49 protein-coding genes (1 of these 49 only partly in view) are annotated in these 57,073 nt (G+C 72.5%); 21 read left to right on the top strand and 28 right to left on the bottom strand.

Annotated elements, in window-relative coordinates; translation table 11 throughout:
• From pulA to AB0K67_RS05655, 3 genes are all read left to right on the top strand, one after another.
• Positions 1-2,479, top strand: partial view of a pullulanase-type alpha-1,6-glucosidase gene (gene pulA / locus AB0K67_RS05645; RefSeq protein WP_364053398.1) — the 3' portion only. The gene continues 392 nt to the left of window position 1, outside the view; the window shows 2,479 of its 2,871 coding nt (coding positions 393-2,871); its start codon lies off the left edge, out of view; the stop codon is at positions 2,477-2,479.
• A gap of 128 nt (positions 2,480-2,607) precedes the next feature.
• Positions 2,608-3,288: a hypothetical protein gene (locus AB0K67_RS05650; RefSeq protein ID WP_364053401.1), complete on the top strand. Its 681-nt coding sequence runs from the start codon at positions 2,608-2,610 to the stop codon at positions 3,286-3,288.
• A gap of 516 nt (positions 3,289-3,804) precedes the next feature.
• Positions 3,805-4,527 carry a VIT1/CCC1 transporter family protein gene (locus tag AB0K67_RS05655; RefSeq protein ID WP_364053404.1) on the top strand — a complete coding sequence of 241 codons (723 nt, stop codon included), beginning with the start codon at positions 3,805-3,807 and terminating at the stop codon, positions 4,525-4,527.
• A gap of 171 nt (positions 4,528-4,698) precedes the next feature.
• Here AB0K67_RS05655 and AB0K67_RS05660 read toward each other — a convergent pair whose 3' ends face one another.
• Positions 4,699-5,325 carry a LysE family transporter gene (locus AB0K67_RS05660; protein WP_364053407.1) on the bottom strand — a complete coding sequence of 209 codons (627 nt, stop codon included), beginning with the start codon at positions 5,323-5,325 and terminating at the stop codon, positions 4,699-4,701.
• A 483-nt stretch (positions 5,326-5,808) separates the two neighbouring features.
• On the opposite strand from AB0K67_RS05660, the gene AB0K67_RS05665 reads away from it, so the two are divergent.
• Together AB0K67_RS05665 and AB0K67_RS05670 are read left to right on the top strand one after the other, a co-directional pair.
• Positions 5,809-5,931 (top strand): hypothetical protein, encoded by a 123-nt coding sequence (locus AB0K67_RS05665; protein WP_364053410.1) that lies wholly within the window; start codon positions 5,809-5,811, stop codon positions 5,929-5,931.
• Positions 5,932-6,127: 196 nt separating this feature from the next.
• Positions 6,128-6,472 (top strand): spore germination protein GerW family protein, encoded by a 345-nt coding sequence (locus tag AB0K67_RS05670; RefSeq protein ID WP_364053413.1) that lies wholly within the window; start codon positions 6,128-6,130, stop codon positions 6,470-6,472.
• Positions 6,473-6,860: 388 nt separating this feature from the next.
• On the opposite strand, the gene zwf is transcribed toward AB0K67_RS05670, so the two are convergent.
• Both zwf and pgi read right to left on the bottom strand, forming a co-directional pair.
• The gene (zwf, locus tag AB0K67_RS05675; RefSeq protein WP_364053416.1) at positions 6,861-8,324 is read right to left on the bottom strand and encodes a glucose-6-phosphate dehydrogenase; all 1,464 of its coding nucleotides are present in this window, start codon (positions 8,322-8,324) and stop codon (positions 6,861-6,863) included.
• A gap of 1 nt (position 8,325) precedes the next feature.
• Positions 8,326-9,957: a glucose-6-phosphate isomerase gene (gene pgi, locus AB0K67_RS05680; protein ID WP_364053419.1), complete on the bottom strand. Its 1,632-nt coding sequence runs from the start codon at positions 9,955-9,957 to the stop codon at positions 8,326-8,328.
• 209 nt (positions 9,958-10,166) lie between these two features.
• Between pgi and AB0K67_RS05685 the strand changes: the two genes are divergently transcribed.
• The 6 genes from AB0K67_RS05685 (at position 10,167) to AB0K67_RS05710 (ending at position 17,935) form a co-directional block, all read left to right on the top strand.
• Complete coding sequence (locus AB0K67_RS05685) at positions 10,167-12,470, top strand: phosphoketolase family protein (protein WP_364053422.1); 2,304 nt, start codon at positions 10,167-10,169, stop codon at positions 12,468-12,470.
• The gene (locus AB0K67_RS05690; protein ID WP_364053425.1) at positions 12,446-13,642 is read left to right on the top strand and encodes an acetate kinase; all 1,197 of its coding nucleotides are present in this window, start codon (positions 12,446-12,448) and stop codon (positions 13,640-13,642) included. Before AB0K67_RS05685 ends, AB0K67_RS05690 begins: the two co-directional genes overlap by 25 nt.
• Before the next feature lie 119 nt (positions 13,643-13,761).
• The gene (locus tag AB0K67_RS05695) at positions 13,762-14,244 is read left to right on the top strand and encodes a cation:proton antiporter regulatory subunit (RefSeq protein WP_364057446.1); all 483 of its coding nucleotides are present in this window, start codon (positions 13,762-13,764) and stop codon (positions 14,242-14,244) included.
• An 8-nt stretch (positions 14,245-14,252) separates the two neighbouring features.
• A complete protein-coding gene (locus tag AB0K67_RS05700; protein ID WP_364053428.1) occupies positions 14,253-15,416 on the top strand; it encodes a cation:proton antiporter in 1,164 nt (387 codons plus the stop codon).
• A 28-nt stretch (positions 15,417-15,444) separates the two neighbouring features.
• Complete coding sequence (locus AB0K67_RS05705) at positions 15,445-16,062, top strand: pentapeptide repeat-containing protein (protein WP_364053431.1); 618 nt, start codon at positions 15,445-15,447, stop codon at positions 16,060-16,062.
• Between the two features lie 16 nt (positions 16,063-16,078).
• Complete coding sequence (locus AB0K67_RS05710; protein ID WP_364053434.1) at positions 16,079-17,935, top strand: hypothetical protein; 1,857 nt, start codon at positions 16,079-16,081, stop codon at positions 17,933-17,935.
• A gap of 7 nt (positions 17,936-17,942) precedes the next feature.
• On the opposite strand, the gene AB0K67_RS05715 is transcribed toward AB0K67_RS05710, so the two are convergent.
• The 9 genes from AB0K67_RS05715 to AB0K67_RS05755 all read right to left on the bottom strand — a co-directional run bounded on the left by AB0K67_RS05715 (position 17,943) and on the right by AB0K67_RS05755 (position 27,400).
• On the bottom strand, positions 17,943-18,947 hold the full coding sequence (locus AB0K67_RS05715) for a hypothetical protein (RefSeq protein WP_364053437.1): 1,005 nt from the start codon (positions 18,945-18,947) through the stop codon (positions 17,943-17,945).
• Complete coding sequence (locus AB0K67_RS05720) at positions 18,937-19,632, bottom strand: copper resistance protein CopC (RefSeq protein ID WP_364053440.1); 696 nt, start codon at positions 19,630-19,632, stop codon at positions 18,937-18,939. Before AB0K67_RS05720 ends, AB0K67_RS05715 begins: the two co-directional genes overlap by 11 nt.
• A 92-nt stretch (positions 19,633-19,724) precedes the next feature.
• Positions 19,725-20,237, bottom strand: coding sequence for a hypothetical protein (locus AB0K67_RS05725; RefSeq protein WP_364053443.1), 513 nt, complete (start codon positions 20,235-20,237; stop codon positions 19,725-19,727).
• Positions 20,238-20,524: 287 nt separating this feature from the next.
• On the bottom strand, positions 20,525-21,562 hold the full coding sequence (locus AB0K67_RS05730) for an acyl-CoA desaturase (protein ID WP_364053446.1): 1,038 nt from the start codon (positions 21,560-21,562) through the stop codon (positions 20,525-20,527).
• 223 nt (positions 21,563-21,785) lie between these two features.
• Positions 21,786-22,919 (bottom strand): FAD-dependent monooxygenase, encoded by a 1,134-nt coding sequence (locus AB0K67_RS05735; protein ID WP_364053449.1) that lies wholly within the window; start codon positions 22,917-22,919, stop codon positions 21,786-21,788.
• A gap of 26 nt (positions 22,920-22,945) precedes the next feature.
• Positions 22,946-24,565, bottom strand: a complete 1,620-nt coding sequence (locus AB0K67_RS05740) for an MFS transporter (RefSeq protein ID WP_364053452.1) — start codon at positions 24,563-24,565, stop codon at positions 22,946-22,948.
• A 95-nt stretch (positions 24,566-24,660) separates the two neighbouring features.
• Positions 24,661-26,061, bottom strand: a complete 1,401-nt coding sequence (locus AB0K67_RS05745; protein WP_364053455.1) for an FAD-binding oxidoreductase — start codon at positions 26,059-26,061, stop codon at positions 24,661-24,663.
• A gap of 68 nt (positions 26,062-26,129) precedes the next feature.
• A complete protein-coding gene (locus AB0K67_RS05750) occupies positions 26,130-26,435 on the bottom strand; it encodes a hypothetical protein (protein WP_364053458.1) in 306 nt (101 codons plus the stop codon).
• 68 nt (positions 26,436-26,503) lie between these two features.
• On the bottom strand, positions 26,504-27,400 hold the full coding sequence (locus AB0K67_RS05755; RefSeq protein WP_364053461.1) for a hypothetical protein: 897 nt from the start codon (positions 27,398-27,400) through the stop codon (positions 26,504-26,506).
• 243 nt (positions 27,401-27,643) lie between these two features.
• Between AB0K67_RS05755 and AB0K67_RS05760 the strand changes: the two genes are divergently transcribed.
• Positions 27,644-29,356 carry an exo-alpha-sialidase gene (locus AB0K67_RS05760; protein WP_364053464.1) on the top strand — a complete coding sequence of 571 codons (1,713 nt, stop codon included), beginning with the start codon at positions 27,644-27,646 and terminating at the stop codon, positions 29,354-29,356.
• A 327-nt stretch (positions 29,357-29,683) separates the two neighbouring features.
• On the opposite strand, the gene AB0K67_RS05765 is transcribed toward AB0K67_RS05760, so the two are convergent.
• From AB0K67_RS05765 to AB0K67_RS05775, 3 genes are all read right to left on the bottom strand, one after another.
• The gene (locus AB0K67_RS05765; protein ID WP_364053467.1) at positions 29,684-30,718 is read right to left on the bottom strand and encodes a PRC and DUF2382 domain-containing protein; all 1,035 of its coding nucleotides are present in this window, start codon (positions 30,716-30,718) and stop codon (positions 29,684-29,686) included.
• Between the two features lie 96 nt (positions 30,719-30,814).
• On the bottom strand, positions 30,815-31,633 hold the full coding sequence (locus AB0K67_RS05770; RefSeq protein WP_364053470.1) for a hypothetical protein: 819 nt from the start codon (positions 31,631-31,633) through the stop codon (positions 30,815-30,817).
• A gap of 36 nt (positions 31,634-31,669) precedes the next feature.
• On the bottom strand, positions 31,670-32,224 hold the full coding sequence (locus AB0K67_RS05775) for a DUF4142 domain-containing protein (RefSeq protein ID WP_364053473.1): 555 nt from the start codon (positions 32,222-32,224) through the stop codon (positions 31,670-31,672).
• Positions 32,225-32,715: 491 nt separating this feature from the next.
• On the opposite strand from AB0K67_RS05775, the gene AB0K67_RS05780 reads away from it, so the two are divergent.
• Positions 32,716-34,302: an alpha/beta fold hydrolase gene (locus AB0K67_RS05780; RefSeq protein WP_364053476.1), complete on the top strand. Its 1,587-nt coding sequence runs from the start codon at positions 32,716-32,718 to the stop codon at positions 34,300-34,302.
• A gap of 125 nt (positions 34,303-34,427) precedes the next feature.
• Here the strand turns inward: AB0K67_RS05780 and AB0K67_RS05785 are convergent, their stop codons facing one another.
• Entirely contained in the window at positions 34,428-34,700 is a 273-nt protein-coding gene (locus tag AB0K67_RS05785) for a hypothetical protein (protein ID WP_364053479.1), read from the bottom strand.
• A gap of 115 nt (positions 34,701-34,815) precedes the next feature.
• Here AB0K67_RS05785 and AB0K67_RS05790 point away from each other — a divergent pair, with 115 nt between their 5' ends.
• Positions 34,816-35,796 (top strand): acetylxylan esterase, encoded by a 981-nt coding sequence (locus tag AB0K67_RS05790; protein WP_364053482.1) that lies wholly within the window; start codon positions 34,816-34,818, stop codon positions 35,794-35,796.
• A 52-nt stretch (positions 35,797-35,848) separates the two neighbouring features.
• Here the strand turns inward: AB0K67_RS05790 and AB0K67_RS05795 are convergent, their stop codons facing one another.
• Positions 35,849-36,136 carry an iron-sulfur cluster biosynthesis family protein gene (locus tag AB0K67_RS05795; RefSeq protein WP_364053485.1) on the bottom strand — a complete coding sequence of 96 codons (288 nt, stop codon included), beginning with the start codon at positions 36,134-36,136 and terminating at the stop codon, positions 35,849-35,851.
• A gap of 119 nt (positions 36,137-36,255) precedes the next feature.
• Here AB0K67_RS05795 and AB0K67_RS05800 point away from each other — a divergent pair, with 119 nt between their 5' ends.
• Entirely contained in the window at positions 36,256-37,416 is a 1,161-nt protein-coding gene (locus AB0K67_RS05800) for a methyltransferase domain-containing protein (protein WP_364053488.1), read from the top strand.
• A gap of 22 nt (positions 37,417-37,438) precedes the next feature.
• On the opposite strand, the gene AB0K67_RS05805 is transcribed toward AB0K67_RS05800, so the two are convergent.
• The 3 genes from AB0K67_RS05805 to AB0K67_RS05815 form a co-directional block, all read right to left on the bottom strand.
• Positions 37,439-37,897: a pyridoxamine 5'-phosphate oxidase family protein gene (locus tag AB0K67_RS05805; RefSeq protein WP_364053491.1), complete on the bottom strand. Its 459-nt coding sequence runs from the start codon at positions 37,895-37,897 to the stop codon at positions 37,439-37,441.
• A 76-nt stretch (positions 37,898-37,973) separates the two neighbouring features.
• Positions 37,974-42,191, bottom strand: coding sequence for a hypothetical protein (locus tag AB0K67_RS05810; protein WP_364053494.1), 4,218 nt, complete (start codon positions 42,189-42,191; stop codon positions 37,974-37,976).
• 157 nt (positions 42,192-42,348) lie between these two features.
• Positions 42,349-43,302: an NAD(P)-dependent alcohol dehydrogenase gene (locus AB0K67_RS05815; RefSeq protein ID WP_364053497.1), complete on the bottom strand. Its 954-nt coding sequence runs from the start codon at positions 43,300-43,302 to the stop codon at positions 42,349-42,351.
• Between the two features lie 87 nt (positions 43,303-43,389).
• Between AB0K67_RS05815 and AB0K67_RS05820 the strand changes: the two genes are divergently transcribed.
• The 4 genes from AB0K67_RS05820 (at position 43,390) to AB0K67_RS05835 (ending at position 46,278) form a co-directional block, all read left to right on the top strand.
• Positions 43,390-44,040, top strand: coding sequence for a helix-turn-helix domain-containing protein (locus AB0K67_RS05820; protein ID WP_364053500.1), 651 nt, complete (start codon positions 43,390-43,392; stop codon positions 44,038-44,040).
• A gap of 114 nt (positions 44,041-44,154) precedes the next feature.
• Positions 44,155-44,349 (top strand): DUF1918 domain-containing protein, encoded by a 195-nt coding sequence (locus AB0K67_RS05825; protein WP_364053503.1) that lies wholly within the window; start codon positions 44,155-44,157, stop codon positions 44,347-44,349.
• A 262-nt stretch (positions 44,350-44,611) separates the two neighbouring features.
• Complete coding sequence (locus AB0K67_RS05830) at positions 44,612-45,430, top strand: SDR family NAD(P)-dependent oxidoreductase (RefSeq protein WP_364053506.1); 819 nt, start codon at positions 44,612-44,614, stop codon at positions 45,428-45,430.
• An 86-nt stretch (positions 45,431-45,516) separates the two neighbouring features.
• A complete protein-coding gene (locus tag AB0K67_RS05835; RefSeq protein WP_364053508.1) occupies positions 45,517-46,278 on the top strand; it encodes an SDR family NAD(P)-dependent oxidoreductase in 762 nt (253 codons plus the stop codon).
• Between the two features lie 53 nt (positions 46,279-46,331).
• Here the strand turns inward: AB0K67_RS05835 and AB0K67_RS05840 are convergent, their stop codons facing one another.
• From AB0K67_RS05840 to AB0K67_RS05875, 8 genes are all read right to left on the bottom strand, one after another.
• On the bottom strand, positions 46,332-47,750 hold the full coding sequence (locus tag AB0K67_RS05840; RefSeq protein WP_364053510.1) for an aldehyde dehydrogenase family protein: 1,419 nt from the start codon (positions 47,748-47,750) through the stop codon (positions 46,332-46,334).
• Between the two features lie 178 nt (positions 47,751-47,928).
• A complete protein-coding gene (locus AB0K67_RS05845) occupies positions 47,929-48,933 on the bottom strand; it encodes a P1 family peptidase (protein WP_364053512.1) in 1,005 nt (334 codons plus the stop codon).
• Entirely contained in the window at positions 48,933-50,117 is a 1,185-nt protein-coding gene (locus AB0K67_RS05850) for a M20 family metallopeptidase (RefSeq protein WP_364053514.1), read from the bottom strand. The genes AB0K67_RS05845 and AB0K67_RS05850 overlap by 1 nt, the downstream gene beginning before the upstream one ends.
• Positions 50,108-50,899 (bottom strand): ATP-binding cassette domain-containing protein, encoded by a 792-nt coding sequence (locus AB0K67_RS05855; RefSeq protein ID WP_364053517.1) that lies wholly within the window; start codon positions 50,897-50,899, stop codon positions 50,108-50,110. Before AB0K67_RS05855 ends, AB0K67_RS05850 begins: the two co-directional genes overlap by 10 nt.
• Before the next feature lie 12 nt (positions 50,900-50,911).
• On the bottom strand, positions 50,912-51,877 hold the full coding sequence (locus AB0K67_RS05860; protein ID WP_364053520.1) for an ABC transporter ATP-binding protein: 966 nt from the start codon (positions 51,875-51,877) through the stop codon (positions 50,912-50,914).
• Entirely contained in the window at positions 51,864-52,697 is an 834-nt protein-coding gene (locus AB0K67_RS05865) for an ABC transporter permease (protein ID WP_364053523.1), read from the bottom strand. The genes AB0K67_RS05860 and AB0K67_RS05865 overlap by 14 nt, the downstream gene beginning before the upstream one ends.
• A complete protein-coding gene (locus tag AB0K67_RS05870; protein ID WP_364053526.1) occupies positions 52,694-53,632 on the bottom strand; it encodes an ABC transporter permease in 939 nt (312 codons plus the stop codon). Before AB0K67_RS05870 ends, AB0K67_RS05865 begins: the two co-directional genes overlap by 4 nt.
• Positions 53,629-55,125, bottom strand: a complete 1,497-nt coding sequence (locus AB0K67_RS05875; RefSeq protein ID WP_364053529.1) for an ABC transporter substrate-binding protein — start codon at positions 55,123-55,125, stop codon at positions 53,629-53,631. Before AB0K67_RS05875 ends, AB0K67_RS05870 begins: the two co-directional genes overlap by 4 nt.
• Positions 55,126-55,214: 89 nt before the next feature.
• Between AB0K67_RS05875 and AB0K67_RS05880 the strand changes: the two genes are divergently transcribed.
• Positions 55,215-55,982: a FadR/GntR family transcriptional regulator gene (locus AB0K67_RS05880; protein ID WP_364053532.1), complete on the top strand. Its 768-nt coding sequence runs from the start codon at positions 55,215-55,217 to the stop codon at positions 55,980-55,982.
• A 30-nt stretch (positions 55,983-56,012) separates the two neighbouring features.
• Entirely contained in the window at positions 56,013-56,978 is a 966-nt protein-coding gene (locus tag AB0K67_RS05885; RefSeq protein WP_364053535.1) for an adenylate/guanylate cyclase domain-containing protein, read from the top strand.
• Positions 56,979-57,073 lie beyond the last annotated feature (95 nt).

Genomic DNA, 57,073 nt, shown 5'->3' on the forward strand with positions numbered 1-57,073 from the left:
CCCCGGCGACGTGCCGCTGCGGCACGGCGAGCAGGAATGCGGGTCCGGCCTGATCCGGCTGCTGCCCTGCAGGCTCACCGCGCAGCAGCGCGTACGGTGGCCGCACCTGGCCGGCCATCCCGCGTTCCAGGTGGACCCCGCGGACATCGACCTCGTCCACGAGGCGCTGCGCGGCCAGGTCGTGGCCGTGCGGCGGGACGCCGAGGGCGGGGTCGCGGCCGTGACCGGGGTGCAGATCGCGGGCGTGCTCGACGACCTGTACGCGGGCGCCGCCGACGCCGTGCTCGGCCCGTCGGGGCGGATGTTCCCGAAGCTCTCGGTGTGGGCGCCCACCGCGCGGAAGGTCGAGCTGGCCCTGTACGGCCCGGGCGGGCGCCGGGTGCACCGCATGAAGCGCGACGACGAGACCGGCGTGTGGTCGGTGCACGGGCCGCCCGCGTGGTGGGGGCTGGAGTACACGTACCTGGTGACCGTCTACTCGCCCGAGGCCGGGGCGGTGGTCACGAACGAGGTCACCGACCCCTACAGCGTGGACGTCACCGCCGACGGCCGCCGCAGCAGGCTCGTCCACCTGTCCAGGGCGGCGCTCAAGCCGCCCGGCTGGGACCGGCACGCCGCGCCGCCGCCCGTGCCGCAGCACCAGGCCGTGGTCTACGAGCTGCACGTCCGCGACTTCTCCGCCTCCGACCCGACCGTGCCGGAGGAGCTGCGCGGCACGTACGCGGCCTTCACCCTCGACTCGGCCGGGATGCGCGAGCTGCGCAGGCTGGCCGCCGACGGGGTCACGCACGTGCACCTGCTGCCCGTGTTCGACTTCGCCACCGTCCCCGAGCGCCGCGCCGACCGCACCGAGCCGCCCGCGGGCGAGCTGGCCGCGCTGCCGCCCGACTCCGAGCGGCAGCAGGAGATCATCGCCCGCACCGCCGCCGTCGACTCCTACAACTGGGGGTACGACCCGCTGCACTACACGGCGCCGGAGGGCTCGTACGCGACCGATCCGGACAACCGCGTACGGGAGTTCCGCGCGATGGTGGCCGCGCTGCACAAGGCGGGGCTGCGCGTCGTCATGGACGTCGTCTACAACCACACCTACTCGACCGCCGTGCTCGACCCCGTGGTGCCCGGCTACTACCACCGGCGCCTCGACGACGGCTCGCTCGCCACCTCCACCTGCTGCGCCAACACCGCACCCGAGCACATGATGATGGGCAAGCTCATCGTCGACTCGGTGGTCACCTGGGCCAGGCAGTACCGCGTCGACGGCTTCCGCTTCGACCTCATGGGCCACCACCCGCTGTCCAACATGCTCGCCGTACGCCGCGCCCTCGACGCGCTCACGCCCGAGACCGACGGGGTGGACGGCCGGTCGATCATCCTGTACGGCGAGGGCTGGAGCTTCGGCGAGGTGGCCGGCGACGCCCGTTTCCTGCAGGCCAGCCAGGCCCACATGGCGGGCACCGGCATCGCGACGTTCAACGACCGGCTGCGGGACGCGGTGCGCGGCGGCGCGCCCTTCGACGCCGACCCGCGCGTGCAGGGCTACGGCTCCGGCCTGGCCGGCGCGCCCAACGGCGCCCCCGTCAACGGCGGCCCCGAGCAGCAGCGGGAGCGGCTGGCCGCCTACGCCGACCTCATCAGGATCGGGCTCACCGGCGGCCTGGCCGACTACGTGCTGCCGTCCGGCCGGGCGGCCCGCGACATCTGGTACAACGGCATGCCCGCCGGGTACGCCGCCGAGCCGGGCGAGGCGGTCGCGTACGTGGACGCGCACGACAACGAGACGCTCTACGACGCGCTTGCGTACAAGCTGCCGCAGCAGACGCCGATGGCCGACCGGGTGCGCATGCAGGTGCTGGCGCTGGCCATGGCGGTGCTGGCGCAGGGCATGGTGTTCGTGCACGCGGGCAGCGAGCGGCTGCGCTCGAAGTCGCTCGACCGCAACTCCTACGACTCCGGCGACTGGTTCAACCGGCTGCTGTGGGACTGCGCGCAGGGCAACAACTTCGGCGTGGGCCTGCCTCCCCGGCGCGACAACGAGGCCCGCTGGCCGTACGCGCGGCCGCTGCTCGCCGATCCGGCGCTGCGGCCCGGCTGCGCGGAGATCCGCGCGGCCCGCGCCGGGTTCGGCGAGCTGCTGCGCATCCGGTGGTCGACGCCGGCCTTCTCGCTCGGGTCGGCGGAGGAGGTGCGGCGGCGGCTCACGTTCCCCGCCTCAGCCGACGGGGTGATCGCCATGCACGTGGACACCTCGGGCCTGGACGAGCGGTGGCGGTCGGTCACGGTGGTGTTCAACGCCACGCCGTGGACGCAGACCCAGGCCATGCCGCCGTCCGCGGGGCAGGCGAGGCCTGGTGTGCGGCTCCACCCGGTGCAGGCGAACTCGGCCGATCCCGTCGTGCGGCAGTCCTCGTACGACCCGGCCACCGGCACGCTGACGGTCCCGGCCCGCACGGTCGCCGTTTTCGTCGAGCCGGCATGAAATGCCGGTCAGTGCGGGTTGGAGTGTGACCTCACGGGGTAGAGGGAACGTTCATCGCATCACTGGCAATGAGCCGCACGACGGCGCAGACTGGATAGACGGCGATCGCGTGGAGCAGTGGAGCACCCGTGAACAATCACTTTGATCACCTCCCGGTCCTTTCCCGTGGCAGGCATCGCAACCCCAAGCGCGGCGCCTGCTTCATGGAACTCGCCTCCTACCTGGCCGGCGAGCGCTGGAGCGACCACCCGGCCTGCACGCACCCGCTGCTGGCCGCGCTCGCCCGGCTCGTCAACGACAACACCGACGACGAGAACCGCGCCAAGCTCGTCCCGCTCGTGCCGTCCATCATCGGCCTGGTCAGCGACGACCTGCGCGTGGACGCCCACATCGCGCTGCGCTGCGCCACTACTGCGCTGCCCGTGGCCGCCGCCGAACGCCAGCTCGCGCTGGCCGTGTCGGTGCTCGCGGCCGAGGAGATGCTGGCCAGGCTCGACGGCGCGCCGTCCGGGCGCATGAGCGAGCGCAGCCGGCAGGCCATGGCGGAGGTCCCGCACGCCGCCCAGCAGGCCCGCCGCTTCAGCCGCGCCGCCCGCATCACCGAGAAGGGCTTCCGCCGGTACGCCGCCCCGAACGCCGTACAGCTGGCCGTGGTCGGCATCGTGCAGGCGTGCATCCCCGACCCCGACGGGCTGCTGCGGAAGCTGCTGGAGGAGACGATCGAGGAGTGCACCGCCCTCATCCGTCCCTCCCGGCCCCAGCCCACCACCCTGATCGACCTCCCGGCCCGAACCCCGGCCCACGCCTGACCTTTCCGGGGTCGCCCGGGGCCCGGGGTCCATGCCCGCCGCCGTCATGCTCGCTGCCATGAGCCGGCCCGCAAGCACCGCAAGCCGGCCCCGGACCACGGCCGACCATTCAGCCGCAGCCTGGCCACCCCCGTCCGCACCGCGCCACTCCCGGGCTGAACCCGCGCGCTCAGCCGCCCCAGGGCGCGGCCGGCGGGGTGACATTGGTCGCACCCGCCACTTCACCCGGCCAGGCGCACCGCCTGGGAGCGCCTGCTTCTCTCCACCCCCGTCCGGCCAGGCGCGCCATGCCCGCGTGCGCAAAACCGCCGTTCAGCGGCCCCTAGGCCCCCGCTCGCCGCTGCCCGCTCACGTTCAGCCGCGCACTCCGACCCCGATCACCTTGAGAGACTTTGCGAGCGCGTAGAGCGACAATCAGCCCTAATGCCGCAGGTCAGGCAAGCCTCTCCTTCGTTGCGGATCTTGCGCCGCCTATGTCACATTCAAGGCGAGAGATCCAAAAGGGGAGGAAAAGGTATGACCATCGAGCTCGCTCGTCCCCACTCCCCCGAGGCGCACCACAGCCACCGGGACGTGACCGGTGGGTGGCTGCGGCCGGCGGTGTTCGGGGCGATGGATGGGCTCGTGTCCAACTTCGCGCTGATCGCCGGAGTGGTCGGCGCGGCGGGGGCCGGGCAGGGGGCGGTGCTCGCCGGTTTCGCGGGGCTGATCGCCGGGGCGTGCTCCATGGCGGCGGGCGAGTACACGTCCGTGAAGTCCCAGACCGAGCTGATGCGGGCGGAGATCGCGGTCGAGCGCCGCGAGCTGGCCCGCAACCCGGACGGAGAGCGGGCCGAGCTGGCGGCGCTGTACCGGTCGCGCGGGCTCGACGCCGAGCTGGCCGAACGGGTGGCCGACGGGCTGTCCGCGGACCCCGAGCAGGCGCTGCGGGTGCACGTCCGGGAAGAGCTCGGGGTGGACGTCGACGACCTGCCGTCCCCGTACGTGGCCGCCGGATCGTCGTTCTGCGCCTTCGCCACCGGAGCGCTCGTGCCGCTGGTGCCGTTCCTGTTCGGGGCGTCCGGGCTGATGGTGGCGCTGGTGGTGAGCGTGCTGGCGCTGTTCGGGTTCGGGGCCGTCGTGGCGGTGATGACGGCACGTCCGTGGTGGCTGGGCGGCCTGCGGCAGCTCGCCCTGGGCGTCGGCGCCGCCTCCGTGACCTTCGGCCTGGGCCACCTCCTAGGCGTCACCATCGCCTGACCCCGCTCTACATCAGCCGAGCCTCCTCTAGGGCAAGCGCCGGAAGGCGGCGCGGAGACGGCGGGGCAGAGATGGAGGGGCGGCGCCATAGCGGCTCAAGAGGCGAGGCGTCACGCCCGGTACAGAGGGTGAGGCGTCACTGCGGTTCAGGGGGCGAGGCGTTAGGGCGGTTCAGGGGCGAGTGGTGGTGGCCAGCTTGAGCCCCAGGGCGACGAGCGCGATGCCGGTCAACCCGTCGATCGCGCGCCGCACGTTCGGCCGGGCGAACAACTTGCGCAGCGCTCCCACGACGTTCGCCACCACCAGGAACCACGCCACGGTCCCCACCAGCGCCACCGCCGAGAGCGCCGCCACCGGCACCCCGGCCCCGAGGAACTGCGGCACCAGCGCCACGAAGAACAGCGCGGCCTTCGGGTTGAGCACGTTCGTGAGAAAACCTTCCATGAACGCGGCCCCCGGCCCTCGCCCGCCCGCGTCCGCCACGTCCAGCTGAAGGGTGCCGCCACCGCGCCAGGCCGCGCGCAGCGACCGGATGCCGAGGTAGAGCAGGTAGGCAGCGCCGACCACCTTGACAACGGTGAACGCGGCTGCGGACGCCGCGAGCAGCGCGGCGACACCCGTGGCGGCGGCGACCACCCAGGCGAAGACGCCCAGGGCGATCCCGGCAGCGGCCGCCATGCCGTGCACGCGCCCCGAGACGGCCGAACGCCGCACGACCACGGCAAAGTCAGGGCCGGGCGACATCGCCCCGAGCATCACCACGCCGCCAAACGCCACAATCTCCGCTACCGCCGACATACCACTCACCCTACGACCCTCGCCCCGGCACCGCCCCTCGTCTCCGCACCGACTCTCGTCTCCGCACCGGCTCTCGTCTCTGCACCAGCTCTCGTCTCTGCACCGGCCCTTATCTCCGCGCCGAACCCCGCAACACCCGCCGCCGGGAAGCATCGACATCCCCTCTGCGCCCCTCAGCGTGCTCGTGGCATGGTGACGACCGCCCAAGCACCCGCCCTGGGGCTCAGGTGAAGAAGGAGCAGACGCCCCACTGCCCCACTGCATCCGACTCCGCCCCAGACGAGGGCGGAACGAGGGAGGGGAGGAAACAGCGCCTATCGCGTCGAAGCCGCCATCGAGCAGGGCGATAGGGATTGAAGTCGTGGCCAACCGCCCCGAAGGCGCGTGGGGTGGCGGACGTTGAGGCCCTGACCGCCGTAATCGTGCGCGCTTTGGCCGTGGGCGCCGTGGCCCTGACCGCCTTGGCCGCAGGCGCCGCGACCCATGCGCGCCGCGACCGTGGGCGCCACGAGCGTGGGCAGCGTGACCGTGGGCGCCACGAGCGTGGGCGGCGTGACCGTGCGCGCCGCCGCCGTGGGCGGAATCGCCGTGGCCCAGGCGGCGTGACCGCAGGCGGCGTGACCGCAGGCGGCTGCGCGTTCGCACGCCGCCGGCGCGGGGTGGGCGGCGGCGAAGTAGGCGTCTGCCACCACTTCGGCGACGGCGCCCGATGGCTCGATCCGCCTGGCATGCGGTGTTCGACGCGCGGCGTCCCAGGTTCGACGGGGTGGCGTCCTGGGGAGACGATGGAGGGATGGACATCATGGAACTGGTCGAGAAGTCGAAAGACACCGCGACGGTGAGCCGGGTCTTCGGCGAACCGGTCCGGCACGGCGACATCGTCGTCATCCCGGTCGCCAGGGTCGCTCAGGGCGGCGGCGGGGGCCAGGGCGCAGGCAAGGGCGAGAAGGGCGAGGTCGGCGGTGGTGGCGGCGGGGGCTTCGGCTTCGGCGCCAGTCCTGCAGGCGTCTTCGTCCTGAAGGACGGTGAGGTCTCCTGGCGCCCTGCGGTCGACGTCAACCGCATCGTCATCGGCGGCCAGTTCGTCGCGGTCGTTCTGCTGCTGACCCTGCGCTCGATCCTGAAGAGGCGCCGCCGCAAGCACTGACACCCTGGCGCGTTGGCAGGGCGGCGTCTCTTCGGGCGCCGTGCTCCACTCTGGGCGCCGCGCTCCACTCCGGGCGCCGCGCTCCACTCCGGGCGCCGTGCTCTGAACGACTCCGCCGGCGCACGCACCGCCCCGCCGATGGCGCTCTACCGACGCTGTCGGCGGGCTCGGCGGCCGCCCACCGATCATGCCATGTCGACGATTCCGCACCCCGTTGCGCGACCGACCGCCAGCCCTCATGCACGGCACATCAGGGAGGGGCCCATGCACGACGGACCAGTCGGCGGCCCATCCGCGACGCGTGCGGTAGATCCTCGCCCAGCGGTTCGATCAGCCCGCGCACCGGACCCGGCGGCCCCGTGCCCGGTGCGGGGCGGGTGATCGGTCGTCAGTCGAAGCTGTTGGAGATTTCGTGCCAGCCGCCCGGGGCGATCTTCGCGGCGGCGGCCGGGCCCCAGGTGCCCGGTTCGTACGGCAGCGGCGGCTCCGTCATGTCGAGGACCGGCGCGACGATCCGCCACGCCTCCTCCACCAGGTCGAATCTGAGGAACCTGCGCGGATCGCCGCTCACCGCGTCGGCGAGGATGCGTTCGTAGGCGGCGTCCATCGGCCCGAACTCCTTGGTGAAGTCGACACTGACCGGGACCGGCCGGGTGCGCTGCTTGCCTGGCTCCTTGGCCAGCAGGTCGAAGGTCACCCCGGCGTCGGGTTGCAGCCGGAACCGGATGAGGTTGGGGCTGGCGGGCGCATGGGCGTCGTCGAACATGGTGACCGGCGGCCGGCGCAGCTCGGCGACGACCTCCAGGTCGGTCATGGGCATGGCCTTGCCGGAGCGGATGCACCAGGGCACGCCGGCCCAGCGCCAGTTGTCGATGTAGGCGCGCAGGGCGACGAAGGTCTCGGTGGTGGAGCCGGGCCGCACGCCCTCGGTGCCGAGGTAGCCGGTGTACTGGCCGCGTACGACGTCGGCCGGGTCGATGGTCTTGACCGCCCGCAGCACCCGCCACTTCTCGTCGAGCGTGGCCCGGGCGTCGGTGGACGGCGGCGGGTCCATGGCGAGCAGGGCGAGCAGCTGCAGCAGGTGGTTCTGCACGACGTCGCGTACGGTGCCGTTGGCGTCGTAGAAGGCCCCTCGGTCGCGTACGTCGAAGTCCTCGGCCATGGTGATCTGCACGCTGCGGATGTACGAGCGGTTCCAGATGGGCTCGAGCAGCATGTTGGCGAACCTGAAGACCATGAGGTCTTCGACCGGCTCCTTGCCGAGGAAGTGGTCGACCCGGCGCAGGTGGTCTTCGTCGAAGTGCCTGAGCAGCTGGTCGTTGAGCTCGCGCGCCGACTGGAGGTCGTGGCCGAACGGCTTCTCCACGACCAGCCGGGCGTCGCGGTTGAGCCCCACCCCGGCCAGCCCCTCGGCGACGGGGGCGAACAGGGCGGGCGGCACGGCGAGGTAGTGGACGAGGAAGCCCATGCCCGCCACCTCGTCGCGCAGCCGCGTGAAGGTGGCGGGGTCGCCGTAGTCGCCGGCGACGAGCCGCAGGTTGCCGGCCAGCCGGTCGAACGCCGCGTCGCGCACCCCGCCGCATGTCTCGCGGGCGCGCTCGCGCAGCCCGTCGAGGTCGAGGTCGGTCTTGGCGACGCCGACGATCGGCAGGTCGAGCCGACCGGCGGCGGTCAGCCGGTAGAGGGCCGGCAGCAGCATCTTGTGCGCGAGGTCGCCGGTGATGCCGAACAGCACCAGCGCCCCCGCACGACCAGATCCGGCCGAGGTCACCCGCGCCTGCCCGGCCTCCCCCGAGGCCGGGCCCGCCTGGCCGGTCGCCCCCGAGCCGGGGGCCGCCTGACCGGTTCCCATGTCAGACGCGCCTTCCGCGCAGCGCCCGGTAGCGGCGGATGAGCTGCTCGGTGGAGGTGTCGGGGAAGGAGGTGGGCGGCTCGTCGGAGACCAGCGCGGGCGCCAGGTCGAGCGCCATCTTCTTGCCCAGCTCGACGCCCCACTGGTCGAAGGAGTCGATGCCCCAGATGGTGCCCTCGACGAACACGATGTGCTCGTAGAGCGCGACGAGCTGGCCCAGCGTGGACGGGGTGAGCTTGGGCGCGAGGATCGTGGAGGTGGGCCGGTTACCCGGCATCACCTTGTGGGGCACGATCTCGGGCGCGGTGCCCTCGGCGGCGATCTCCTCGGCGGTCTTGCCGAACGCCAGGGCGGAGGTCTGGGCCAGCAGATTGGCGGTGAGCTGGTCGTGCATGCCCTCGCGGTCCTCATAGGGCTCGGCGAAGCCGATGAAGTCGGCGGGCACGAGCCGGGTGCCCTGGTGGAGGAGCTGGTAGAAGGCGTGCTGGCCGTTGGTGCCCGGCTCGCCCCAGAAGATCTCGCCGGTGGTGGCGGTGACGGGGGTGCCGTCGGCGCGTACGGACTTGCCGTTGGACTCCATCGTGAGCTGCTGCAGGTAGGCCGGGAAGCGGTGGAGCCGCTGGCTGTAGGGCAGCACGGCGCGGGTCTCGGCGCCGAAGAAGTCGGTGTACCAGATGCCGAGCAGGCCCATCAGCACCGGCATGTTCTCCTTGAACGGCGCGGTGCGGAAGTGCTCGTCGATGGTGTGGAAGCCGTCGAGCATCTCGCGGAAGCGCTCGGGGCCGATGGCGATCATCAGGGACAGGCCGATGGCGCCGTCGTAGGAGTAGCGGCCGCCCACCCAGTCCCAGAAGCCGAACATGTTGGCGGTGTCGATGCCGAACTCCTGCACCTTGGCGGCGTTGGTGGAGACGGCGACGAAGTGCTTGGCGACGGCGTCCTCGCCGAGCGCGTCGACCAGCCAGCGGCGCGCGACCCTGGCGTTGGTGAGGGTCTCGAGCGTGGTGAAGGTCTTGGAGCTGACCACGAAGAGCGTGGTGGCCGGGTCGAGGCCGGCGAGGTTGCCGGTGATGTCGGCGGGGTCGATGTTGGAGACGAACCTGGCGGTGATGCCGGCGTCGGCGTAGTCGCGCAGCGCCTCGTACGCCATCGCGGGGCCGAGGTCGGAGCCGCCGATGCCGATGTTGACGACGGTCTCGATGGGCTTGCCCGTGGCGCCCTTCCACTCCTTCGACCTGACCCGGTTCGCGAAGTCGCTCATCTTGTCGAGCACGGCGTGCACGTCGGCCACGACGTCCTGCCCGTCGACGACCAGCTCGGCGGTGCGCGGCAGGCGCAGCGCGACGTGGAGGACCGCGCGGTCCTCGCTGACGTTGATGTGGTCGCCGCGGAACATGGCGTCGATGCGCTCGCGCAACCCGGCACGCTCGGCCAGCGCCACCAGCAGGTCGATGGTCTCCTGCGTGGCACGGTGCTTGGCGTAGTCGAGATAGAGGTCGCCGGCGGCCACCGTCATCCGCCCGGCCCGGCCCGGGTCGTCCGCGAACAGCTCGCGCAGGTGCTTGCCCGCAAGCTCTTCGTGGTGCTTGCCCAGTGCCGCCCACTCCTGGCTCTGGGTGATGTCGCCGTTCACAATGCCTCCTCATGTCGCCAAAAGACGTGGCGCCAAGCCGATCTTGCCTGGTCCCATCGTCCCGTAACCGTGTACCCCGCGCGGTTGATTCCGCGCATGGCGGAGCGGAGTCTTTAGGCGCTCAGTGAAAGGTCCGTGAAATTCGCGTGCCGGGCGGCATATCGGGCCGTGGGGGGATTGCACCCCTTCTGTGGAGGAAGCAGCAGGGGATGGAGCACATAGACGCGTACTGGCGGGCGGCCAACTACCTGTCCGTCGGGCAGATCTACCTGCTGGACAATCCGCTGCTCACCGAGCCGCTGCGGCCCGAGCACATCAAGCCGCGGCTGCTCGGCCACTGGGGGACGACGCCCGGCCTGAACTTCTGCTTCGCCCACCTCAACCGGGTGATCCGCGAGCGGGACCAGGACATGATCTACATCGCGGGACCCGGCCACGGCGGTCCCGCCGCGGTGGCGCACGCGTGGCTGGAGGGCACGTACTCCGAGCGCTATCCGGACGTGTCGCAGGACGCGGCGGGCATGCGCCGGCTGTTCCGGCAGTTCTCCTTCCCCGGCGGCGTGCCGAGCCACGTCGCGCCTGAGACGCCCGGTTCGATCCACGAGGGCGGTGAGCTGGGGTACGCGCTGGCGCACGCGTACGGCGCCGCCTTCGACAACCCCGATCTGGTGGTGGCCTGCGTCATCGGCGACGGCGAGGCCGAGACGGGCCCGCTGGCCGCGAGCTGGCACTCCGACAAGTTCCTGGACCGCCGCCGTGACGGGACGGTACTGCCCATCCTGCACCTGAACGGCTACAAGATCGCCAACCCCACGGTCCTGGCCCGGATCCCGATCGGCGACCTGGTCAAGCTGATGGAGGGGTACGGCTACCGCCCCCATCTGGTGGGCCCCGACCACGAGGAGATGGCGGGCACGCTGGACACCGCGTTCGACGAGCTGGCCGCGTACAAGGCGGGCGACGCCGACCGGCTGCCGATGATCATCCTGCGTACGCCGAAGGGCTGGACGGGGCCGCGGGAGGTGGACGGCCTGCCGGTGGAGGGCACGTGGCGCGCGCACCAGGTGCCGCTGGCCAAGGTACGCGAGAACGCCACGCATCTGGCCCTGCTGGAGGAGTGGATGCGGTCGTACCGGCCGGAGGAGCTGTTCGGCCCGGACGGGCGGCCGGTCGAGGCGATCCTGGAGACGGTGCCGCGCGGCGAGCGCAGGATGAGCGCCAACCCGCACACCAACGGCGGTGAACTGCTCGAGCCGCTGCGGCTGCCGGACTTCCGGCGGCTCGCGGTGGAGGTCAAGTCGCCGGCCACGCAGATGAGCGAGCCGACGCGGGTGCTCGGCGGGCTGCTGCGCGACGTGATCGCCGCGAACCCGCGCACGTTCCGGCTGATGGGGCCGGACGAGACGGCCTCGAACCGGCTGTCGTCGGTGTTCGAGGTGACCGACCGGGCGTGGAACGCCGAGACGCTGCCCACGGACGAGAACCTCGCCCCCGGCGGCCGGGTCATGGAGGTGCTGAGCGAGCACCTGTGCCAGGGCTGGCTGGAGGGCTACCTGCTGACCGGCAGGCACGGGCTGTTCAACTGCTATGAGGCGTTCATCCACATCGTGGACGCCATGTTCAACCAGCACGCCAAGTGGCTGGAGTCGTCGCAGAAGATCCCGTGGCGGCGGCCGGTGGCGTCGCTGACGTACCTGCTGTCGTCGCACGTGTGGCGGCAGGACCACAACGGCTTCAGCCACCAGGACCCGGGCTTCCTCGACGTGGTGGTGAACAAGAAGGCGTCGGTGGTGCGGGTCTATCTGCCGCCGGACGCCAACACGCTGCTGTCGGTGACCGACCACTGCCTGCGCTCGCGCGACTACGTCAACGTGATCGTGGCGGGCAAGCAGCCGGTGCTGGACCTGTTCACGATGGACGAGGCCATCGCGCACAACACGCGCGGCCTCGGCATCCTGCCGTGGGCCTCCAGCGACGAGGGCGGCGAGCCGGACGTCGTGCTGGCCTGCGCGGGCGACGTGCCGACGCTGGAGACGCTGGCCGCCACCGCGCTGCTGCGCGAGCACCTGCCGGAGCTGAAGGTGCGCGTCGTCAACGTGGTCGATCTGATGCGGCTGCAGCCGGAGTCGGAGCATCCGCACGGCATGCCGGACGCCGCGTTCGACACGCTGTTCACCGTGGACCGGCCGGTGATCTTCAACTTCCACGGCTACCCGTCGCTGATCCACCAGCTCACCTACCGCCGCCACGGGCACGACAACATCCACGTGCGCGGCTACAAGGAGGAGGGCACGACGACGACGCCGTTCGACATGTGCATGCTCAACGACATCGACCGTTTCCACCTCGTCATGGACGTGATCGACCGGGTGCCCGGCCTCGGCAGCAGGGCGGCGCACCTGCGGCAGCGGATGAGCGACGAGCGGCTGCGGGCCAGGGCGTACACGCGCGAGCACGGCGAGGATCCGCCGGACATCAGGTCGTGGACATGGCCGGACACATCCTCGTCCTGAACACCGGCTCGTCGTCCATCAAGTACGAGCTGGTGGACGTGGCCGGCCGGGACCGCCCGGCCAGGGGCCTGGTGGAGCGCATCGGCGAGGAGCGCGGGCGGCTCGTCCACCATCACGGCGACGCTCCCCCGTACGTGGCGGAGCGGCCCTTTCCCGATCACGGGGAGGGGCTGGCGGCGATGCTGGCGGCCTTCGCCGAGGCAGGGCCCGCGCTGGATCCGGTCGCGGTCGCTCACCGGGTGGTGCACGGCGGTGCCAGGTTCGGCCGGGCGGTGCTGGTGGACGATGGGGTGATCGCGGCGATCGAGGAGCTGGCCCCGCTCGCGCCGCTGCACAATCCGATCAATCTCGCCGGGATCAGGGTGGCGCGGGCGGCGTTCCCTTCGGTGCCGCAGGTGGCGGTGTTCGACACGGCGTTCCAGCTGTCGCTGCCGCCGGAGGCGTACACGTACGCGGTGCCGCGCGACTGGAGGGAGCGGCTCGGCGTGCGGCGGTTCGGTTTTCACGGGACGTCGTGCGCGTACGTCTCCCGCCGCGCCGCCGCCCTCCTGGGCCGCGACCTGGCCGAGCTGAACCTGATCGTGCTCCACCTCGGCAACGGCGCGAGCGCCACCGCCATCGCAGGCGGCCGCAGCATCGACACCTCCATGGGCCTCACCCCGCTGGAGGGCCTGGTCATGGGAACCCGATCAGGCGACGTGGATCCCGCGCTGCCCGGCTATCTGGCCAGAGTGGACGGGCTGGACGCCGAGAGCGCGGAGGACGCGCTGGGCCACGCGGGCGGCCTGCTCGCCCTGGCGGGGTCAGGCGACATGCGTGAGGTCCGCGCCCGCGCTGCGAACGGCGACGAGGACGCCCGCCTCGCCCTGGCCGTCTACACCCGCCGCATCCGCAAATACGTCGGCGCCTATTACGCACTCCTCGGCCGCCTCGACGCGATCATCTTCACCGGCGGTGTCGGCGAGAACGACCCCCAAACCCGCACAGAGGCATTGAACAATCTCGGCCGCCTCGGCATCACTCTCGACCCCGCCCGCAACGACGCGGCCTCACAGGACGAACGCGCCGTCTCACCCGACGGATCCGAGGTCGCCGTCCTCGTCATCCCCACCGACGAGGAATGGGAGATCGCCCGCCAGGCCCACGCCCTCATCAACGGCGAGCAGCCGTAATCCAAGCCCACTTCACGCACAGGCCCTTCCGGTCAAGCGCATCTCAACCCATGGGCAACGCAGAGTCACACCATTGGTAGGGTTATCCAGAAATGCGCGGATCTATACGGGTGGGACAGGTGGAGGTAGAACAAACAGCACTGCCGGGCATCGGACTGCGGCACGATTTCACCACTCGCAAGGGACAGCGGGTCGGTGTCGTGTCTCATCGCACCGGCCGCCGGGATCTCGTCATCTACGACGCCAACGACCCCGACGCCGTCTGCCACACGGTGAAGCTGAATGACGAAGAGGCCGACGCTCTGGCCGAGCTCCTCGGCGCGCCTCGCATCGTGCAGCGGCTCAACCAGCTGCACCAGCAGGTCGAGGGTCTGGTGAGCGTGCAGCTGCCCATCCCGGCCGGTTCCCCTTACGCGGGCCGTCCGATGGGGGACGCTCGCGTGCGCACCCGTACCAGCGCGTCCATCGTCGCGGTCGTCCGGAGCGGACAGGTGTTCGCCAGCCCCGGGCCCGACTTCGTCTTCGCCGTGGGTGACGTCGTGGTGGTCGTGGGCAGCGAGGACAGCACGTCCGAAGTCGCCGGCATTCTGGTGAACGGGTAGGGCTGCGGGTGCACGAAACCGCGGTCATCTTCCTGGAGTTCGGCGCCGTCCTTCTCGGCTTGGGGATCCTCGGCGCGCTCGCACTGCGCGGCGGCATTTCTCCCATCCCTCTGTATCTGATCGCCGGTCTGGCGTTCGGTACCGGCGGGGTGCTGCCGCTCGCCACGAGCCAGTCGTTCATCTCCACCGGTGCCGAAATCGGCGTGGTCCTGCTGCTCCTCACGCTCGGTCTCGAATACAACGCGGACGAGCTGGTCACCAGCATGACCAGCAACTTCCGCGCGGGCCTGGTCGACCTGGTGCTCAACGCGGCCCCGGGCGCCATCATCGCCCTGCTGCTCGGCTGGGGCCCGGTCGCGGCCGTCGCCATGGCGGGCGTCACGTACGCCACCTCCTCGGGCATCACCGCCAAGGTGCTGTCCGACCTGGGGTGGATCGGTAACCGCGAGACGCCCACGGTGCTGTCGCTGCTGGTCTTCGAAGACCTGACGATGGCGATCTACCTGCCGGTCCTCACGACCATGCTGGCCGGGCTGAGCCTGCTCAAGGGGGCGATCTCGGTCGGCATCGCGCTGCTCACCGTGAGCGTCGTCCTCGTCGTGGCGCTGAAGTTCGGGCGCTACATCGAGGCGTTCGTGCGCAGCCCCAACAACGAGGTGATGCTGCTCAAGGTCGTCGGCCTGGCGGTGCTGGTGGCCGGTCTCGCCCAGAATCTTCAGGTGTCGGCCGCGGTCGGCGCGTTCCTGGTCGGCATCGCGCTGTCCGGGCAGCTCGCCGAGGACGCGCACGCGCTGCTCGCGCCGTTGCGCGACCTGTTCGCGGCGGTGTTCTTCGTCTTCTTCGGTTTCCAGACCGACCCGTCGAAGATCCTGCCGGTGGCCGGTCTCGCGGCGCTGCTCGCCCTGGTCAGCATGATCACCAAGCTGCTGACCGGTATGTACGCGGCCAGGCGGGCGGGCATCGCCAAGGCCGGCCAGGCACGTGCCGGTATCGCGCTCATCCCGCGCGGTGAGTTCAACATCGTCATCGCCGGTCTGGCGGTCGGCGCGGGCGTGCACCCCGACCTGGGCGCCCTGGCCGCCGCGTACGTGCTCATCCTGGCGGCGTTCGGCCCGCTGGCGGCCAAGCTGGTCCAGCCGCTGATCACCGCCATCACCGAACGCACCGCCTGACACCGGCCGCATCCGATACCGTGTTCGGATGACGGAAGGACCAGGCAGAGCGTCCGCGGGCGCCATGGAGCGTACGGTCATGTCCGCCGACTGGAACGGCCGGGAGATCTCCGGCGAGCACCATCACCGGGTGCTGTTCCAGGAGGTGGACATGACCGAGCTGACCGACCACGGCTCGGTGTTCGAGGAGTGCAGGTTCGAGGGCGTGCGCTTCAACGTCTCGGCGCACGAGGACGCGAGCTTCGCCGGCTGCGTCTTCTCGCACTGCTCGTTCTTCGACGCCACGTTCACCGGCTGCAAGCTGACCGGCGCCACGTTCGTCAACTGCACGTTCGGGCTGCTCAAGGCGACGGGCGGCGACTGGTCCTACACCTCGCTGGCCCGCGCCGACCTGCGCGGCAGCACCTTCCACGGCGTGCGCATGCGCGAGGCCGACCTGTCAGGGGCCCGGCTGGAGAAGTCGGCCCTGCGCTCGTGCGACCTGTCGGGCGCGCTGCTGCGCGAGGCCGACCTCACCAAGTGCGACCTGCGCGGCAGCGATCTCGGCACCCTCCACCCGGCCGAGGTCACGCTGAAGGACACGCGTATCGACCCGGCCCAGGCGGTGGCGGTGGCCGCCGCTCTGGGTTTCGACGTACGCAAATGAACGCCAGGATGTCCTCGTGCGCGACAAGGAGCTGACCCCCGCCGAGCAGGCCATCGCCGAGGCCATCCCGCACGGCACGAAAGTGGACGCCGGCCCGCTCGGGCGGGTGCGCGCCGGCGTGCTGACCGAGCTGCTGCTCGCCGACCGCACCGAGCCGGGGGCGAAACCGGCGCTGCGGGTGACGGGGGCCCGCATCGAGGGGCGGCTGCACCTGGCGTTCGCGGAGCTCGACCTGCCGATCCTGCTGCACGACTGCGTCTTCGACGAGGTCCCCGACATCTACCAGGCCCGCACCAGGTTCCTCAGCCTGGCCGGCTCCAAGCTGCCCGGCCTGATCGCCTCCAACGCCCAGGTCGAAGGCAACATGCGGCTCAACGACTGCCACGTCACCGGCGAGCTGCGCATGCACGGCGCGAGGATCAACGGCACGCTCACGCTCAGCGGCGCCCGGCTCGAACACCCCGGCGGTGCCGCGTTCAACGCCGAGCACCTCGACGTCGGCGCCAGCCTGCGCGCCCAGGACGGCTTCACCTGCGACGGTGAGATCGTGCTGACCGCCGCCAGGGTCGGCGCGGCGGTGAACTTCGACGGCGCCCGGTTACGCGCGCCGGGCGGGCTGGCCTTCGGCGGCTCCAACCTCGACGTCCAGGTGGGGCTGTTCGCCCGGAACATGGAGGTCGATGGCGAGGTCAGCCTGCGCTCCGCGCGCGTCGGCGGCCCGCTCACGCTGCGCGGTTCCCGGCTGCGCAACCCCGGCGGGCTCGCCGTGCACGGCGGCGGGCTCAACGCCGAGGGCGGCCTGTTCCTGTCGCACGCCCAGACCGAGGGCACGGTGTGGCTGAAGTCCGCCGCCGTCGGCCGCACGCTCAGCCTCGACGGCGCGCGCCTGGCCGATCCGGGCGGGCTCGCGCTGGCCGGCGACGGCCTGTCCGTGAACGGCTCGCTGGCGGCCCGGCATGGCCTGGTCGCGGAGGGCGAGATCAGCCTGCTCGACGCCTCCGTCAGCGGCCCCGCGCACTTCGACGGGGCGCGGCTGGTCAATCCCGGCGGCGCGGCGCTGTCGGCCAACGGCATCACCGTCGGCAAGGTGCTCAACCTGTGTTACGGCTTCTCCGCCGAGGGCCGCATACGCCTGACGAACGCGCAGATCGGCAGCCGCCTGTGCCTCGACGACGCCGTGCTGTCCGCGCCCGGCGACGTGGCGCTCAAGTGCTGGCGGCTGGAGACGCGCGAGCTGGCCATGCGCACCGCCGAGCCGATCCGCGGCCGGGTGGAGCTGGGCCACCCCCGCATCGGCGTCCTGCGCGACGACCCCGCGGTCTGGCCCGGCGAGCTGCGCATGGACGGCGCGTCGTACGAGGTGCTCGAACCCATGCTGCCGGCCGCCGAGCGCATCGCCTGGCTGCGCCGCGACCCCGACGGCTACCGGCCCAACGCCTACGAGCAGCTCGCCGCGATGTACCGGCGGCTGGGCGGCGACGCCGACGCCCGCGCGACCATGCTGGCCGGGCAGCAGCATCGCCGCACCACGCTCCCCTGGTACGCGCGCGCCTGGGGCCACCTCCAGGACGTCACCGTCGGTTACGGCTTCCGCCCGCTGCGCGCGGCGGCCTGGCTGCTCGCGCTGCTCGCCGTCGGCACGGTGGTGTTCGGGCTGAACCGGCCGCCGCCGCTCAAGCGCGGCGAGTCGCCCGAGTTCAACCCGCTGGTGTACACGCTGGACCTGCTGCTGCCGATCATCGACTTCGGTCAGGAGAAGGCGTTCAACCCGGCGGGCGGGGCGCAGTGGCTGGCGTACGGGCTGATCGCCGCCGGGTGGGTGCTGGCGACGACGATCGCGACCGGTCTCACCCGCACGCTGCGCAGAGCCTGACCCCGGCTCAGGGCGGCATGAGCGCGGTGGCGGTGTGCCACAGCTCCGGCAACGCGGCCAGCACCCGGTCGGCGCGCCTGCGGCGGTCGGCGCGCGTGGCCGCGCCCAGGTCGGCGAGCAGCTCGCGGAAGCCGTCCTCGTAGCCCCGCTCCCCCGCCATCGCCCGCTTGTCCAGGCAGCGCGCGTACGTCGCCACCAGCCAGAACACCGCCTCCCTGTGCCGGCCCGAGTCGATCAGCTCGCGGGTGCCGTCGATGGCGGACGGGCGGGCGGCGGGGCTGATGTCGGTGTCGAACCGGTAGCCGGGCACCCGCAGCGGGGCGGTGGCGTCGAACACCTTCTCCAGCACCGCCAGGTGCCCCTCGACCTGGGCGCGGCCGAGGTGGGCGCAGCCGAGCAGGTCGAGCAGGCTCTCGTGCTGGTCGAGCCGCCCGTGCTCGCCGAGCAGGTCGCGGACGGCGGCGTAGCGGCGTCGTACGGTCGGGTTGCGCAGCCCGGCCACCAGCAGCACATGGGTGGTCACGCCGGTGCCGAACAACCACGAGGTGACCTGGGCGGGCAGCGGCGCGGACTCGTCGATGCCGTTGAGCCAGGCCCGCACCCGGTCCATGGCGGCCGTGCAGCGGGCCAGCACCCAGGGGCGTTCCGCGAAGTCGCGGGCCACCCCGCGCTGGATCTCGGCCAGCCGCCCCGTGGGGTCGGCCAGCAGCCCCGGGAGGTGGAGGCTGCCGGCCAGGTGGTAGTCGCTGAGCACGTCGTGGACGGAGCGGGGCGCCGCCATGGTGGAGACCTCGAGCAGCACCCCCTCGTAACGGAACTTGCCGAGGTGCCCGGCGCCGGCCTCGGGGTCGGCGACGACCATGACGTCCACGTCGGAGTGCGGGGCCAGCTCGTCGTCCGGCTCGGCCCACAGGACCGACCCGGTCAGGAACGCCCCGCCGAACCCCGGCAGCCCCGTCCCCTCGTCGAGGACCCACTGCCGGGCGATCTCCCGTGCCCGCTCAATCCGCATCCACTTCCTCCGGTTTGGGCGCCTCCTCCGGTGCGCGGCGCGCGGTCCGCAGCCAGACGAGCACGCCGAGCACGACCAGCACCGCGAACACGATCCAGATCCAGGCGGGGACGCCGGTCTGCGCCGCGGACTCGGCGGCGGCGTCGCCCTGCCGCCCGGCCGGGGCGGCGGTGGACGGCGCCGCGGCCGCCTCACCGGTGGCCGGCGGCGACGCGGGGGCGTCCGACGGCGATCCCTTCACGCTGAAGGGGATCTCGCCCTCGATGGGGTGCCCGTCGGAGGAGACGACGCGCCAGGCGATCGTGTACGAGCCGGGCGCGAGCGGCTGCGTCACCCCCGCGGTGACGACCGGCCCGTTCAGCTCGGGCTCGCCCAGCGGGAGCTGCTCGCCGCCCGCGTCGTGCAGCACCACGAACGGGAACTTGACGCTCGCGGTGAACTCCAGCTCGATCTCGTCGAGCGCGGCGACCTCGGCGTCCTTGGCGGGCGAGCTGCGCTTGAGCGAGTCGTGCGCGAGCGCGGGCGAGGCGGTGAAGGCCAGCACGAGGCAGGCGCTCAACAGCGCGGCGAGCACGGCGGCGACCGCGCGGAGCCGCGCGACAGGCGCGGGGGTGCCTCCGGCGGTGGGCGCCGGGGCGGCCGTGCGGGTGGTCGCTCGGTGGATGTGGCGTGGCGGGAATGCCATGATGGGTCTCCAGAATGATCTTCCGGACGACCGCGCCCGTGGCGCCGGACGTCCGGACACAGGCCAGGGGTGAAGAGGAACCGTGGCGGGCGTCAGTGACGCCGGAGCACGGGCGGCCCTCGCCTGCTGATCGCGCGGGAGATGAGGCGGCCCCTGCGCGGGGCGGCCTCGGGGGTGGCCGGTCGCCAAGCGGGCGTCCAGGGCTCTGCCACGGCCGGTGCGGTGACGAGCAGCCTGGTGGCCGGGAGCGGGATGCCGTACAGGCGGATGATCAGCCACAGCGCGCGCTCGCCGCGGTGCAGCCACCACGCGGTCAGCGCCGCGACCGTCAGGTGGACCAGCATCATGCCCGTGGCCGCGTGGCCGTGGACGTGGCCGGTCAGCTCGCCGGGTGCGAGCCGTTCGAAGATCTGGTGGAGCAGCGTCTGGGTGCCGGCGGTGGCCGCGAGCACGGCGCCGAGCCCGCGCTCCCGCCCGTCGGCGAGGTACGCCATCGCGAGCGTCGCCAGCACCGCGGCCAGGTAGACCGGGAGCGGCACCGGGCCTCCCCCGGCCAGCACGTGCCCGCCCGCCGACACCGCGCCGCAGACCGTGGCGAACACCACGGCCCGCGCCAGCCGCAGAACTGCGGCGGCCGAGGGCGCGCCAGCCGCCCGCGCAGCGGCGGGCGCGCAGGGCAGTGGGGCCGGGGATGTCGCGGAGGACACAACCGCCATCCTTCCACACGCCACCCGCGCCCCCGGGATCCGTGACGCGCGCGTCGGATGACGGCACCCCGGCCATCAGGTCCGCGTCGGGGCGGCGGCACCCGGTCATCAAGAGCCCGGCCATCAAGAGCCCGGCCATCAAGAGCCCGGCCATCAGGAGCCCGGCCGTCGAGGGGACGCGGTCGTCACGCCCTGGCCGCGCGCAGCGGGCGGCCGACGTCGTGGAGGTGGCGCAGCGCCTGCCCCCACGACTCCAGCAGCCCGCATTCGACGTAGTCGATGCCGAGCGAGGCGCAGTAGTCGCGCACGATGGGCCGCGCCTTGTGCAGGTTCGCGGTGGGCATGCTGGGGAACAGGTGGTGCTCGATCTGGTAGTTCAGGCCGCCGAGCGCGATGGTGACCAGGTGCCCGCCGCGCACGTTGCGCGAGGTCAGCACCTGCCTGCGGAGGAAGTCCAGCTCGTCCTCCGCGGTGAGCACCGGCATGCCCTTGTGGTTGGGCGCGAAGGTGCAGCCGAGGTAGATGCCGTAGCAGGCCTGGTGCACGGCGAGGAAGAGCAGCGCCTTGGGCAGCGGCAGCACCAGGAGCAGCGCCCCCAGGTACGCCAGCGTGTGCCCGCCGAGCAGCGCTCCTTCGAGCCCCCGGTTCTTGAGCGTGGGCCTGCGCAGCGCGCGGAAGCTCGACACCTTGAGGTTGACGCCTTCGAGGGTGAGCAGCGGGAAGAACAGCCACGCCTGGTAACGCCCGATGAAGCGGGGCAGCCCCCGGCTGGCCTCGGCCTGCCGCCGCGACCACACCAGGATGTCGGGGCTGACATCGGGGTCGTGGTCCTCGTGGTTGGGGTTGGCGTGGTGGCGGGTGTGCTTGTCCATCCACCAGCCGTAGCTGAGCCCGACGGCGAGGTTGCCGACGAGCAGCCCGGCGATCCTGCTGGTGCGCCGGGAGCGGGAGATCTGTCCGTGCGCCAGGTCGTGGGCGAGCAGCGTGACCTGACCGAAGGCCACCGCGAGCAGCACGGCGACGGGGATCTGCCACCACGAGTCCCCGACCGCGGCGAACAGCGCCCACGTGCCGGCGAACAGGGCGGCGACCAGTCCGATCCTGACCGCGTAGTAGCCGGGCCGCCGGTCGAGCAGCCCCGCCTGGGCGATGAGCCGCGACAATCTCGCGTAGTCGCTTCCCCGCCGCCCCGAGGGGGCGCGGGAGGTCTCCGTCACAGTCACATGCGTCTCCGGATGCCGAGGGGATTGTGTGATCGCTCCTCAGCATCGCGGCGCGAGGGGTGCCGGCGGACCCCCGCTGCCACCCGATTCGGGGGTAGGGCCAGCACTACCCGTGATCGCCCGCCGGAGCGCCCCCGCCGCCTGGGTATCGGGCTGCCACCGCACTCAGCGCGGCACTGAACGACCTCACCAGGTGGGGAACGGCGGGCGGCGGGGGCGCGGCTCAGACGAGTTGCGGCACATTCGGCACGGCACCCGCCTCACCGAAGATGTGCAGGTCCGGGCGGAAGGCCGCGAGGTAGGCCTCCCGGTCGGGGAAGGTCGTGGCCAGCGCGTCGCCGTAGTCGATGAGCTGGCGGTGGGCGTGCCTGCGCGGCTCGTAGCGGGCGTACAGCAGCCGGTCGAGCTCCTCGGGGTCGCCGCCGGCGGCGCAGATGACGTCGGCGAGGATCTCGGCGTCGCGGACCGTGTAGCTCATGCCCATGCCGGTCATCGGGTGGCAGGCGAACGCGGCCGAGCCGAGCAGCGCGGCGTTGCCCCGGTGGTAGGACTCGACCCGCAGCGACGACACCTTGATGCGCTGCCAGGTCGCCGCCTGCAGGTGGTTGAAGGCGTCGGAGCTGTCGGTGACGAACTTCTTCAGCTCGTCGAGCAGCGACGGGATGCCGTCCTCGAAGATCTCCTGGTCGTCCTCCGGCGGCAGGCCGACGAACACGCGGGCCTCGTCCCTGCCGACCGGGTAGAGGTAGGTGAACCAGCCCTCGGAGGAGAAGTACAGCCGGTTGAGCTGGGCGACGCTGGCGCTGAGCGGCACGGTCGCCACCCGCATGATCAGCCGCTCGTACGGCGATACGCGCTGCTCGATCCCGAGCGAGCGCCGGACGACGGACTTGGTGCCGTCGGCGCCGATGACGACGCCGGCTCGTAGGGTGCGCCCGTCCTTGAGCGTCAGCTCGGCGGGGCGGCCATCGCCGAGGTCGAGGTCGCCGATGCCGGCGTCGAACCAGAACTCGACGCCCGCCATCGTGCACGAGGTGTAGATGAGCTCGACCAGCTCGCGGTACGGGCGGATCAGGAAGCCGCCTTCGGGGAAGCGGATCTCCTGGATGGGGTCGCCATCGTGGTAGTAGCGGATGGTGTCGCGCCGCAGGCCCTGGCGGCCGACGAGGTCCGCCAGCCCGTGCCTGGCCAGCACGCGCAGCCCCGGGGGCTTGAGGAAGTCGGCGCCCGCGCTCGGGACCGATGGTCCCTGCTCGATGACGGCGACGCGCTGCCCGCGGCGGCCCAGCAGCAAGGCCAGGAAGCAGCCGCCGAGCCCGGCGCCGACGATCGCTACGTCGCACGATGTGGTAGCCATGACGAGAGCCCTTCTGAATGGTTGATCTAGTTCGTGTGCCCGCGGGTCCCGGCGAGCGGCCCCGGCTCGGCCGTACGCGGCCGCGGGACCCGGTCGTTGTGCGGGTCGGTGTGCGGGCCGGTGTGCGGGGCGGTGTGCGGATCTGCGGAGGGAGCGCGGGTCTCGACCGGCAGCAGCGCGTCGGCCTCGGCCGCCACGGTGGCGAGGGTCATGCGCAGTTCGAGCAGCATCCGGCGGGGCACCTTGATCATTACGTCACCCGGGTCCGGCCTGAGCCGGGTGATCTTGGTGAGTGCCAGCGCGCCGATCAGCACCGAGATGGCCACGCACATGGCGAGCGCGCCGGCCAGGCCCGCGAAGGGGCCGGTCATGAACGGGTGGTCGATCACGACCGACACGACGGCGACGCCGACCGCTCCGCCGACCATGCGGGCCATGGTGGCCGCGCCGACGGCGGAGGCGTACTGGTGGGGGCGGGCGGCCAGGGTGGTGGCGACGGAGGTGCCGGGCGCGAGCGCGCCGACGCCCATGCCGACCACGACGCTGGCGATCAGTCCCCAGATGGTGGGTCCTGCCTGCGTCAGCACGATCACGCAGGCGCCGCCGCACAGCAGCGAGCCGGCGTAGATGAGCCCGTACGCACCGACCCGCTTGACCAGCTTCCCGGCCAGGAAGCTCGTCACGACGACGGCCACCGAGGTCGGGGTGAGCCACATGGCCACCTCCAGCATCGGGTAGCCGAGGTGCAGCAGGTAGAGGGGCTGCACGGTGAGCAGCCCGTACGACAGCGCGCCGAATCCCCAGGTGGCCAGCCAGCCCCAGACGAACTTGGGCCGCCGCCACAGGGCCAGGTCGATGGCGGGCAGGTGGTGGTGCCGCGCCTGGGCGAGCGCGCCGCCGATCAGCGCCAGGGCGGCCAGCCCCAGCCACAGCACGTCCGTCCCCCACTCCATGGCCTTGGAGATGGCGAGCACGATCACCGCGATGCCGGCGGCCAGCAGCCACGCGCCGAGGACGTCCGGCACGCCCTTGGCGTTGCCGCGCTTGCCCGAGGGCACTCCGAGGCAGGCGATCAGCAGGAGCACGCCGATCACCACGTTGGGGACGAACAGCGCCCGCCAGCCGATGGCCGCGGCGAGCCAGCCGCCGCCGGCCTGCATGAGCAGGCAGCCGAGCCCGGAGGCGGAGCTCCACAGCGCGATCGCGCCGCGCCGCTGCGACTCGGGCAGCTCGCCGAGCAGCAGCCCGAGGCTGGCCGGGATCATCGCCGCGGCACCCGCGCCCTGGACGGCCCGTGCGGCCAGCACGGCGGACCAGGACTCCACGGTGACGGTGGCGATGCCGCCCAGCACGAACACCACGAGCCCGACCGCGAGCACCCGCCGCCGGCCGAACAGGTCGGCCCAGCGGCCCGCGGTGGCCAGCAGCGCGGCGATCGGGATGAACGCCGCGCTGGTCAGCCAGACCAGGTCACCGAGCGGCATGCCGGCGCCGGCGGGCGTGTACTTGAGCACTCCCACCGCCAGAGTGGTGGCCGTGGTGTCGGCCATCACCGCCAACATGACGCCCGCGCCGACCAGGCGCAGCATCACGCCGTGACGCCTGCTGGTCGTGGTGGGCCTGACGGCCGCTGGTGACGAACGCACGTGGATCCTCCTTGGGATGCGTCGAGCCGTTCTCCCCGCCCCGGGCGCTCCGGCCGCGCGCCGGGGCGGCGCGTTGTCTGTGTCTGGCTCCTGGGTCAGGCGCCGTACCGGCCGGGCGAGAGCAGGCCGTCCGGGTCGAGCGCCGTCTTGAGGCGGTGCAGCATGCCGAGGCCGGCGGTGCTGGTCTCGGACCAGACGTCGGCGGCGGCGTGGTCGATGTCGGAGCGGTAGATGGCGCAGCCGTTGGCGCGCAGCACGCAGTTGCCGTCGTTGCGGAGCTGGTGCGCCCGGTGCGCCGCGCCGGGGGCGCCGCGGTCGAAGAAGATCTGCATGACGCCGTTGGCCCGGTGCGGGCTGACCATGTTCCACTCGATCATCATCGCGGTGCTGTGCGCGTCCACCGCGGCCTGCAGACCGGCCACGATGTGCTCGGTCTTGCGGGCCTGCTGCGGCATGAGCGGAAGCAGCGCGAGGAAGCCCATCGGGCCGTCGTCGATCTGGTCGCAGGAGGTCACGTTCAGCGCGTGGTGCACGCCGAGGCAGGTGGGGATGCCCCGCGACATGAGCGCCCTGGGGTACAGGGGGTCGCCGGGGTCGACCGTGGCGGTGTCGACGACGCGCAGCGCCTCGGCGCCCTCGACCTCGATGAGCGACTTGCGCAGCAGCCCCTCGGCCAGCTCCACGGTGGCGTCGCTGCCCATGAGCGGCCCGAGCACGGTGAACAGGCTCGGGTCGACGCCGGCGGGCAGCGTCCAGTCGCCGTAGGCGGGGACGAGGGACAGCTCGCGTACGCGCATCAGCCCGTCGGCCGGGTTGCCGCGGCGCAGGAAGCCGGAGACCGCCTCCACCGCCAGGCCCGCCTGGTGGGCCGGCAGGCGGCCGTGCACGAGCGCGATGGTCTGCGGGCGCGGCACCAGCGAGACCGCCATCGCGGTGACGATGCCGAGGTTGTGCTGGACGAACGCCTGCGTCAGGTCGGGTCCGGCGACCCGGCCGTGGTAGTGGCCGGCGGGGTCGAGGCCGCCGGTGGTGACCACGCTGCCGTCGGCGAGCACGGCCTCCAGCCCGGCCACGTCGTGGACGCGGGAGCGGATGGAGCCGTCGCCGCGGTCGAGCGCGTTGCCGATCACCGACGTGTCGGCGCACGAGGCGGTGACGTTCAGCATCCACGGGGTGCCCTCCAGCACCTCGGCGAGCTGCCGCTGGGTGACGCCCGGCTCGACGATCGCGTAGCCGTTGTCGAGGTCGAGGCCGCGGATGCGGTTCATGCCGCCGAGGTCGACGACGAGGTTGTCGTCGGTGACGGGCATGGCCGAGCCCATGCCCCAGTTCCTGCCCGTGCTGATCGGGTACAGGCGGAGCTTGTCCACCATGGCCTGCCGGACGAGGGTGCGTACCTCGTCGAGGGTGCGCGGCGTCTCGATGCCCGCCACGGTGCGCGGCTGGTGGCCCCCGACGTCACGCGACCGCAGTTCGGGGCGCGAAAGGTCCTGCATGACTCTCTCCAAAGTGGTGCGGTTGACGCTCTTCCGGCCTCCGCCGTCGGGGGCCGCTGGTGACGACTTCAGACGGTGTGCTGGAGCAGGTCGTCGATGGAGCCGATGGCCTGGTTGGACATCTCCCTGATGCCGAGCAGCCGCTGCTCGACGAACGCGTCCGCCTCGGGGGGCGGTGCCGCCTCGAACGGGGTGCCGAAGCGGCCACGGAACGGATCGCCCTGCACGTGGTCGTTCTGGACCGTGTACGTGGTGTGCGGAGCGGCCTGGGCGGGCAGGTCCCGCCCGTACGGGTGACGCCTGGGCTGCTCGGCGCGGGCCCGGTCGGTACGGTCATGCCTGGGTCGGGCGGGAAGGTGCGGGGGGGTTCGCATGACGGGACTCTCCTACCGGATCGGTCTGGGGTTTTCCGGGCGACCGCTCGCCGTTGAGCGGTTCGAGGTCAGCGCGCGCCCTCTCCGAGATCGACAGGTGCGACCCGGGGAGTGACGGCCACGGGGGTCGCCCGCGGCACGCCGTGGTTGATGACGCTCGCGGCGATGCGGCGCTCGGCCAGGCTCATGTGCGGCCGGCCCGCGCCTGTGGTGATCGGCCGTGCGGTGGCCGTCACGCGGATCATGGAACTGGCGTGCACCCATCGGCGCGACTCCGCCAGTACGTCGCGCCGCGCGCGGGCCGGGTCCCCGTGCCGCGCGTGGTGCTCGATGACGGCCCGCGCCAGCACCCGCGCCATGACGAGGTGCTCTTCGCAGGCCGCTGCCATCTTCGCCTCCAGGCCGGCGACCTGGGCGAGGAGCAGTTGCAGGTGCGGCAGGCCCGAGCTGCGCTCGAACCCGTCGAGCTCCGCCAGCCGCTCCGGCCAGCGCAGCCGCCGCTTGATGGCGGCGCACACCTCGTCCACCAGCCGCGTCGCCGGCGCGTCGCCGGGGTCGCGGCCGTCGAGCTGCACGGCCCGCTGGGCGGTGGGCTCGAAGTCGGCGAGCCTGCGCAGCCCGCTCTGCAGCAGGCGTACCCGGTTGTGCAGGCACGCGGCGCTCCAGCCCAGGACCAGCAGGCGGTCGGCGTCGGCCTCGCAGTGCCAGCCGACCAGCGCCACTTCGCGGGCCATGCGGTGGTACAGCACCCACGACTCCTGCTCGGCGATCGGCACCGGGGTGTCGATCCACACCTGCAGTCCGCCGGGGGGTAGTTCTGCTACGCCGACGTCCACGCCGGCCGGCGCGACCCTGGCGCAGATCCGTTCGACGACCCGCTGTTGCGCGGCCGTCTCCGGCGCCATCGGCGCCGGGGTGGGCAGCACGCGCTCGGGGGCTACGCTCGCCCTCGGCTCGATGCTCATTGAGGGCCACCTCCTGACCCGACCTACGTAAATTGACACTTAATAGTGCCGTCCCGATAGTCGTCAGGAGCCGGTTCTCTGTCAACTGCCACTTTACGCAACCGGCATGCATACACCCGGCCGAACCTGGGTAGCGCCGTGAACCGCCGACTTCCCGCAGGTGAATGCGGTGTTACGCGCTGTCGATGATCTAAAGTGCGCTCAGATGCCGGCGGTCGGCAGGGGGAGCCGAGGAGCGAGCGCGTGCGGGTGCCAAGATCCATGGTCGCAGGCCTGTCGCTGGCCATGTCGGCGGTCCTCGCGCCGCCCGCGGCGCCCGGTCGCGCGCAGGCCGAGCCCGGTTACTGCGTGCTACCGGAGCACTCCCTCCAGTCCGGGGCTTACCTCATCGCCACTGCTTCCTCACTGGGCTGGATTCACCCGTATCCCCCGCCACTCGCGCCCGAGCCGACCAACACCGAGCGGCTCGACTTCGCCGGGTTCCCCAACGTGTCGGCACTTGACGTGATCGGGCCGGACGGGCGGCCCGCGCGCAAGGTCATCACCACGTTCACCACGAACGTGGACCGCGTGGTCGTCCTCACCAGCGCGGCGGCCGTCTCCGATGACGACGGGCGCACGTTCGGCCCCGCCGGGCCCACGCCGCTGCGCGAGTCGCCGATCGAGCTGCTGGACGGCCGCTTCTTCGCCACCGAGTACTATCCGGCCCGCACCGGGCCGCACACCGCGCGGCTCGGCGTGCTCACCTCGTCCGCGCTGTCCGACGGCGAGAGCTGGGTGCGCTCCGAGGCCACGCTGGTCACGCCCGGCGAGCTGCTGCCCGGCGGCGCCGCGCACGGCGCGCCGGTCCAGCTCGCCGACGGCACGATCCTCATCACCGTGTACGCCCGTTACGCCGGCACGGACGCCTACCAGGCCGAGGTGTACGCCAGCGGCGACGGCGGCCGCACCTTCGTCAGGCGCGGGGTCATCGCCGAGCCCGCCGGCGGCTTCGCCTTCACCGAGGCCGCGATCGCGCAGGCCGCGGACGGGAGCCTGGTGGCGGTGCTGCGGCGCGACGGCGGGCCGTACGCGACGCTGTGGCAGAGCCGCTCCGCCGACGGCGGCCACACCTGGGCACCGGCCCGCGAGCTGCGCTTCTCCGGGCTCGACTGCGTGGTGCGCGGCGTCGCCCCGCGGCTGCTGCTCATGCCCGGCGGCGCGCTCGTGCTCAGCGCGGGACGCCCGGACAACTGGCTCGCGATCTCCCCCGACGGCATCGGCGAGCAGTGGCTCGAGCCGCGCGTCACGTACCACAACCGGGACGGCATCTGGGACGCGCACGGCTCGTCCGGCTACACCGGCATCGCCGCCGTCGGGCCGCACCGGCTCATCCAGGTCTTCGACAACTGCAAGCTGCCGGGCGTACGGCCGGACGGGCTGCTCGACGAGACCGCCTGCCCCGCGCACGGGCGGTTCGAGCACGGCGGCTGGTACGCGATCAAGCGGCTGCTCTTCGACGTCGCCGTTCCCGGCACCCGCCTCGACCTGGCCGACCTGCGTCGCCGTGGCGAGCTGCGGATCTCCACGACGATGCGCTGGTCCAGCCCGCACCGCCCGCGCACGCGTCCCGCCGGGGCCTTCGACGGCGGCACCGGCTACTGGTCGAGCGCCGTCGCCGCCGGGCGCGGCCGTTACGTGCTCCGCTTCGACCGGCCCCGACCGATCAGCCGCATCGGGCTCAGCCTGCGGCCCGGACATCCGGCGTCGGCGCGCGTGTACGTGTCGGAGGACGGGCGATCATGGGGTCCGCCGGTGCTCACGGTCGAGGACCGGATCGATTACGCGCTGCGGTACGCGACGATCGGACGGACCGCCCGGTACGTCAAGATCGTGCTGCCTGCCGTCCGGTCCGGTTGTGAACCGGAGATCGGGGCATCGTGCAGCATGCTGAACGAGCTGGAACTGTATTCCTGAGCTATTTCCTGATAAGCCGCCGAGAGGTGGTCGGGTGGTCCGTGGTTTCGCCTTCAACGGCTATCGGGAAACGTCACTGCGTGGTGCTGCGAGACGTCGGCCGGCGCGCTTTCGGAATCACCGTTCTGGTGCGACGTAGCGGCCCTCGGATTTGTCCGCGACGGCTAGGATCTGCACCTGCGCGCCCGCCCGGCACCCGGCACCCGACCACCCACCGGCGTAGCCGCCCGGCGCCCGGCGCCCGACCAGCCACCGGCGTGGCCGCCTGGCATGTGGCCGCCTGCGCCCCGGCCGTCCGGCGCGCGACCGTCCGGGGCGCGCGTTCGCCTACCGGCTCGGTGGGGACCCGTCGCCTCGGCCGAATCCTCTGTCGTCCCTGTTCGTGCCTTCCTCGTCGATCTCCAGGCGCTCCTTGCGGATCTGCCCTTCGACGACCTCCTCGCTCTGGACGTCCCTCTTGTGCACGTGAATGCGCTCGACGGGAACGGTCTCCTTGCCGATCACCGGACGCTCCTCGTGCAGGATCATCTCCCTGTCCTCCGCGCCGATCTCGTACGGCCCGGACAATCCGGCGTCGCGAATGTCCTCGCGCTCTATGACGATTTCCTCGTGCGAAAGCGGGACCGTTTCCTGGACGTTCTCCGTTTCCACGTACTTGTGCAGCCGGACGCGTCCGCTTTCCCGGCTTTCCTTGCCGATGTGCAGCTGTTCCTCCGACCGCGTCATGTCGATGTCGCGGTCCTCGGCGAAGCCGCCGCCGGTCTCGCCCGCGAAGCTCCGCGCCCGTTCGCCGGACATGTCGTCTCTCATGCCGCCGGCCTCGCCGGGCATGTCGGCACGCCTGCCGGTGGCCGGGCCGCCGGGCATGAAGCCGGGCTCGTCGGTCCTGTCGGACATGAACCCGGGCTTGTCGGTCCTGTCTGGCGTGTCCCCGATGAGGCGATCGGACTCCTCCAGCCCGCCCGGCCGGTCCGTCTCCATCGCGGCCGGTCTGCCCAGCAGGCCCTGGCCGCCGCCGGCCGTCGTCTCGCCGGTGCGCTGGCGTGGGACGTCCGCCGGCTGCATGCCGTAGTAGCGGTAGAGGTCGGCCTCCTCGTCGAGCGAGAGTCTGCCGTCCACGTCGATGTTGGGCGCCCCCTTGATCATCTCTTTGTCGAAGGGGACTCTGAGCTCCTCACCCGAGCGGCGAGCGTCCTGCAGCGGCACGAAGGTCTGCTTCATGCCGAAGAACCCCGTACGTACGGTCACCCACTCGGGCTCGCCCGAGCGGTCGTTGAGGTAGACCTGGCCCACCTTCCCGATCGGCTGCCCGTCGGATCCCACGACATGGCAGTCGAGCAGGTTACGGATCTCTGTGTTCATAGCCACGACGATCCCCCTGGTGTGTTGTCCTGGTTCCAAAAAGGACAAATACCCCATATCGTGACTTTTCCGTATATGTTCTGGGCACGTTTCGCCCTATTTCGCGGAACGACTCTCGCGCCAATCCCCGCCGCGTCCCAGCTTCGCCCGCCGGCCCTGCCGCGACCCCTCGTACGCGGCACCGCGCAGCACCTGCAGGCGGCTCGCCGGGCACAGGTGGGGGACGCTGTTGACGAGCGGATCGAACGTCAGATCCTGCCCGGTGAGCGCCGTGTGCACCCGCAGCCGCCCCAGGTACCGCATCCCCGCCCACAGGTGGAACACCAGGTCCCGGTGTTCCAGCACTCCTGGCAGCTCCGCCGGATCGACCGGCACCCGCCCGCCGGCCTCCGGCCTGGCCACGATCCTGCAGCGCCGCGACCCGCAGCGGTAGGAGGCGAGCGTCGAGTACGGGCCCGAGGTGAAGCCCCGCCTGGGCACCGGCAGGAAGCCGTACCCGGTGGACAGCAGCAGATCGACGCCGTTGGGCAGGCGTACGGCCAGGCCCAGCACGTCGGGCAGGCGGCCGGGCAGCGACACGCCCTTGGACAGCCGTACCGGAACCTCGTGCTCGCCGTGCTCCCCCAGCAGCTCCGACCCCACCGTGAGCGTCCCCTGCAATAGCTGACCGCGCGGGTGCAGGGCGCGCCCGCGCCGCAGCACCGCGACCAGCCGCGCCACCGCCCGCGCCACCTTCCCGGCCGTGCTCCCGAGCCTGCGCGCGACTTGGTCCGCCACACCCTCACGCCCGCGCGCAGCTTCGCCCGCCACACCCTCACGCCCGCGCACGACCTCGCCCGCCGCACCCTTGAGCTTGCGCACGACCTCGCCCGCCGCACCCTTGAGCTTGCGCGCGGCTTCGTCCGTCCCGCTCACCGTCCATCGCCTCCTGCGCGATCCGTGTCGTGCCGGTCAGCCGCCGCCCTGAGCCTTGCGCAGGTCGGCGAGATGCTTCTCCAGGGACGACGCCGCCTCCTTGGCCAGCGACACCACCGGCTGCGCGGAGCCCTTGGAGATCTCGGTCTTCGTGGCGTTCAGCGCCTGCCGGTGCGCCTTGATCATCCCTGACAGGAAGTCCTGGTCGAAGTCCTGCCCGCTGACGCTCTGGATACGGTCGAGCATCTCGTACTGCTCCGGCGACGGCGAGGTGGGCAGGTCGATGCCGAGCTGCTCGGCCGTCTTGGTGACCTTGATGTCGAGCTGGGTGTGATCTTTTACGAGCGTCTCGCCGACCTTCTTGATCTGCTTCGTGGTGGCCTTGCCCTGAGCCAGCCGCCCCGCCTGGACCTCGGCCAGGTTCGCCTGGTGGATGAGCCGCATCCACTCGCGGTCCTGCTCAGAGACCTCGGCTCCGGCATCGGTCGGCGATGCGGGCACCGCCGCGGTGTGCGGCGGCTGCTGCCCGGCACAGCCGGGCAGAACGGCCAGGGTGATGACGGCCAGCGACAGGGTCAGACGTGCGCGCATGAAGGCTTCCTATGACGGAGTGGTACATCTCACACACAGAGCGTAATCGTCACCCTTGCCCCAGCCCGGCATCCGCCTTCGACGGGCGCGTCCACCCGCGTCCACCCACCCGACGCCGACTCGTCCACCAGCCGACGCTCACTCGCCCACCCAGGCGCCCTCCCGATGCCGGCCGGATCGCGTCGGTGCCCGCTCCTTCCGATCACGCTTGCGTGCCGCGCGTCCGTCCCTTCCGATCGTGTCCACGCCGCAGGCGCATCCGCGCTTCCGATCACCGGGTCCCGCCTGCCCAGCCGAACCGCCGGAAACCCGCACCTGCCCGGCTCCCTCGCCCGAACCCGCCGCGGCCTTCACCGCCTCGCAGCCGCACCCGGAACCCGGCGGTGAGGACGCCGCGCCCGTCCGGGCTCGCGGGTGGACGTCGCGGGCCAGGCGCACTGTGCGGCTGGTTTGCGGGTCGCGGCGGGGTGGATTGCACTACCGTCCCTTTTGTGGCTTTGGTCGCCAGGATCACCGGGCGGGTGGTGGCGGGTGCCGGGGTGCTGGCGCTCTCGCCGGTACTGGGGCTGGCCGCGCTGGCCGGGACCGCGATGGTGGGGGCGCGGCCGGTGGTGTTCGCGGTGACGGGGCTGGCGGTGTTCGCGTCGGTGTTCTTCCTGGGGCTGCTGCTGTGCGTGCCCCGGCCGCGGGCGGTGTGGGGGCGTTGGGTGCGGGCGGTGGCGCTGCTCGCCGTCGAGGCGTTGGTGGTGTGGCAGGTCGGTGCCGCTACGCTCGGGCCGCCTCCGCCGGCCGAGCCGGTCGCCAAGGTGCCGGGGCAGCGGGAGTGGCGGTTGCCGACGGGGTCTCGGCTTGCGTACGTACGTACCGCTCCGAAGAGGGTCACCCGGCCGGAGCCGGTGGTGTTCCTGCACGGCGGGCCCGGGATCGGTGACCTGGCCGGCGACGCTGCGTTCTACGGGCGGCTTGCGTCCGAGGGTTTCGAGGTGTACGTCTACGACCAGGTCGGCGCGGGACGGTCCGCCCGGCTCGCCGACCCGCGCGGCTACGGCCTCGACCGGGACGTGGCCGACCTGGAGGCGATCCGCCGCCTTCTCCGTGCCGAGCGGCTGAACCTCGTCGCCCGCGACCACGGTGCCCAGCTCGCCGCCGCCTACCTCGTACGCCATCCCGGGCGGGTCGCCAGAGCGGCCCTGTACTCCCCTGACGGGCTCACCCCGTCCCGTCCCGCCGCCCCAGCCCTCCCGAACCCCGCTAACCTGGCCTCCGATCTGCCGGATCCTCGTACGCTCGCCATCGCGGCTCTGCTCCGGGTGGATCCGCCTGCCGCGCACGCCTACGCCGGTGAGGCCGGTCTGGCGGCGTACCTTGCCCGTCTGCGCCGGACCGTCGAGCCCCCGTGCCCATCGCCGCCCGGGACGACCTCCGACCGCGGTGAGGGCGCCGGAGGACCTGCGGGGACTCGCGCACCCGAGAAGAAGCGCACGGACAAGGAACCTCGGGCGCCTGCGGAGACTCGGGTGTCCGGAGCGATGTCCACCGCATCCGAAGGGAACTCCAGCGCCCCTGCTGGGAAGCCCGCCGCACGCGGAGGGGAACCCGCCGCACGCGGCGGAGAGACCGCCCCGCGTGGAGAGGAGACCGCCCCGCGTGGAGAGGAGACCGCCCCTCGCGGAGGAGCGGCCGTCACGCGCGGAAGGTCTGGCACGCCCCAGGAGGAGACCGGCGCGTCCCGAGAGAAGTCCGCCCTGGCCGGGGACCCTCCCGGGGGTACCGGGGACCCTCCTGGGGGTTACGTCGCGGTGACCGGGCGGCCGGGGCCCGCGTCTCTGCGCGCGGACCTGGCCGAGGTGGAGGTTCCTGTGCTGATCGTCAAGAGCGCCTGTGACGCCGAGAGCTGGTCGGCCGCCGCCGCGTACCAGAAGACGCTGCCCGACGCCCGCCTCGCCTACCTTGGCGACGTCGCCGAGGGCGACCGCAGCACGGCCCATCTGCGACTGCTCCGGGCGTTCCTGACCGGCCGCCCCGTTCCCGCTTACGAGGGCGACACCCCTCCCCCGGGCTACCGCGGCCCCGTCTGACCGCCGCGAGCGGTGCCGCGGTCAGGCCCGGCCGGCCGGCCTGCCTCCGGCTCCGACCGGCCCGCTTCTCGTCCGCCCAGGCCGGGTTCCGTCTTCAGGCCCGGTCAGGGGGTCTTCAGGCCCGGTCAGGGGATGGAGGGGCCGAGGTGGAGGTGGAGGCGGTTGCCGTGGCGGACGGATTCGCGGACGGTCCACACGCGTTCGTCGATCACCGCCCCGTCGGCCGTCATATAGCCGCCCACCCTGAGCAGCGGCCGGCCCGTCTCGTCGTTGAGGAGCTGCGCGCGGGACTCCGTGTCGCCGATGAGGACGAGGAAGTCGCGGGTGCCGGCGGGCACATCGAGCACCAAACCGGGGCGGAGGTGCGAAGAGGGGACCTCGATAACATGTTCGCTCACGGCCCAGCGCCTACCCATATTTCGCACTTTGAGCGGATGAAGCAGGCGTGATAGCGCTTTCCGTCGGTTTGGGATGAAATAGCAGGAACCTCTCTACACAGCTGGAGTAACCACAGTGCCACTGTTCGACCTGCCCCTGGAGCAGCTCCGTACCTACCTCCCCGACCGCGACGAGCCCGCCGACTTCGACGCGTTCTGGACGGCGACCCTCTCCGAGGCCAGGGAGCACGACCTGGCCGCCGAGTACGTCCCGTACGACCTGCCCTTCAAGACCGTGGACGTGTTCGACGTGTCGTTCGCCGGGTGGGGCGGGCACCGCATCAACGGCTGGTTCCTGCTGCCGCACGGCACGGAGGGCCAGATCCCGTGCGTGGTGCACTACATCGGCTACAGCGGTGGCCGCGGCTTCCCGAAGGATCACCTGCTGTGGCCGGCCGCCGGGTACGCGGTGTTCGTGATGGAGACGCGCGGCCACGGTGGCGCGAACGTCAACAGCCCCGGCGTCACCGGCGACCCGCACGGCAGCTCGAACTCGCAGGCGCCCGGCATGATGACGCGCGGCATCCTCGACCCCGCCGAGTACTACTACCGCCGGGTGTTCACCGACGCGGTGCGGGCGGTGGACGCGGCGGCGCAGCATCCCTCGGTGGACGCGAGCCGGATCGTGGTGGCGGGCGGCAGCCAGGGCGGCGCGATCGCGCAGGCCACGGCCGCGCTGCACCAGGGCGTGAAGGCGGCGCTGATCGACGTGCCGTTCCTGTCGCACTTCCGGCGGGCGGTGGAGATCACGCCGCGCGACCCGTACCAGGAGCTGGTGCGCTTCCTGGCGACCCGGCGTGACACTGCCGACCAGGTGTTCCGCACGCTGTCGTACTTCGACGGAATGAACTTCGCGGCCCGCGGCACGGTGCCGGCGCTGTACTCGGTGGCGCTGATGGACGACATCTGCCCGCCGTCCACGGTGTTCGCCGCCTACAACCACTGGCAGGGCCCGAAGGAGATCACGGTCTGGCCGTGGAACAACCACGAGGGCGGCGGCGGCTACCAGTCGGAGGAGCAGGTGCGCTACCTGCACAAGCTCTTCTCCGACGGCTGACGGTGCCGGGGACCTCGCCGCGCCGGTGTCGCCCCGGCGCGGCGAGGCCGCCTCAGGCGGGCTTGTCGGTGACCAGGAACGACACGCTGCCCTGGTCGTCGGATCCGGCGTCCAGGGACTTGTCTTCGAGCACGGTCGCGGCCACGGGGTCGAGGTAGACGCGTGCCCCTTCGGACTCGACCACCGCGTCCGCCGGTTCGGGGGCGGTGGCCAGGGTCAGGGTGAGCGAGCCGGCGCCCTCTCCCTGGGCCGAGATGCGGATCCCGCTCTGGGAGGGTTCGGGCGCCGCCGCTGTGAGATCGCGGATGGCCTGGGCTGCGTTGGCTGTCAGGGTGAGCACTACGGCTCCTCCTCACGTTCGACGTACATGAATTGGCTGCCCTTCCCTCTGGATCGCCGCTCAACCCTCTCCGACGGTTTTCTTTACGCGCCCTTCCGGTCGCGGTGGACAATGACCGCATGGATCTGACCGGCTTGCGGGAATCCATGGTGGCGAAGCTCACAGAGCAGCAGGAGGTGGGCGAGCGGGTCGCGGCGGCCATGCGCGCGGTGCCGCGCCACCTCTTCGTGCCGCACGTCCCGCCGGAGGAGGCCTACCGCGACGAGCCGATCGTCACCCGGCGCGACGACGCGGGCCGGCCGACCAGCTCCTCGTCGCAGCCCACGATCATGGCCGCCATGCTCGACCAGCTCGACGTGCAGCCGGGGCACCGGGTGCTGGAGATCGGGGCGGGCACCGGCTACAACGCGGCGCTGCTGGCCCGGCTGGCGGAGCCCGGCGGCCTGGTGGTCTGTCTCGACATCGACGCCGATATCACGGCCGAGGCGCGCGCCCATCTGAACGAGGCCGGGCTGCCGCAGGTCGAGGTGGTGTGCGGGGACGGCGCCGAAGGCCACCCCGAGCGGGCCCCGTACGACCGGCTGATCGCCACCGTGGGCGTCTGGGACCTCGCGCCCGCCTGGACGGAGCAGCTCGCGCCCGGCGGGCGGCTGGTGGTGCCGCTCGACGTCAACGGCCTGCAGCTGTCGGTGGCTCTGGAGCGCGACGGCGGCCGCTGGACGAGCCGGTCGGTGCTGCCGTGCGGTTTCATGCGGATGCGCGGGCCGCTCTCGGGCACCGAGGTGACCGAGGTCGTGAGCCGGGATCCGTACGTGGTGATGTCGCTGCCGGAGCCGCGCGAGCTCGGCGATGTGGCGGCGGCGCTCGGCGACACCGCTGCCGAGCTCTCCCTGGACGGCCTCCTGAGCGATCCCGATACGCCGCAGGACGGCGGCCCGTGGGATGCGGGGCACCGTACGGGCGTGCCGATGTGGCTTGCGCTGCACGAGCCGCGCTGGTGCACGGTCATGGGCGCCGGCCACGGTTTCAGCGCCGGGATCGCAGAGCCCGGCGGCCTCGCGCTCCTCCCCCTGCACGGCGATCCCGTCGTGCGCGGCCACGGGCCGGACGGTGAGCGGCTCGCCCGCGAGCTGGCCGCCCATGTGCGGGCCTGGACGGGCGCAGGACGCCCGCAGCCGGCCGGTCTGCGCATCGACGCCTATCCGGCCGGTACGGACGTCTCAGGGCCGCTCGTCCTCCGCAAGCGCCATACGGCGCTGGCCGTCACCCTCCCGTCCTGACCTCCGGCAAGGCAGCGGAAGGTCAGTCGACGGTCCAGCGGCCGTCGCGCATCAGCGTGCGGCCCGCCAGCTCGTTCGCCTCACGCCACGCCTGGATGCGGAGCGGCGTGATGTGGAAGTAGTAGTACGACTCGGGCTCCTTACGCGGGTCGAACCCGGCCTTGGCCGCGAACGCGTCGCCGGCCTCGGCGGGCAGCTCACCGGCCGGCGTGGCGCGTGCGGTGCCCTCGACGAGCACCACGTCGCGCACCAGCCCGATGCCGACCCGGACCTTGCCGTTGGCCAGCAGATTGCGCCCCGTGGGGCTGGCGGCGGTGGTGGCGACGATCAGCGACTCGCCGTCCCAGAGGAATGACAGCGGCACCATGTACGGCGTCCCGTCGGCGCTCGCGGTGGCCACCCAGGCGTCCACGTCGTGTTCGAGCCGGTGCAGGGTGTCCTGCTTGCGCTGGTGCGGGCTGCGCGGGGCGGGGGCGGTCATGCGTTCCTCTCCTGTCGGGCGGTCGTCACGGCCGCGGGCGGCGGGCGTGACTTGATCCGACATTATGGACGAGAACTCAGCGGTCGTCGCCGCGCCCGGCGGGCTTGCCGTTCTTGCCGGGCCCGCAGGACCCGGCGTCCAGCCCGGCCACCTTCCACTCCGCGCCCGGGAACGGGCTCATGAAGTGCGTGAGCAGGTCCACCGCGTAGTCGGGCACCTGACCGCCCGGGTCGAGCAGCGACACCATCTGGGGCCCGTCCGCGCCGCGCAGCGTGATCCTGTTGGCGGCGCCGCCGCCGGCCGCGAAGCCCGGCTTGGCGTCCACGGTCACGCAGGCGAGGCTGATGCCGGCGGCCTTGATCTGCTGCTTGGCCCCGATGCGCCGCATGCGCTGGTCGTAGCGGCGCAGGGCGAGCGAGGTGGTGCGGCCGATGCGGACCGACTGGCGGAAGACGTCGGCGCCGATCTCGCGGCTCAGTTTGATGTCCAGCTTGACGTCCGGCCGCAGGTCCACGCCCTTGGCGGCGATCTTGACGGTGCCGTACGACCCTTCGAAGCCGGGTGCGACGTACCCGATCGCGGCGGGCGCCTTGAGCCCGAACGGGATCTTGCCGGGCCGCAGCCGCAGCCACGACATGCGGGAGATGGTGAACGTGACCTGCTCGACCGAGCTCTTGCGCAGCCCGAACCTGCCGCCGACGTGATAGGTGAGGAAGCCGCCGGTGTGGGGGACCTCCTTGTCCACGGCGAGTTTCTGCGCGGGCATGCCGTCGATGCGCAGCCCGCCGCGTACGGTGATGCGTCCTGTGGGCACCGGCTTGGAGACCAGGTCGAGCGACTGGTCGGGGTTGAGCCTGATGGTCGTGTCGGCGGCCAGGTCGCGCACGGAGAACGCGACGTCGCCGAGCCGCCCCGACGGGTCCACCAGGCCGCCCTCGACGCTGAGCCGCCCGTCGAGCGTGTTGACGCCCCCGACCGCCTTGTACGTGACGGCGGGCACGCTCAGCCCGGCCGCCGAGGCGTCGGCGTCCACGCCGAAGACCGCGGGCACGTCGGAGAAGCGCAGCTCGCCGGTGCCCTTGCCGGGCAGCGTGACCTTGGCGCTGAGGTGCTTGACGGGCGCGGAGTTGGTGACCCTGATGCGGGTCTTGGCCCCGTACGTGCCCTGGAAGGCCATGGAGGCGGGCACCGGGTCGATGGCGAGCCGGCCGCGCAGCCCTGCGGCCTCGGCCCGCACCGACAGCGCGCCGAGCGTGGCGGCGGGCTCGATCTTGTACGCGGCCTGCACCGCGTTGCCCTGCGACACCGAGATCGGCCCGAGCGACATGCCGGTGATCTTCTCGGGCAGCCCGGCCAGCTTGGCCCTGGCCTTGACGGGCACCGGCGACAGCACGCTGCTGGCGAGGTAGACGTCGAGGGAGCGGTTCTTGGGACGGAAGCCGGAGAAGGCGAACGTCTTGCCGCCGAGGTCCACCGTCACCTGCTCGGGCAGGCCGCTGACGTCGAGGTAGCCCTGCAGGCCGAAGCAGCCGCGCTGGGCCACGCAGAAGGCCCCCTGCGCGCAGCCCGGGCGTCCGGGCGTGCAGGCGCCGTCCACCAGCGACACGCCGCCGGACACGGCGGGCGCGGCGCGCATGCGGCTGAGCGCGGCGGCCTTGCCGAGCCAGGCGCGGGCCTGCACATCGAGCGGGGAGCCGGTGTAGGTGAGCTTGCCTCCCTCGGAGGCGACCGAGAAGCGGCCGGGCACGGGACCGACGGTGCCGGCGAGGCCGAAGCGGTCGTCGCCCTGCCGGATGTCGGCGTCCACGGTGATGCGGCGTCCTGCGGCGTCCAGGCCGGCGGTGAGGCCCTGCGGGGACGGGGTGAGCTCGACCTGCTTCAGCTTCTCGACCCGTACGCTGGCGTCGAGGTCGCCGCTGGCCCGGTCGTAGTGCGCGGCGAGGTGCGGGCCCGCGGGCGAGGTGGCGCGGTCGTGGTTGGTGAAGGCGAGCTCCGCCGACCCTACCGGGCCGGACAGCCCGCGGAAGCGGTACGACCCGGCCGCCCACGAGGCGTCGAACTTGGCGGGCACGCCGGTGACCTGGGCCGCGGCCCTGGCGTACCGGTCGCCCAGCTTCACCCTGGCCAGCGCGGTCACCTTCGACACCGGTCCGTCGGAGTCCCAGGTGAGGGTCTGGGCCTTGGTGTCGGCGACGAGTTCCGCGCGCTTGCGCACGCCTTCGACGACGGCGCGGACGTCCTCGCCGGACGGCGTCGTCACGTGCGCTTTATTGGCATAAATCCGCACCGACCGCACCTTGCCCGACGACTCGACCTTGACCGTGGAGCGTTCGCCGAGCGCCCATGACGCCTCCACGTTGTCGCGTACGCCGAGCACGGTGCCGTCCACGGTGGGGCCGGACTTGACGTTCGCGTACGCGGCCCGCATCGTGCCGATCACGCCGCCGGCCCGGTAGACGGCCTTGCGCGCGGCGGGGTCGAGGGTGACGTCCACGGTGGCGGGCGTGTTGGACAGCTCCAGGCGGGCGAGATGGGTGCGGTCGATGCTCGCCGCGCCCAGGAACGCCCCGCCGCCCGCCGCGGCGTCGAGGTGGGCGTGCGGCGTGGCCCCGTAGGTGACGTCGAAGCCGCGCAGCCCCGACAGCCTGCCGGACACCCCGATCGCGGCGCCGTCCTTGATCATGGTGACGTGGTCGCCGCGCGGGGTGGAGATCGCGCCGCCGCCGCGCTGCAGCACCACGGCGAAGTCCTTGATGGGCGCGCTGGAGCTGTGCGTGACGCGGTGCGCGGCCATGTCGTTGACCACGTTGACCCGGGCGGGCACGGCGCTGAGCCGCGCCTTGATCACGGTCTGCCCGGCGGCGCGGTCGTAGAAGACGATGTCGGAGCGGCCGGCGCCGCCCTTGGCGGTGGCGGCCGAGAGCGTCTGCTTCTTGTTCGCCGAGCGGTAGCGGGCGGTGAAGGAGGGCGGCACCCGGTCCATGTCGACGCGGATGACGCGCGACAGGCGGCCGTCGCGGTAGGAGAGGTCGTCCAGCTCGGCCCGGCCCACGGAGGTGGGGCTGGTGAAGGTGATCTTGCCGCCGGAGACGCGGACCTGGGCGCGGGGGCCCATGCGGTCGAGCACGGCGTGGGTGAAGCGGCGGCCGGTCACGGCGAGCGCTTCCAGCCGGGCGGGAGCGGAGGCGGCGACGTCGAGCGAGGGCTCGCCGAGCGCGGCGTTCACGGTCAGCTGCGAGGTGGCCGGGGTCTGGCGGAGGCTGACGGAGTTGCGGCCCTTCAGCCCGGCGACCAGGGCGGCGGACGCTCCGGGCTCCTTGCGCTGGACGACGGCCTTGACCCGCTTGCCCGCCAGATCCACGGTGAACGTGCCCTTGTCGGAGGCCGACAGCGAGGAGCCGCGGCGCAGGCCGTCGAAGCCGACCGAGACCTTGCCGTCGTACTCGGCCCAGACCTGCGCCTTGAGGTTCCGCTTGCCCAGCCGCTTGACGGTGAACGTCACGCCGGCCACGCCCTTGCCCGGCTCGGTGGCGGGCACCAGGTTGGCGACCAGGTCGGGCTTGTCGTCGCCGGTGACGTCGGCGTACATCGGCACGGCGACGGGCCGGCGGGCCGAGCAGGACACCGGCACGTCGGCGCTCTCCACGCACAGCCGGTACGTCACCCCCGAGACCGTCTTGGCCGCCGAGTCCGACAGCGACGTGGTGGTCTTCGGCAGCACCTTGGAGGTGACCTTGCCCAGCGTCTTGCCGAGGTCGTCGACCGCCTTGCCGGCCCGCTCGGTCGCCTTGGCCAGCCCGAGCGGGCGGGCCCGCGAGGTGTCGGGCAGCACGTTCCCCGCGTCGGGCACTCCCCTGCCGTACCCCTGCTGCTCCTGCACGGCGGCGGCGCCCGAAGTGATCTGGCCGGCCAGGCCGGGGCCCGCGGGCGTGGTCACCTCCGGCGCGCCCGGCCCCACCCGCTGGTCTCCGACCGGCCGCAGGGCGAGCGAGGGCCGGCGCGCGACGGTGACGACGGCGGGAGGCGGCTCCTCCATGGCCGGTACGGGCGTGGCGCGCACCGCCGTGGGCCTGGCCCGCACCTGCGCCGGGGTCTGCGGTCCGGCCTGGGCCGGTGTCGTCCCGGGTCCGGCCTGGGCCGGCGTCGTCCCGGGTCCGGCCTGGGCCGGCGTCGGCACGGTTCCGGCCTGGGCCGGCGTCGGCACGGTTCCCGCCTGGGCCGCAGGTGGCACGGCCGTCAGGGCCGTGCCCGCGATCGTCGTCGAAACGAGCACGCGCAGGAGGGCGTGCGGCATTGAGCGTTTCCCCCGACCTAGTCTCGGTTCATCCCTTCAGAAACATTGGTCACGAGATGACCACATTTCCTCACAGGGCGTCAAACTCCTCCGGACATGGGACTCCAATTTTTCCGTGCTGTCGGGTTTCGCCGCAGGTCAGGGGATACGGGCGAGTTCAGGCCACTCTTATGACGATCTTGCCGCGTACGCCGCCCGCCTCCAGCGCCCGGTGCGCGGCGGCCGCCTCGTCGAGCGGGAACACCCGGTCCACGGCCGGCCGCAGCTCGCCCTTCTCGACGTGGCGGGCCAGGTCGGTGAGCAGCCCGTGTGAGGGCTTCCCGCTGAAGAAGCGCACGCGGGAGCGTCCGTGGCGGGCCGACGCGGCGATGAAGGCCAGCGAGGAGACGGGGCGGCGCAGGTCGAACGCGATCGCCACCATGCGCCCGCCCGGCGCGAGCAGGCGGTGGTAGGCCGGCTGATCGGCGCCGACGGTGTCGAGGATCACGTCGAAGCGGCCCAGCTCGGATGGGTCCGTGGTCGCGTAGTCGTACGCCTCGTGCGCGCCGAGGTCGCGGACGAAGTCCAGCGTGCGGGCCCCGGCGAGCGCGGTGACGTGTGCCCCGTACGCCCTGCCGAGCTGTACGGCGAGGTGCCCGACGCCGCCGCTGCCGCCGCGGACGAGCAGCCGCTCGCCGGGGCGCAGCCGGGCCTTGTCGCGCAGCGCGGTGATCGCCACCGCCCCCACGGGCAGGGCCGCCGCCTGCACATGATCCAGCCCGGACGGCATCAGGGCGATGACGCCGGGGCGCACGGCGATGTACTCGGCGAGGCTGCCGAACGTCCTGCCGAGCACGCCCCACACCCGGTCGCCCTCCTTCGGGCCGGTGACACCGGGACCCAGCCCGGCGACCTCGCCGGCGAAGTCCAGCCCGAGCGGCTTCGGCCAGCCGCGCGGCTTCACGTCCGTCACCAGGCGCACCTCGCCCGCCCTGCCGTGCAGGTCGCCGCCGTTGACGCTGCCCGCGTGCACGCGCACCAGCACCTCGCCGGGGCCGGGGACCGGCTTCGGGAGCGTGCCGACGTACAGCACGTCGGGCGGGCCGTACCGGTCGAACAGGACCGCGCGCATCTCGTTCACTGTGCTCATTCCCTTTCGCTTCGGGTGTCTCTGACAGCTAAACGGATGACGCCATCCACTTACGCTAATGTGAGAAACATGCCTGGTCATCGCTCTCACATCGCCGATCGCCGGGAGCTGCGGGCGGACGCCCGGCACAATCGGGATCGGATACTCGACGCGGCCAGGGAGGCGTTCGCGACGCGCGGTCTCGACGTGCCGATGGCGGCCATCGCGCGGCGGGCCGAGGTGGGCGTCGCCACGCTTTACCGGCGCTTCCCCTCGCGCGAGTCGCTGGTGACGGAGGTGTTCTCCGACCAGGTCGCCGAGTGCGCGGGAGCGGTGGACGAGGCGCTGGCCGACCCCGACCCGTGGCACGCGTTCCAGACGCTGGTGGAGAAGGTGTGCGCGATGCAGGTGGCCGACAAGGGGTTCACCGCCGCGTTCATGACGGCCTTCCCCGAGGCGATCGACTTCGAGCGCATGCGGCGGCGGGCCGAGCAGGGCCTGGCCGAGGTCGTGCGCAGGGCCAAGGCCGCCGGGCGGCTGCGCGCCGACTTCGCCGTCGCCGACCTGGTCGTACTGCTGCAGGCCAACTGCGGGGTCGCCGCGATGGCGGGCGAGCCGGCGGCGGTCGCGTCGCGGCGGCTGGTGGCGTACATGCTGCAGGCGTTCCGCGCCGGGAACGCCGCACCGCTGCCGCCGCCCGCGCCGCTGCGGCTCACGCACGCTCTCGTCACACGGTCCTGACGTCCGTGTCACCGGGCCGCCGCTTTGCGGGACGGACGGCATGTTGCAAGGTGGAAGTAGGTGGAAGTAGCGCACCTCAACGTTGACGAAGTGTCCGGCTGAGAGGAGCCCGCCATGCATGCGAAGACCGGTGACAAGCTGGTCATCCACGGCAATGTCGTCGGCCAGGGCGACAGGGAGGGCGAGATCATCGAGGTCCGGGGGCCGGAGGGCGCGCCGCCCTACGTCGTGCGCTTCCCCGACGGCCACGAGCAGTTCGTCTTCCCCGGGCCCGACGCCGTCATCGTCCCGGCCGAGAGGCAGGACTGACCAGGGGGCCCGGGAGGCCGCCAGAAGGCTCCTGAGGAGCTTCTGAGGAGCTTCTGAAGAGGTCTGAAGGAGGTCGCGCGGCCCGCCGCCCTCCGACGGCGAGGTCGCGCGGGCCCTTGATGAGGGGAGAGCCACACGAGCCCGTAGGGGCGCGTCGCGTGAGCCCGGTGAGGGCGCGTCGCACGGCGCTCTTGAGGGCGCGGCGTCCGTACGCGGCACGGCGCGATAGCGTCGGAACCGCACGGACGATCAGGAGGCAGCCATGCGCCCCATGGAGCAGCGCACGATCCTCGTCACGGGCGCGACCGACGGGCTCGGCCGCGCGCTGGCCGCCGACCTGGCGGAGCGCGGCGCTACCGTCCTGCTGCACGGCCGCGACGACGAGCGCGGGCGGGCCACGATGGCGGAGATCCGCGCCCGCGTGCCCGAAGCCCGGCTGCACTGGTACCGCGCCGACCTGGCCTCGCTCGCCGAGGTACGCGAGCTGGCCGCCGCGGTCGCCGCCGCGCACGGAGGGCTCGACACGCTGGTCAACAACGCCGGCATCGGCGCCACGGTGCCCGGCGGCCCGGCGCGGCAGGAGAGCGCCGACGGCCACGAGCTGCGGTTCGCGGTCAACTACCTGTCCGGATATCTGCTGACCCGGCTGCTGCTGCCGGTGCTGAAGGCGGCGGCGCCCGCGATGATCGTCAACGTCAGCAGCCTCGGGCAGTCGCCCATCGACTTCGACGACGTGATGCTGCTCAAGGGCTACAGCGGTGGCCGGGCCTACACGCAGAGCAAGCTGGCCCAGATCATGTTCACCGTCGATCTGGCCGAGGAGCTGGCGGGCACCGGGGTGACGGCCAACGCGCTGCACCCGGCGACGTACATGCCGACCAAGATGGTGACGGCGGCGCCGCTGAGCGAGCTGCGCGAGGGCGTGGAGGCCACCTCGCGGCTCGTCACGGACCCGGAGCTGGACGAGGTGTCCGGGCGCTTCTACGACGGGCTGCGGCCCGCTCGGGCGCTGGAGCAGGCGTACGATCCGGAGGCGCGGGCCCGGCTGCGCGCCCTGTCGCGGGAGCTGACCGGATGCTGAACCGTCGCGGGAGCCGACCGGATGCCGAGCGTCGCCCGCCTCACCTGCCCCTTTGATCACATCGGCATGCGGCTAAGGTGCGTCGTATGAAATATGACACGTTGTTCCGCCTGGACGGGCGGCGGGCCGTGGTGATCGGCGCCGGAAGCGGCATCGGCAGGGAGGCGGCGCTGGCGCTGTCCGCCCACGGCGCTCACGTGATCTGCGCCGACCGCGACCTCGCCACCGCCACCGAGACCGCCGAAGGGTGCGGCGGCAGCGCCCGGCTGCTCGACGTGCTCGACGGCGATGCGGTGCGGGCGCTCGCCGCCGAGGAGCCGGCGGACGTGCTGGTGTTCACCGCGGCCACGAACGTGCGCAAGCGGCTGCTCGACTACTCCGGCGAGGAGTTCGACCGCGTGGTGAACCTCAACCTGCGGGCCTCCTTCGACGTCGTACGCGCCTTCGGAGCCGGCATGGTCGAGCGGGGACGCGGATCGATCATCGGCTTCGCCTCCATCCGCGCCTCCGTCACCGAGCCGGGCCAGGGCGTCTACTCGGCGACCAAGGCCGGCCTGGTGCAGCTGCTGCGGACGGCGGCGGCCGAGTTCGGGCCGAGCGGCGTGCGGGTCAACGCCATCGCGCCCGGCGTCGTGGAGACCCCGCTGACCCGGCAGATCAAGGACAACCCCGCCTGGTACGACGCCTACGCCGCCAAGAGCGCGCTCGGCCGGTGGGCCGCGCCCGAGGAGATGGCGGGCGCGGTGGTGTACCTCGCGAGCGACGCGGCCAGCTTCGTGACGGGCTCCGTCCTGTACGTGGACGGCGGCTGGACCGCCGTGGACGGCCGCTTCGACCCGCCCAACTGACCGCTCCCCCGGCCTCCCCGCCGTCGGCCGCGCGGGAGGCCGGGTGCTCGCTGCTACGGCCGGATGATGGCCATGCGGGTGACGGTCAGCTCCTCGATGGCGAACCTGGGCCCCTCACGCCCCGCACCGGAGTCCTTGACGCCCCCGTACGGCATGTTGTCCGCACGGAACCCCGGCACCTCGTTAACCACCACTCCCCCGGCCTCGATGCGGTCGATGGCGGCGAACGCCGTGGCCAGCGAGCGGGTGAAGACGGCGGCGTGCAGGCCGTACCGTGAGGCGTTGACGACGTCGAACGCGGCGTCCAGCGAGGGCACGGGGCGCACGCACACGACGGGCCCGAAGATCTCCTCCTCCCAGGCGGCGGCGCCGTCCGGCACCCCGGACAGCACGGTCGGCGCGATGGCCCGCCCCTCGCGGTGCCCGCCGGTGACCACCTCGGCCCCGGAGGCGGCGATCCAGTCGAGGACGCGGTCGGTGGCGGCGGGGTCGATGAGCGGCGCGACGCGGGTCCCGGGCAGGCGCGGGTCGCCGACGGTGACGCCCTTGACCTTCGCGGCGAGCAGCGCCGTGAACGGCTCCGCCACGCTCTCCTCGACCAGCACCCGCTGCACGGAGATGCACGCCTGGCCGGAGGCGTAGTAGCCGCCTCTGACGACCGCGTCGGCCGCGGCCTCGATGTCGGCGTCGGCGGCCACGACGAGCGCCGCGTTCGAGCCGAGTTCGAGCAGCACCTTCGTGGGGGCGGCCGAGCGGGCGATGGCGTGGCCGGCGGCGGCCGAGCCGGTGAAGGAGACCGCGCCGATCCGCCGGTCCTCCACCAGCCGCCGGCCCACCTCCACGTCGCCGGTGACGAGCTGCACGCCGGCCGGGGGCAGGCCCGCCTCCCTGAGCAGGTGCACCAGCCAGAGCGTGGCGAGCGGGGTGGCGGGAGCCGGCTTGACGATCACGGGGCAGCCCGCCGCGACCGCCGGGGCGATCTTGTGGGCGGCAAGAAGCAGCGGATAGTTGAAGCCGGTGATGCCGACGACGACGCCGATGGGGCGGCGCGTCCAGAACCCGACCAGGCCCTCGCCGGACGGCAGCAGGTCGAGCGGCACGGTCTCGCCGTGCATCCGGGCGACCTCCTCGGCGGCGGTCTCCAGCGTCACGAGCGTCCTGTCCACCTCCACCCGGCAGTCCACCAGCGGCTTGCCGGTCTCCAGCACCAGCAGCCGCTCGACGTCATCGCGCCGCTCGCGCAGGGCGTCGCGGGCGCCGGTCAGCGCGGCGCGGCGGGCGTGCGAGGGCAGCGCCGCCATCTCCGGGGCGACGTCCAGCGCGGCGTTCAGGGCGCGCGCCGCCAGCTCGGGCGTGCCGAGCGGCGCGGCCGCCACCGTGGAGCCGTCGTAGGGGAAGATGACGCCGGTGGTGTCCGCGGTCTCCACCCAGCCGCCGCCGATGGGCAGCCCTCCGGGCCACTCCTGCTTCATGACCGCCTCCTCAGGGTTGGAACAACGTTGAGACTCGGACGGCGGCCCCGCGAGCGCATGGGGGCGCTCAGGGGCGCGCCGGGCGCGGGCGCACGCGCGGCGGCGCTCGGGAACGTGCCGAGCGCGGATGCACGCGCCGCACCGCTGGGAGACGCTTCGAGCGGGGGGCGCGCACCGCTCACGACGGCCTCCTGGCGCTCGGGAACACGTCGAGGTACGCGGGCGCTCCGTCGCGGCCGGTGGCGGCCAGGACGGCGTGCGCGACGGCGCGGCTGAACGCGTCGGCCGCCGCCGCGAGCATGTCCTGGAAGGCGTCGTGGTCGGGGGCGGGGGCCGCGCAGGTGGCCAGGCCGAAGACGGTGTCGCCGTCGGTCATGGTGTGGGCGGGCCTGATCGCCCTGGCCAGGCCGTCGTGGGCGACCGCGGCCAGCTTGCCGCACTGGGCCTTGGTGAGCGTGCGGTCGGTGGCGACGACGCCGATCGTCGTGTTGAACGACAGCGCCCGCACGGGCGCCCAGGCGGCCACCTCGACGGGGTCGGGGACCTGGAGGTGGCCGAACTCGCCGGGCAGGCCGTAGCGGACCCCCGCGAGCGTGCCGTCGAGAGGGTCGAGTACGGAGCCCGCCGCGTTGACCACGCTCAGCGCGGCCACGGTCGTGCCGTCGTCGAGCACGGCGCTCGCCGTCCCGGCTCCGCCGGCCAGCCCGCCCGCCACGGCCCCGGTGCCCGCGCCCACGCTGCCCTGGCCCGGGACGCCCCCGGCCAGGGCCGCGTCGTAGGCGGCGGCGCCGAAGGAGGGATCGGGGGTGGCGCGGAAGTCGCCGCCGCGGCCGAGGTCGAAGATGACGGCGGCGGGCACGATCGGCACCACGCCGCCCGCCACCGGATAGCCGATGCCGGCGTCGGCCAGCCGGTCCACCACGCCGCACGCGGCCGCGAGCCCGTACGCGCTGCCGCCGGTCAGCACCACGGCGTGCACCCGCTCGACCAGGTTGCGCGGGTCGAGCAGCTCGGTCTCCCTGGTGCCCGGCGCGGCACCGCGCACGTCCACCCCGGCCACCGCCCCGTCCCCCGAGCAGAGCACGACGGTGGTGCCGGTGCGGTGGCCGCCGTCGGTGCGCTGGTGGTGTCCGACGCTCAGCCCGGCCACGTCGGACAGGCAGTTGGCCGGTCCCGGCCGCATCAGTGGTCCCCGGTGAGGAAGCGCCTGGCGGCCTCGGCGAAGACGCGGGTGCAGCGCACGATGTCGTCGATCTCGACGTACTCGTCGGCCTGGTGGGCGATCCACTTGCCGCCGGGGCCGTACACGACGGACGGGATGCCGCCCCAGTGGGTCAGCACGGTGCCGTCGGTGCTGCCCGGCACGCCGCCGTAGACGGGCTCCTCGCCGGTCACCGTACGGTGGGCGGCGGCGAGCGCGGCGACCACGGGATCGGTCACGGGCACGTCCACCGGCGGCCGGTCCACCAGCACGCTCACCTCGGCGGTGATCCCGTCATAGGCGGCCAGCGCGGCGACCCGGTCGGCGATGTCCTTGTGCTCGACGCCGGGGATGGTGCGCACGTCCACGAAGACCGAGGCGACGGCGGGGATGACGTTGACCTGCTCCTGCGAGCCCGCCTGAAGCACGGTCGGGGTGACGTACACCTCGCCGAGGTGCTCGTGGGCGGGGTGGCGGGCCTGCAGCTCGTCCTGCAGCGCGCGCAGCCCCACGAGCAGCGGCCCCGCGGCCTGGATGGGGTTGCGGCCGTGCTGCGGCATCGCGCCGTGCGCCATCTTGCCGGTGAGGTCCACGCGCAGCCGCAGCGCGCCCTTGGCGACGGCGCAGATCTCGCCCGCCTCCGGCTCGGCGACGATGGCGCCGTCCACGTCGGCGGCCAGGCCCTCGGAGACGAAGTGGTGCGCGCCGATCATCAGGCCCTCTTCGTCGGCCAGGGCGCACACCTTGATCCGGCCGGGGAACGGTCCAGCGAGCTGCAGCGCGCGGGTGGCGTAGAGGGTGGCGGCCAGGCCGGACTTCATGTCGGCGCTGCCCCTGCCCCACAGCTTCCCGTCGCGGATCTCGCCGCCGAACGGGTCGACGGTCCAGGAGGACAGGTCGCCTTCGGTGACGACGTCGGTGTGCCCCTCGAACATCAGCGTCGGGCCCGGCCCTCCGCCGCCCTCGACCACGGCGACCACGTTGGGGCGGCCGGGCGCGGCCTCGTACACGACGGGGTCCCAGCCCCACTCGCGCATCTTGGCCGCGACCAGGTCGGCGGCGGGCTGCTCCGAGCGGCCCTTCGCCGGGTCGTTGGTGCTGGGGATGCGTACCAGCGCCTGCGTGAACTCCACCACTCCGTCGGCGTCGACCTCGATCATGTCCATCCCTCCAGCGTCGGTACGGCCTCCAGCAGCGCCCGCGTGTACGGGTGGGCGGGCGCGGCCCAGACGTCGTCCACGGGCCCGGTCTCGACGATCTCTCCCTGCCGCATGACCGCCACGGTCTCGCACACGTGCCGCACCACCGACAGGTCGTGCGAGACGAACACGAGCGTGAGCCCCAGCTCGTCGGCGAGGTCGGTGAGCAGGTTGAGTATCTGCCCGCGCACGGAGACGTCCAGCGCGCTGACCGGCTCGTCGGCGACCAGCACCGCGGGCCTGGGCGCGAGCGCGCGGGCGATGGCGATGCGCTGGCGCTGCCCGCCGGAGAACTGGTGCGGGTAGCGCTCGGCCGCGTCGGCGGGCAGCCCGACGGCCTCCAGCAGCTCGGTGACCCGGTCGTCCACGGGCAGGCCGAGCGCGACGAGCGGCTCGGCGATGAGGTCGCGGACGCGCATGCGCGGGTCGAGCGAGCTGAGCGGGTCCTGGAAGACGATCTGGAGGTTCTCGCGCAGGAAGCGCAGCCTGCGCTCGGGCAGGCCGGTGATCTCCCGCCCGTCGAAGCGGATGCTGCCCGAGGTGGGCCGGTCGAGGCCGCACAGCAGGCGCAGCAGGGTGGACTTGCCGGAGCCGGACTCGCCGACGATGCCGAAGCGCTCGCCGCGGTGCACGGTCAGGGAGACGTCGCGCAGCGCGCGCACTTCCGCGCCGGGCCTGGTCAGCGAGGTGCGGGGGCGGCGGTAGACGCGGGTGAGGCCGGTGACCTCGATCAGCGGGGTGCCTGGCATGTCGCTCTCCCGTCAGTGGTCCGCGCGGTCTTGTGCGGGGTCTGCCGCGGGGTCGTCCGCGTGCTCTTCTGCGGGGTGCCAGCACGCGTACGCGTGGCCGTCGCCCGTGAGGTCCGGCGCCGTCTCGCACTGGGGGGTGGCGTGCGGGCAGCGGTTTCTGAACACGCAGCCGGCGGGGAAGCGCCCGGCTGGCGGCACGCTGCCCGCGATGGTGGGCAGGCGGGTGCCGCGCGGGGTGAGCTTGGAGGCGGCCAGCAGGCCCTGCGTGTAGCGGTGGCGGGGCCGGGCGAAGACCTCGCGCAGCGGGCCCGACTCGACGACGCGGCCGCCGTACATGACGATGACGCGCTCGCAGACGGAGGCGACGACGGCGAGGTCGTGGGTGATGAACAGCAGGGCGGGCGCGACCTCGGCGATCAGCTCCAGCATCTGCTTCTGCACGGTGACGTCGAGCGCCGTGGTGGGCTCGTCGCAGATGAGCAGCGAGGGGTCGTTGGCCAGGGCGATGGCGAGCATGACGCGCTGGCGCTGGCCGCCGGAGAGCTGGTGCGGGTACGAGCGGGCGATCTGGGCGGGCTCGGGCAGGCGCACCTTGTCCAGCAGCTCGACCGCCCGCGCGCGGGCCTCGTCGCGCGGCCTGCCGTGCAGCGTCATGACCTCGGCGACCTGGGCGCCGATCCGCATGAGCGGGTTGAGCGCGGTCATGGGCTCCTGGAAGACCATGGACAGCTCGCGCCCGCGCAGCCGCTTGAGCCGGCTCTCGGGCACGCCCACCAGGTCGTGCTCGCCGAGCCTCGCCCTGCCCGAGGCGGTGACGCCCTCGGGCAGCAGGCCCATGAGCGACAGCGCGGTCAGCGACTTGCCGGACCCGGACTCGCCGATCAGCCCGACCCGTTCGCCGGGCGCGATGCCGAACGACACGTCGTGGACGAGCTCGACGTCGCCGGTGCGGACGGTGAGCCCATCAACGCTCAGCACGGATCCTCCTGAGCTTGGGGTCGAGGAAGTCGCGCAGGCCGTCGCCGAGCAGGTTGAAGCCGAGCACGGCGAGTGCGATGGCGAGGCCGGGCCACAGGGCCAGGCGCGGGGTGGAGAACAGCAGCTCCTGCGACTCCTGCAGCATGCGCCCCCACGACGGGGTGGGCGGCCGGGTGCCGAAGCCGAGGAACGACAGCGCCGCCTCGGCGAGGATCGCGATGGCGAACGACACCGACGCCTGCACGATGAGCACGGAGCCGATGTTGGGCAGCACGTGGCGCAGCGCGATGGCGGGCCTGCGGCGGCCCGCCGCCCTGGCGGCCAGCACGTAGTCGGTCACCATGACCTGGAGCGTGGCGGCGCGGGCCACCCGGGCGAACGCCGGGACCGTGGCCACGCCGATCGCGATCATCGCGGTGAGCGTGCCGGGGCCGTAGACGGCGCCCAGCATGACGGCGAGCAGCAGCGCGGGGAAGGCGAAGACGAGGTCGTTGACCCGCATGATGAGCTCCGACAGCCAGCCGCGGGGCGTCATCCCGGCGATCATGCCGAGCGGGATGCCGAGCGCGGCGGCGATGCCGACCGCGACGATGCCGACGTACAGGGTGGTGCGGGCGCCCACCATGAGCTGGCTGAAGGTGTCGCGGCCGAACTTGTCGGCGCCCAGCAGGTAGCCGCCGCCGGGCTCGCGCAGCTTCTGCGCGGCGTCGACGAGGGTCGGGTCGTGCGGGGTCCAGAAGAACGACACGAGCGCGGCGAGCGTGACGAGCCCGACGAGCGTGCCGCCGACCAGGAGCCCGGCGTTCAGCCTGCCTCTCATCGCAGCCTCGGATCGAGCAGGTGGTAGGCGACGTCCACCACGAAGTTGATCAGCAGGACGGCGGCCACCAGCACCATCACCACGCCTTGGACGAGCAGCAGGTCGCGCCCGGCGACCCCGTTGAGCAGCAGGTCGCCGAGCCCGGGGATGACGAAGACGCGTTCGACGACGACCGCGCCGATGAGCAGCGTGGCGAGCTGCAGGCCGAGCACGGTGACGACGGGGATGGAGGCGTTGCGCAGGCCGTGCCGCCACAGCGCTCCGGTGGCGCCGCGGCCCTTGGCCCTGGCGGTGCGCAGGTAGTCCTCGCGCATGACGTCGAGCACGGCGCTGCGCACGTACCGGGTGAGCACGGCACCCTGGACGAGGCCGAGCGACAGCCACGGCAGCAGCAGGCTCCGCAGCCACTCTCCCGGGCTCTCCGAGATCGGCACGTAGCCGCCGGACGGCAGCGCCTGCGCCTGCACCGCGAAGACGAACACCAGCAGGATGCCGGCGAGGAACGCGGGGACGGCGATGCCGACCTGGCTGAACGCGCTGATGGCGGCGCCGAGCGGGTTGCGGTGGTGCACGGCGGCGAACGTGCCGGCGGGCACCGCCAGCACCAGCGCCACGACCATGCCGCCGAGCACGAGCACGGCGGTGACGCCGAGCCGGTCGGAGATCTGCGGGCCGATGGGCGAGCTGGTCACGTACGAGATGCCGAAGTCCCCTTGGAGCAGGCCGCCCGCCCAGTCGAGGAACTGGGTGAGCGGCGGCCGGTCGGTGCCGAACTGGCGGCGCAGCTCGGCGACCGCCTCGGGGGTGGCGTTGACACCGAGCGCGATCTCGGCGGGGTCGCCGGGCAGCAGCGCCATGAACGCGAAGACCACCACGGCGGCCGCGGCGGTGCTCGCGATGAGCACCGCCAGGCGTTTGAGCAGGTAGAGCGTCACTGTTGCCGGGAGAGTGCGGTGAAGTCGAAGGACTCGGAGATGGCGTTCTTCGGCAGCCCGGTGACGCCCTTCTTCGCCACGATCAGGTTGGGGAAGAGGAAGAGGAAGTCCGCGGCGGCGTCGTCGGACAGCAGCTTGGCGGCCTTCTTGAGGTCGTCGATCTGCTGCTGCTCGGTGCCCTCGTCGGCGGAGGCGAGCAGCTTGCCGAACTCCGGATTGTCGTACCGGAAGTAGTACGACTTGTCGGCAAATATGCCCATGTCGCGGGGTTCGACGTGATTGATGATCGACAGGTCGTAGTCGCCCTTGGTGAACACCTGGTCGAGCCAGCGCGCGGGGAACTCCAGCGGCTCGATCTCGGCGTTGATGCCGACCTGGGCGAGCTGCGACTTGACGACCTGCGCGCTGCTGACCGCGTACGGCAGGTTGGGGATGCGCATCTTGACGTTGTACGTCTTGCCGCCCAGGAGCTGCTTGGCCTTGGCCGGGTCGTACGGGTAGTCGCCGGTGCGGTCCTCGTACCAGGGGTCGGTGGGCGGCACCATCGAGCCGATGAGCTGGCCGCGCCCGGCCCAGGCGGTGTCGAGCAGCGCCTTGTGGTCGATGGCGTGCCGGACGGCCTGCCTGACCTTCTTGTCGTCGAACGGCGGCCGGCCGTTGTTCATCGACAGCACGACCTCGCCGTTGGTGGTGCCCTCGACGGTCTCGAACCGGTTGGGGTCGGCGAACTGCTGCAGCGACTCGGGCGCCTGCACGCTGGAGATGACGTCGATGCCGCCGGTCAGCAGCGCGTTGTTCATCGCCGTGGCGTCCTTGAAGTACTTCAAGGTGATGGACGACAGGGCCGGCTTGGTGCCCCAGTAGGAGGGGTTGGCGTCGAGCCTGATGGAGTCGCCGCGCCGCCAGGCGCCCAGCACGTACGGGCCGGTGCCGACGGGCTTGTTGGCCAGGTCGTCCACGCCGGTGCGGCTGAACATCGCGCCGAGCCTGGTGGCCATGGCGTAGAGGAAGCCGTTGCTCGGCCGCTTGAGCGTGACGACGGCGGTGCTGTCGTCCTTCTTCTCCACGTCGTCGATCACGTCGAGCTGCGACTTGATCTTGAGTTTCCAGTCGGTCTTGACGCGGTCGAGCGAGAAGACGACGTCGTCGGCGGTGAACGGCGCGCCGCTGGAGAACTTCACGCCCTTGCGGAGGGTGAAGGTGTAAGTCTTGCGGTCGTCGGAGACGTCCCACTTCTCGGCGAGCAGCGGCACGATCTTGCCGTCCTGGTCGAGCTTGACCAGTCCCTCGTAGACGTTGACGAGCAGCGCCTGCGGGATGGCGGCGCCCTCGGTGGAGGTGAAGTCGAGGTTGGCCGGCTCGGCCACGAACCCGACCGACAGCGACTGGGCCGCAGAGCCCCCTGTGTCACCGCCGCCGCCACCGCCTCCGCCACACGCGGCGGTGGCCAGCAGGAGGCCGCCCGCGGCGAGCCAGATCCCGATTCGCCTCATGTCTTACAGCCTCCTGGCTAGTGCACTGGTCTGACCAGTAGGCTACGCACATTGCCAGTTCAAGACGGCTCGGGTCAAGGGGGCTTACATTGGGTGGTCCGCGCTTTGAGCCCGTACGCGCGGTGCGCGCCTACGAGCGGGTCGTCGAGCAGATCGAAGAGGCGATCGAGAGCGGCGCCCTGTCCCCGGGCGAGCGGCTGCCCAGCGAGCGCGAGCTGATGGTGCAGCTCGCGGTCGGCCGCTCCACCGTACGCGAGGCGCTGCGCGTGCTGCAGGCCCGCGGGCTGGTGCGTTCGCGGCCCGGCGACCCCCATGGCGCGGAGGTGCTGCCGTTCTCACCCGCCGCGCTGCACAAGTCGATGACCACGCTGGCCCGCGTGGAGCAGCTGTCGCTGGGCGAGCTGGTGCAGTTCAGGATGGTGCTCGACTCCGCGGCGATCCTGCTGGCGGCGCGGCTGCGCACCGAGGAGCAGCTCGCCGAGATGAACAAGGCGGTGGAGGCGATGCGCGCGGCGGCGGGCACGGAGCCGGGCGCGGCCGACACCGAGGCGTTCGGCCGGGCCGATGTGGCCTTCCACGACGCGGTGGTCGCCGCGAGCGGCAACAAGCTCATTCAGATCTGCACCGACGTGGTACGCCAGATCGTGCTGCGGCAGATCTCCGCCCGCATCGACGCCGCCGACGACCGGCAGGCGCTGATGCGGCGCAGCATCCAGCACCATGAGGAGGTCATCGAGGCCATCAGGGCGGGCGACGGCCCGCTGGCGGCCCGCCTGTCACGCAGGGCGATGTACGACTACTACGCACCTTATGTAAAGGAAAGCGAGACAAGCGCCCTGCGAGCACTCCTGGAGTGATCTGGCCCACAAGGGTGTTATCTTGCCCAGGTGGCGCGCGTGGACCGGGACCGGCTGACTGAGGCTTTTCTGCGCGAGCCGCGCCGATACACCAGTCACCAGGTCGCCGAGATGGCGGGCGTGCCGGTCTATCGCGCGCGGCGCTTTTGGCGTGCCCTCGGGTTCCCCAACGTGCCCGACGACGCGATCGAGTTCACCGATTCCGACGTCGAGGCGCTCAAGACGCTGCTGGGCATGGTCACCTCCGGCGTCTACGACGAGGAGCATGTGCTGCTGACGGCCCGCGCGCTCGGCCAGGCCACGGCTCGGCTCGCCGAGTCCCAGGCCGAGCTGGGCGCGGAGGCGCTGGACCGGGCGGGCGTGCCGCTGGCCGAGCGGCCCAGGGCGTGGCGGCGGCGGGCCGAGCGGGTGGTGCCCGACCTCGCGCGCCTGCTCGTCTACGCCTGGCAGCGCCAGCTCGCCGCCGCCGCGGGGCGCATCGCCGAGCAGGACATGAGCGCCGTACGCCTGGCGGTCGGCTTCGCCGACCTGGTGGCCTTCACCCGGCTGAGCCGGCAGATCACCGCCGCCGAGCTGGCGAAACTCATCGACAGGTTCGAGGGGCGCTCGGCCGACATCGTGACGTCCACCGGCGGCCGGGTGGTCAAGACGCTGGGCGACTCGGTGCTGTTCGTCTCCGAGAAGGCGCACGTCGCGGCCGAGATCGCGCTGAAGCTGGTGGAGACGCACGCGCGCGGCCGCGACATGCCCGAGCTGCGGGTGGGCCTGGCGTCGGGGCCGGTCATCTGGCGCATGGGCGACGTGTTCGGCACCACCGTCAACCTCGCCAGCAGGCTGACCGCGCTGGCGCTGCCCGGCAGCATCCTCGCCGACCCGCAGGTCGCCGAGGAGCTGGAGGGCGATCGCGCGTTCCGGCTGCGCGAGGTGAACCGGCTGTCGGTGCGCGGGCTCGGCGAGCTGGCCCCGTACACCGTGCTGCGCGCCGAATCCACCTGAGCCGTCCGCGCCTCAGGCCGCGCCGACTCCACGTGAGCCCTCCACGCCTCCAGGTGGCCCGCGCCGACTCCACATGAGCCCTCCACGCCTCCGGG

This window comes from Nonomuraea sp. NPDC052634 (assembly GCF_040678535.1).
Classification (GTDB): domain Bacteria; phylum Actinomycetota; class Actinomycetes; order Streptosporangiales; family Streptosporangiaceae; genus Nonomuraea; species Nonomuraea fastidiosa.

What these genes read in the sequence shown, in the direction of transcription:
- AB0K67_RS05655 (WP_364053404.1), top strand. Translation starts at nt 3,805, where the DNA reads ATGACCATCGAGCTCGCTCGTCCCCACTCCCCCGAGGCGCACCACAGC.
- AB0K67_RS05660 (WP_364053407.1), bottom strand. Translation starts at nt 5,325, where the DNA reads ATGTCGGCGGTAGCGGAGATTGTGGCGTTTGGCGGCGTGGTGATGCTC.
- AB0K67_RS05665 (WP_364053410.1), top strand. Translation starts at nt 5,809, where the DNA reads ATGCGCGCCGCGACCGTGGGCGCCACGAGCGTGGGCAGCGTGACCGTG.
- AB0K67_RS05670 (WP_364053413.1), top strand. Translation starts at nt 6,128, where the DNA reads ATGGAACTGGTCGAGAAGTCGAAAGACACCGCGACGGTGAGCCGGGTC.
- zwf (WP_364053416.1), bottom strand. Translation starts at nt 8,324, where the DNA reads ATGGGAACCGGTCAGGCGGCCCCCGGCTCGGGGGCGACCGGCCAGGCG.
- AB0K67_RS05685 (WP_364053422.1), top strand. Translation starts at nt 10,167, where the DNA reads ATGGAGCACATAGACGCGTACTGGCGGGCGGCCAACTACCTGTCCGTC.
- AB0K67_RS05690 (WP_364053425.1), top strand. Translation starts at nt 12,446, where the DNA reads ATGGCCGGACACATCCTCGTCCTGAACACCGGCTCGTCGTCCATCAAG.
- AB0K67_RS05705 (WP_364053431.1), top strand. Translation starts at nt 15,445, where the DNA reads ATGACGGAAGGACCAGGCAGAGCGTCCGCGGGCGCCATGGAGCGTACG.
- AB0K67_RS05715 (WP_364053437.1), bottom strand. Translation starts at nt 18,947, where the DNA reads ATGCGGATTGAGCGGGCACGGGAGATCGCCCGGCAGTGGGTCCTCGAC.
- AB0K67_RS05720 (WP_364053440.1), bottom strand. Translation starts at nt 19,632, where the DNA reads ATGGCATTCCCGCCACGCCACATCCACCGAGCGACCACCCGCACGGCC.
- AB0K67_RS05735 (WP_364053449.1), bottom strand. Translation starts at nt 22,919, where the DNA reads ATGGCTACCACATCGTGCGACGTAGCGATCGTCGGCGCCGGGCTCGGC.
- AB0K67_RS05745 (WP_364053455.1), bottom strand. Translation starts at nt 26,061, where the DNA reads ATGCAGGACCTTTCGCGCCCCGAACTGCGGTCGCGTGACGTCGGGGGC.
- AB0K67_RS05750 (WP_364053458.1), bottom strand. Translation starts at nt 26,435, where the DNA reads ATGCGAACCCCCCCGCACCTTCCCGCCCGACCCAGGCATGACCGTACC.
- AB0K67_RS05755 (WP_364053461.1), bottom strand. Translation starts at nt 27,400, where the DNA reads ATGAGCATCGAGCCGAGGGCGAGCGTAGCCCCCGAGCGCGTGCTGCCC.
- AB0K67_RS05765 (WP_364053467.1), bottom strand. Translation starts at nt 30,718, where the DNA reads ATGAACACAGAGATCCGTAACCTGCTCGACTGCCATGTCGTGGGATCC.
- AB0K67_RS05775 (WP_364053473.1), bottom strand. Translation starts at nt 32,224, where the DNA reads ATGCGCGCACGTCTGACCCTGTCGCTGGCCGTCATCACCCTGGCCGTT.
- AB0K67_RS05800 (WP_364053488.1), top strand. Translation starts at nt 36,256, where the DNA reads ATGGATCTGACCGGCTTGCGGGAATCCATGGTGGCGAAGCTCACAGAG.
- AB0K67_RS05805 (WP_364053491.1), bottom strand. Translation starts at nt 37,897, where the DNA reads ATGACCGCCCCCGCCCCGCGCAGCCCGCACCAGCGCAAGCAGGACACC.
- AB0K67_RS05810 (WP_364053494.1), bottom strand. Translation starts at nt 42,191, where the DNA reads ATGCCGCACGCCCTCCTGCGCGTGCTCGTTTCGACGACGATCGCGGGC.
- AB0K67_RS05815 (WP_364053497.1), bottom strand. Translation starts at nt 43,302, where the DNA reads ATGCGCGCGGTCCTGTTCGACCGGTACGGCCCGCCCGACGTGCTGTAC.
- AB0K67_RS05820 (WP_364053500.1), top strand. Translation starts at nt 43,390, where the DNA reads ATGCCTGGTCATCGCTCTCACATCGCCGATCGCCGGGAGCTGCGGGCG.
- AB0K67_RS05825 (WP_364053503.1), top strand. Translation starts at nt 44,155, where the DNA reads ATGCATGCGAAGACCGGTGACAAGCTGGTCATCCACGGCAATGTCGTC.
- AB0K67_RS05830 (WP_364053506.1), top strand. Translation starts at nt 44,612, where the DNA reads ATGCGCCCCATGGAGCAGCGCACGATCCTCGTCACGGGCGCGACCGAC.
- AB0K67_RS05835 (WP_364053508.1), top strand. Translation starts at nt 45,517, where the DNA reads ATGAAATATGACACGTTGTTCCGCCTGGACGGGCGGCGGGCCGTGGTG.
- AB0K67_RS05840 (WP_364053510.1), bottom strand. Translation starts at nt 47,750, where the DNA reads ATGAAGCAGGAGTGGCCCGGAGGGCTGCCCATCGGCGGCGGCTGGGTG.
- AB0K67_RS05845 (WP_364053512.1), bottom strand. Translation starts at nt 48,933, where the DNA reads ATGCGGCCGGGACCGGCCAACTGCCTGTCCGACGTGGCCGGGCTGAGC.
- AB0K67_RS05850 (WP_364053514.1), bottom strand. Translation starts at nt 50,117, where the DNA reads ATGGACATGATCGAGGTCGACGCCGACGGAGTGGTGGAGTTCACGCAG.
- AB0K67_RS05855 (WP_364053517.1), bottom strand. Translation starts at nt 50,899, where the DNA reads ATGCCAGGCACCCCGCTGATCGAGGTCACCGGCCTCACCCGCGTCTAC.
- AB0K67_RS05865 (WP_364053523.1), bottom strand. Translation starts at nt 52,697, where the DNA reads ATGAGAGGCAGGCTGAACGCCGGGCTCCTGGTCGGCGGCACGCTCGTC.
- AB0K67_RS05875 (WP_364053529.1), bottom strand. Translation starts at nt 55,125, where the DNA reads ATGAGGCGAATCGGGATCTGGCTCGCCGCGGGCGGCCTCCTGCTGGCC.